The following is a 57671-nucleotide window of genomic DNA, read 5'->3' as shown; positions in this document are numbered from 1 at the left end:
AGTGGGAATTCCCCGCAGCGCCAAGAGCGGAAGCCAGAATCCGTTGGCAACATTCATGATCAGTGCAACGTCCGGGCGAGTCCACATGGCGTGAAGGCAAGACGATAGTCCGAAACTCAGAGTACTTAGAGACTTGTTCTCAATGCCGGGCGTTTCTATCACCCTGACACGAGAGTCTCGACTCGGGTCATCTGACTTGATCCCTGGGCGGCCATAGACCGCGACATCCCAACCTCGGTCCGCAAGATACGGCGCGAGTTTGCGAACCGCGGTTTCAAAACCGCCATAGTAGCTCGGATACCCACGCGTTCCGATAATTGCGACAGATCCCACCATACTTATGCCCCCATTGATGGCTTACCGATAGGCTGCGCCTAGTACAGCCAGAGATTATCATCCACTGCGGGACGCTTCCGTTTCGGGTCGTACTGCTACGACCATAGTTTCTCGGTCGCAACCAGGTCCAGTGCAACGAAGAGTTCTTGCCACGTGTGACGTTGACAAGCCTGGCGCCAACCAAATTCGGTCAAATTATTCCTGATGGCCCGCCGCTAAATGTATGGTTGGCAAGGGCTCCTCCGACGACTCGGACAGCACCACGATTTGGGGGATGGGGGATGGGGGATGAACTCAGTGGAAACTAGAGCTGATTGGCGAGTGCGAACTTCACGCACGCTTAGGATCGTAGATGCTTTGGTCATCGTATGGGCTGTCGTCGGCGCGTATATCATCCGATTCGGCTTGGATTCGAGTTCGGCGGGAACTGGAGATTATAGCTATCTCCTTCTTTCGGTGTTTCTGACGGTTGCATGGTGGCTGATGCTGGAGGCTTGGAGCACGCGGCAGAGCCGAATACTGGGCTCCGGTCCAGATGAGTACAAACGAGTGGCTGCCGCGTCGCTTTGGCTCTTCGGACTCATCGCAATGATTTCCTACGTATTTCGACTCGAAACGGCTCGCGGTTACGTGGGGATTGCCCTGCCCGCGGGCCTGATTGGATTGCTCCTAGGCCGTTGGCTCTTACGGCAGCATCTCGGCGTACACAGGCAAAAAGGAAGACGAATGTCTCGGCTTCTGTTGCTCGGCGGACCGAGTGCCGTTGCCCATCTTGCCGAAACCCTAGCGCGCGAAAAGCATGCGGGATATCAGCCGATCGCCGTCTACATACCAGGCTCCCACGATCATTACCCTGAACTAGATGGAATCAGTTTGCCGGTACTTGGCAATGAACCTGATACGAACTCCATTTTGGATGCGATCAACCGCTGCAGTGCCGACGCAATCGCTGTCTCTGCAGGCGTGCAGCTTCATCCTCAAACGATTCGCCACCTGGGGTGGGAGCTGGCCAATCGAAACATAGGTCTCATCATGGCACCGGCACTCACAGATATTGCGGGACCACGCATCCACACTCAGCAAGTTGCAGGGCTGCCGCTCATACACGTGACCACGCCCACCCTTGAAGCCGGTCAACGGGTAGCCAAGCGCCTCTTCGACGTCGCCGTTTCAGCCACACTGCTGCTCTTGGCTTCCCCTCTGATGGCTCTCTTGGCCGTTCTCGTGAAAATCGATAGCCCCGGTCCGGTCCTTTTCCAACAGGAACGAGTGGGGATCGAAGGCACTCGTTTCAAGATGCTTAAGTTCCGCTCAATGGTGGTAGACGCTGAATCAAAGTTGGCCGAACTCATCGAAAGGAATGAGGGTAACGGCGTACTCTTCAAGATCCGGAACGATCCTCGGATCACCCGCATCGGCGGTTTTCTACGCAGATACAGCTTGGACGAACTCCCTCAGTTATTCAATGTTCTTGCGGGTTCAATGAGTTTGGTTGGCCCGAGACCACCTCTGCCGCGCGAGGTCGAGGCATACCAATTGGAAGTGCGCCGGCGTCTCTTGGTAAAGCCGGGATTGACCGGACTTTGGCAAGTCAGCGGACGGTCTAATCTCTCATGGCAGGACTCGGTCCGATTGGATCTCTACTATGTGGAAAACTGGTCATTGGCCGGCGACCTTGTCATCCTTCTTCGTACCGCTCGCGCGGTCTTCGGCAGCAACGGTGCCTACTAGATGGGGAACAATTCCATGCCTTCGAACCGGGCTAATCACTCATGACCGACACCCGACAATACAAATCGGTCCCGGACGAAACCGAGCGCCCGGCCCCGCGGAAAACCGGAAGGGGCAAACGCCCACGTCGTCTATTGACGGCAGGAATTTGCCTCGCGACCCTTCTGGTGATCGCTGCAGCCGCCATTCTATGGCTAGGCGCGAAGGCCTCCACGATCAAGGCAGAACTCGAAGCCTCAACACAATTGGTACCCAGGCTCAAGGCGAGCATCCTCGAGAACCGTCCGGCAGATGCCACGGCTGTTGCCGACGAGCTTCGGCGCCACACCGCGACCGCCCGCGACGCCGCCTCCGATCCGCTCTGGTCCTTAGCCTCGGCCACCCCATGGCTCGGCGCGAATTTCTCTGCCACTGCCGAAATAGCCCGTTCCGCTGACGACGTCGCCACACTGGGCGTCACTCCCCTTGTGAAGGTCTACGATTCCCTGAAATGGGACAAGCTGATTCCGAGCGCTGGCGGCACTGACCTAGAACCGATCCGCAAGGCCGCCCCTGCAGTTTCCTCCGCTGCTCAAGCCGTGCGCGCCTCTGCGCAGCGCCTGAACAGTATCGACGCCACCGGGCTGCTCCCCCAAATCGCAGGGCCCCTGACGCAGGCCAGACAACAACTGAGCTCGGTTGTGGACGAGTTAGACACGGCGGCCGACGCGGCAGGCCTAGCTCCGACCATGTTGGGCTCTGACAAGCCGCGGCAATACCTGCTGCTCGTCCAGAACAACGCCGAGGCCCGGGCCACGGGCGGGATCCCAGGTGCATTAGTGGTGCTCACGGCAGACAAAGGGAAACTTAGCCTTTCGGCCGAGACCAGCGCCACCGAGCTTGGTGTGTTCAATCCTCCAGTATCCGTGGATCCCGAGCAGCAACGCATCTACACCGACCGCTTGGGCACCTTCATGCAGGACGTCAACTTCACCCCAGATTTTCCTACTGCTGCCACCACTGCGTTGAAGATGTGGGAACAGAAAAAGGGAGAAACGCTGGACGGAGCAATTTCGATTGATCCTGTGGCTCTGGGCTACATCCTGGACGCCACAGGGCCCGTCAGCCTCCAGGACCCCCAGATGCTTGCCCTGACTGAGGGGAAACTTCCGAACCAGCTTTCCGGCAAGAACGTGGTAAAAACCCTGCTCTCCGACGTTTACGCCCAAATCAAGGATCCAAAGGCGCAGGACGCCTACTTTGCGATGGTGGCCAAGGAAATCTTTGGCGCCCTCTCTTCCGGCAAAGGCGAGGCGAAGAACCTGCTTGCCGGAGTCGGGAAAGGCGTAGAAGAGCACCGGATTCTGCTCTGGTCAGCGAATACGACAGAACAGTCCGTTATCGCGAAGTACACGCTCAGCGGCTCCATTTCAGGCCCCAGCGTGCCGGCGGCCCAATTCGGCGCCTATTTCAATGACGGCACCGGCGCGAAAATGGACTACTACGTAAAACGCACCGTTCAGCTCATCCAGCAGTGCACGGCTGCCGATGGTTACGAGACTGTTAAGGTTCGAATCACCAGCACCAACACCGCGCCTACCGATGCGGCAACTTCATTGCCGACATATGTTACTGGCGGTGGAGCCTACGGAGTGCCGCCCGGAACGGCCCAAAGCAACGTGATCGCCTATGGGCCCGCCCAATCGCTCGTTGAAACTGCCAGCCAGGATGGGAACCGGGTCCCTTTCGGCGCGCAGCGCCACGACGACCGGCCAGTTGGCACACTCTCCGTCCGGTTGGCCCCCGGCCAGAGCAGCACCGTGGAATTCACTTTCGGGAAAATCGTCCAGCACAGCCAGCCCGAAGTGGTGGTGACTCCTACCGTCCAATCCGTGGACAACGTAATACTCCCGACTCAATCGGAAAGCTGTGGAGCCGCAAGATAGACGGGGTGTTAACCCTTTGTAACGTGTTTGGATTTACTTTGCTGTAAGCACCCTTAGGATGATAGCTTCTCTGTTGGGTGGGTCTCAGATTTCAGTTCACGTGTTCGTGGTGGATGAAATCACGTCATCACAATGAATTACGTATCAGGTCTCAAGTACGTACCAAGGTCTCAGGGGGACAAAAATTGAAGAAATCACTTGCGGTGCTCGCACTTGCCAGCACCATCGCTCTTGCCGCTTCCGCTCCAGCAATGGCCGTCGATTACCCGGCACCGGTCCCGGGCACTGTTTCTAGCGCGACAGTAACTGTAGGCGGAACTGTTGTATTCTCCGGGGGCGGCTTCACGCCGGGCGAAACCATCATCATCACGATCACCTTTACTTCCGCTCCTCAGGGCGCGGCAGCACCCGGCACCAGTGGCGGTCTCGCCTTGGCCGTTCCCGGCGCCCTTCACCTGGCACCTACTACGGTGAGTGCTGTTGCCAACAGCTCCGGCGCTTTCTCTAGCAATGTGTCTCTGACTGCGGCAGGTACTTACCAGCTGACGGCCGTCGGCGCAACGTCCGGTCACACCGTCACGTCAACTGTCGTTGCTGCCGGCGTCAGCGCCGCGAGCGGCAGCGGCTTGGCGAACACCGGCGGTACCGGCCTGGCCGACACCGGCGGTACCGGCCTCGCCAACACCGGCGTTGACTCCAGCCTGATCCTTTGGGGTCTGGTTGGCGCTGGCGCACTCGTAGCTGGCACCGCCTCCGTTGTGGTAGCCCGCCGCCGCGCAAAGAACGAAACCGTAACCGCGGCCTAACGCAAAACTAAAGGAGGGGTTGTTTCCGGTGATCCGGAAACAACCCCTCCTTGTTTGCGCGTACGGTAATTTATGAACATGGGGAGACATTGGCGACGCCGCAAGAGGCTGAGCTTCAGAGTGGAGTTGCCTGCTATTCCACGAATTCCAGCCGTCCCGAGGCGGGCCTGGCCGATCATATTTCTGATCCTGCTTGCCGTGGCTTCTTTCGGCGTAGCTGCTTTCGCCCTGATGCGGCACTCGTGAAATCGGGCTCTTTCCAGAAATCGCATGCCCGCATTGGACTACTCCGCTGTACTCTTTTGGGCTATTTCGTAGTACTGGCATTCATCGCTTTTTGGCCGACCCCAGTGGACAAGCCCGCAGCAGGCGACCTCTCAGTCCTCTTGGATTTACTGCACCGAAACGGCATACCCGTATGGATCAACTACGGATTCGTCGAGGCCTCGGCCAACGTACTCCTCTTTGCACCCGCAGGGCTTCTTCTTGCATTCACGCTTCGGCGCCAGCGATGGTGGAAGCTCCTGGCGCTCGGCGCGGCGGTATCAGGCACGGTAGAGCTCGGCCAGTTGCTGTTCCTGCCAAATCGGTTTTCAAGCCCGCAGGACATCCTCATGAACACCCTTGGAGTCGGCCTCGGACTGCTGCTTGCATCACTCTTGAAACGGTTCCCGCTGAGCACCGCCGGGTCCTGAATAAGCCCCGATGTCTGGCATGTTAAGTTGTAAAAAACAGGTGTCACGCGCGCCTGCCAGCTAGTGAAAGAGCTACACCTTTGGAATCGCCCCGCCCCATTCGGATATTGACCGTTTGCACCGGCAACATCTGCCGCTCCCCCGTAGCCGAACGTTTGCTTCAGGCAGGCCTGGACCAGGTCCTCCCGGGCGGCTTCGAAGTCCGTAGTGCCGGCACCCGCGCCATGGTGGGTGAGCCCATTCAGCCGCTGTCTGCCGACATCATCCAAACGTACGGCGGCACACCCAACGACTTCGCCGCTCGGCAGCTCACCCAAAAAATCCTTAGAGAAGCGGACCTGGTGCTCACCATGGCATCCCACCACCGCGGGGAAGTTCTGCAGATGGATGCCTCCCTGCTCAAGCGGACCTTTACCATCCGCGAGTTCGCGCGGATGGTGACAGCCCTTGAAGAACGAGGCGACGCATCGCCGTCGGGCTCTGACTACAGCCAACTATGGCGAGAACTGCCGGCGCGGGCATCGTCCGTGCGCCACCTCGTCCTCGCGGCAGAATCCTCGGACAACGACATCGCGGACCCTTACAAACAGGGCGCCGAAGCCTACCTTCGGATGGAAGACGAGCTGGCTCCCGCCATCCTCAGAATTCTGCGCTACGCCCGGCTAAGCATGCAGCCGTCCTAGCCGAGGAATTCCTTCATCCAGGTTTTGAGGTCTTCACCGAACTCGGCCCGCTCGGACGCCAGGGTAATGACGGCCTTCAAGTAGCTGAGCTTGTCCCCGGTATCGTAGCGACGTCCGCGGAAGACGACCCCGTAAACACCCGTGCCTTCGCTTTCGCCCTTTGCAAGGGTCTGAAGGGCGTCGGTCAGCTGGATCTCGCCGCCGCGCCCGGGCCCGGTCTCTTCGAGGACATCGAACACGGCCGGGTGCAGGACATAGCGTCCAATGACAGCCAAGTTTGATGGCGCTTCGTCTACGGAAGGCTTCTCCACAAGACTGTTGACCCGGACGTAATCCTCCCCCGCGATGGGTGTAATGTCAGCGCAGCCATACGCGCTGATCTGCGACGGGTCCACTTCGATGAGAGCAATAACCGAGCCGCCGGTCTTCGCTTGGACGTCGATCATGGTTGACAGGAGCTGATCGTTCTCGTCAATCAGGTCATCACCCAAAAGCACGGCAAATGGTTCATCACCGACGTGCTGCTTGGCGCACAGCACGGCATGGCCCAAGCCCTTCGGTTCGCCCTGCCGCACATAGTGGATAGGCCCGAGCCCGGAGGCATGCTGCACTGCGTCCAAACGGGCTTCGTCGCCCTTCAGCTCCAAAGTGCGTTCGAGATCAGGTGCACGGTCGAAATGGTCTTCGAGAGCGCGCTTGTTACGACCTGTGATCATCAGTACGTCGCTGAGGCCCGCCTTCACGGCCTCCTCAACCACATATTGGATGGCCGGTTGATCCACTACCGGCAACATTTCCTTCGGCATCGCCTTGGTGGCCGGCAAAAAGCGCGTGCCCAATCCGGCGGCCGGAATAACTGCTTTACGAACTAATCTCCCCATAGACATAGGCAAATCCTACGAATGGATTTTCAAAAGCGCGAATCCCGAGGGCAAGATTGCGACGTGTCGGACCTAGAAGTCGTGCCGCCGCGTCCTCAAAGCGTGGCCGTCAACAGGTAGGTGCGGAGATTGGTTTGCTGTCCGGCGTCTCTTGCACCGGGGACCTGGGCTAGTCGACCAAAGTTTGCTGCGGGCTGTCCAGGCTGGACCACCGTCGACTCGCTCCAGCCGCCGGCCCGAAAAAGCGTCTCAGGGGAATCCGTACAGAAGGGCAGCGGCCGGCCGGCGCTCCTGCGCGCGGCCACCAGCGGAGCCATGCCTTCCAATGCCAACAGGCCGGTGCCAAAGAGATCCGCCAGGAAAGTGGACCCTCCGGCGGACAAAGCTGCCGTGTCGCAGACCAGGGACTCGGCGTCGGCCTCAGCCAAGTAGAAGAAGAGTCCCTCGGCAACCCAGATCGTTGGTGTGCGTCTGTCAAAGCCTGCATCGAGAAGGGCCTGGGACCAAGGTCCGGACAGGTCGGCGTGGACGCACCTTCGTTCACACCGGGCCGGTGTGGTGCGGAGGATGGCTTCCTTCTCTGTGAACGCCTCGGCGTAGTCAATCTCGAACACGGTGCAGGAGCCCGGGAACGGCAGCCGAAAGGCCCTCGTATCCAGGCCTGCGCCAAGCAGGACGATCTGGGAGTGCTTCTGGGCGGCTCCGAGAATGCGATCGTCAAAATATCGTGTCCGGACCGGCAGGAACGGATTGTAGTCCGCGGCTTCCAAGGTGGCTTTGCCGCTTTCTCCCGCCAGAAGCTCGGCCCACGGATCGTTGAATAACCGGTCGGGGCGGGCAGTCTCAAGCGCTCTCGCGGCGGCAATCCAACGGCCCGTGCCTACAACGGCTGCCTGTGCCGGCGGGTCATGAGGTGGGGTCATCCCTCCAGACTACTGATGCTTAGAGCAGCCCCGTTCCTACGTACCCGTGAGTGGAAATCGTTTAGGGTAATTCTTGCGTCCTCCAATTACCGGCGACGCAAGGGGGGCGCCGCCAAGCTATTGAATGATGTGGGGAGAGTGCCAAAATGGGGTTTTTTACTAAGAAGGATCAAGAGCGCGACGGGGAATTTCCCCAATTGACGCTGAAACAGGGCGTAAAAATGCGCCAGCTCTGTGAGGACGCGTTCGTCAAACTGGGCATTGCCGTCGAAGTACTTCCGGACCGGGTCCTTGTTGTTGACAGCACCCGAGGCTATGGGCTCGAGACCGTTGCCCGAATGACTGCAGAAGCGCCTGAGCGGGAGTGGAAGAACGCCATCGCCGAGTATTTTGCCCGCCTGGTGGCAGAAGGCGAGCGGGTCGATATTGACGAGTTGCCGGTTGAGCAGCTTCTGGAACGGACGCGGGCAAAGATCATTGATCCGGCGACCATCACCCAGGAACACGCAGAGGCGCATTTCAATTACACCCAGTGGGTGGCGCGGCTACCCCTGCTGATGGCATTCGACGGAGAAGAACGCATCACCTATCTGAGGGATGAGCACGTCAATCGCATAGGGCACGAACAGGCCTGGGACGCTGCACGGAAGAACCTGATCATCGAAGGCTGTGGAACCCCGGAGCAAGCCACGTCCGAGGACGGCGGCTCCGTGTTCGCCATCATGTCCGAGTCCAACTTCCAGGCAACCTGGCTCGCCTACCCCGAGGAACTCCTTGACGCGCTGGGATTCAAAGCCCGGCCCTTGGGCATTTTCATGACCGTCCCAGCGGCGACGGCACTGAACCTGCACGTCGTGAACGAAGGCACCAGCTTTGCGGACCTCACGTTCATGGCCAAGTTGACGGCGGCCCAGCATGAAAGAATGCCACATCCGCTCAGCCCGCACATCTACTGGTGGAACGGAAGCTACGTACAGCCAATCACGGACGTCGTGGACGGCGGACTGGCGATGGAGCTGCCCGAGGAACTTGGAATGCTCCTCACCCGATAGGACGCCTAGGTTCTAACTCGACGTTAGTGCGTGGTCAGCTCCACCGTTTCGGCACGCTTTCAGTGCGTGTACTTGATGTCCTGCCGTTGACCAGCTGTAAGTGGGTTGGGCTGATCCAGGCTTCGTAGCCGTCAGCTTTGGAATACGAGGACCGGCTTCTTATGAAGTCCCCCGAGATCCACAGCATTGACGAGTCGGGCATGACGGCATCGACGTATCCTTGAGCGATGGACTTGCTGTCCTTGCGAATCTCGATGATTCCGCCCACCAGGGCGGACCAGTCGTCATAGGGGTAGGAGCTTGAGCGGTCCATGCTCCCTCCTTTCTGGGGCAGGGAGCACGCATGCCGGGCGTCCTCGGAGAGGCCGGCTGCATTCCCCTTTAGATGCACGCTAATACAGGGCGAAGGAACGGTTTGTCTTGCCGGAGGTGTCGCCTCGGGCTGAAGCGCCACCGGTGACCAGTGCGACTTTGTTGTCAAACCGACGCATTCCTGCCCTCCACACTCTTTCCCGACCATCAGGCCGCCAGCGGTCATTGTGCTTTCCCGCAGAACGTATCAATGGCCGGGAACGCTCGTCCAAGAGCTCTATCGGATTCCGAGATCGGCGATGGCCTGGTGGCTTCGCATTCTCGGACCGGGGAGGGCTCGAAGGATCCTCTGCAGTGCCCGAAAGCCACTGAAGGACGGTTTCTGTTGAAACCCGAAACGGGTGATGACCGACCTGCCTCGCAGGAAGTATCGGGCGGATTCGGGACGGCTCCCGGGATCCAAGCCCCATCCGCGGGTGGGAACTCTTGATTATCAATATTCGAGAGAGAGCATTCCGGTGGAGTTCCTGAATCCGCGATTCTGGGGTTTGTCGCATCGGGGATTCGTCTGATGCACGACCTTTTGAGGAGGAGCCACGTGAAAGCCCTGAGACTCCATGCATACGGGGAACACCCCACGCTGGACGAAGTAGACGAGCCGAAGATTACCGGCCCGTGGGATGTGATTGTCGACGTCGGCGCGGCAGGCCTGTGCCGCACCGACCTGCACATCATCGAGGGCCAGTGGTCCGGCATCCAGAACCCCCACCTTCCCTACACCCTGGGCCACGAAAACGCGGGCTGGGTAAGGGCGGTGGGCAGCGCCGTCCAAAACGTCGCACCCGGTGACGCCGTGATCATGCACCCGCTCACCAGCTGCGGCCTCTGCCCGGCATGCCGGGTCGGGCAGGACTCGCATTGTGAAAACGCAACGTTCCCCGGCGTCAGTGCCGACGGCGGCATGGCCGAGCAGTTGCTCACCAATGCCCGCGCCGTGGTCAAGCTCGACGCCGGCCTGGAGCCGCGCCACGTGGCGGCCCTCGCCGACGCCGGCCTCACGGCCTACCACGCCGTTCGCAAGGCCTCTGAACTTTTGCATCCGGGCACGCACGCCGTGGTCATCGGCGCCGGCGGGCTCGGCCACATCGGCGTCCAAAGCCTGGCCGCCATCACCTCGGCGGAAATCACGGTGGTTGACCGGTCCGAGGAAGCCTTGGAGCTGGCGTCAAAGCTCGGTGCCCACCACACGGTGCTGGCAACTGACGACGCCAGCGTGCAGAGGCAGGTCCTTGACATCACCTGCGGAGGGGCCCACGTGCTCTTCGATTTCGTCGGCGAGAGCGGCGCCGAACTGCTGGCCCCCAAACTGCTGCGCAACCGGGGATCCCACTACGTCATCGGGTACGGCGGCGCGGTCAACGTCCCGACCATTGCCATAATTTCCCGCGAAATCAACATCGTCGGAAACCTTGTCGGAACCTACAACGACCTGGTCGAACTGATGACCCTCACCGGCCAGGGACGCATGACCCTGCACACCGCGCAGTACCCGCTGGACGCTGCCTTGGACGCGATCGCCGATCTCGAACACGGACGCATCCGCGGACGCGGCATTCTCGTTCCCTGACCAATAAATCCAACAACCTGTTTAGGAGCTAAACATGTCAACAACCCCGTACGACCAGATCGCGGCTGTACCCGCATTCTCTGTTACCAGCACTGACGTCAAGGACGGCGAGGTTCTGCCCACACCGCAGGTCAGCGGCATATTCGGCGCAGGAGGATCCGACATCTCGCCGCAGCTGTCCTGGTCAGGTTTCCCCGCCGGCACCAAGAGCTTCGCCGTGACGGTGTACGACCCGACCGCACCCACCGGCAGCGGATTCTGGCACTGGGCCGTGGCCAACATTCCCGCGTCCGTGACGGAGCTTCGTAGCGGTGCCGGCGACGGTGAGGCCTCTTCCCTGCCCGAGGAAGCCCTCCAGCTCAACAACGACGCCAGCCTCAAGCGCTACCTGGGTGCCGCCCCGCCCGCGGGAAGCGGCAAGCACAACTACTTCATCGCCGTCCACGCTCTCGACGTCGAAAAGCTCGACCTCCCGGAGAATGCAACCCCCGCGTTCCTGGGCTTCAACCTCTCTGGCCACACCCTGGCCCGCGCGGTCATCACCCCTTGGTGGGAAGCCAAGTAATAAGACAACGGCGGGGTGGCCGGACATATCCGGCCACCCCGCCGTTTTTTGCATACGCCTGCATGTGAAAAGCCACCGACAATCTTGTCGGTGGCTTTTCACATGGCCGGGACTTTCCAGGCCCCCTGACCCGGCGGTCAGCGGGCGGCACCGGTGCGGAAGTATTTGCTGACCATGTTGGCGGTTTCCCTCAAGGAAATCTCGACCTGGCGTTCGCGCCCTTTCATGAAGTCGGTGTCGGCGCTGACTGCCACGGATCCGACCACCATTCCCGCGCCGTTGCGCACTCCGACGGCCGCGCACGTTTTGCCGGGCACGAATTCCTCGTGTTCCCACGCGATGCCATCGAGCATCACCGAGTCCAGATGCGCGGACAGCTCTTGCATATCTGTGATGGTGGCCTCCTGCAGGGGCCTGGTCCCGTGGACGGCCAGATACTGGTCCCGCTGCGGTTCGTTCATTCCGGCGAGCATGATCTTGCCGAAGGCTGTGGCGTGGGCGGCCTCATGGAAACCAAAACTGAGCGGCTGCAACCGGGGATGCTCGGGGGAATCAACAATATAGGCGACCACGACGTCGGCGCCGCGGTACACGGCGAAGTAGGCGGCCATGGCCACTCGTTGGTGCAGATCGACGATGGCCCCCTTAACTGCGGAAGGAACACCGATCTGGCGGTGCAACGACACCGCCAGCTGGTGGGGTTTATAGCCAAGCTCGAAACGGCTCTTGTCCTTCAGATGGACCAGATACCCGGCCTGAACCAAAGCCTTGGCCAATCGATAGACGCTGGGCACGGGGTAGCCCAGGCTGTCCGAGACCTCTTTCGCCGTCGCCCCTCCTCGCTCTGCCACGAATTCAAGCACGGCAAACGTCTTTTCCAGGGGCGATGATTTTTCATCCAGTTCCTCCGGACGCTCGGTCAACGATTGCAGTGTCACAAAGCACCACTTTCCACTAGTTGTCGTCAAACTAATTATGCGTGCCGGGGACCCGGGTACCGGCCCGGTGTCACATGGCCATGACGCCCATCGCCAGGATCATGCAGCCCGAGCACACCGCATGGGGAAATATTCCTCGAGTACGCAAGCGGATGGCAGGCACGGCCACAACGGCCGCGCACACCATCCAGCCCAACAGGACGAGCACACTCATCAACCCACCCCCGGCCATATGCGACATGTGGCCGGACATTCCTGCCATCGGTACGGCGGAGGCCTGCGGTTGGCCGGCCCCGTGGACGGGCATCAAGAACAGTGCCAGGGCCATGAATCCGGTATCGACCACCGCCAAGCCGGCCGCCGTCTTGTGCAACCCGGTCAGCTGGCGCCGGGTTTTCACCCGTTGCCAGAGAAGGGCACCCGCCACCGCAGGCAGAAGTGCCAACGTCACGGCGGCGGCCGCGACGTTTGAAAAATCTGGGAGCAGCAGCACCGCGAGCATGATTGCACCGATCACCACCGCCGTGGTGGCCGGCGTCCGGGAGCAGCCGGGTCGAACGACGGCTGCGGCCATACCCACGATGGTGAGTATGGCCGCAGCGGCTGTCATTAGTGGCATGAATGTCCGTCGCCCTCGGGGGCGTCTTCCGTCCGGCAATGCGAGGCGGACGCCGGAACATCGAGCGTGGGGTTCCGGTCGAAGAATCCGTGGGGCTTCAGCGTGAACTTCGCGTAGTCCACCGGCATGACCGGCCAGTCTTCCGGCCGGGGGAAATGCGTCGGGCCGAAGGTGTGCCACAGGACAACGTCCTCATTTTCCAGGGACCGGTTCGCCTTCTGGAACTCCGGAATGCCTCCTCCGCCGCTGTGCTGGTTCGGGAAGTCGCCGGCCGAGTAGCGTTCCGCCGGATCGTACTGTGTGACCCAGAGCTGCTTTGTGGTGAATCCGGCCCGCTTGGTTACCGATGCCGTCTCATCGGCGAGCAATACCGGGTTCTGCTCGGGGAACAGCACGTAGGACACCGGCTCGCCAAAACGGTTGAGGCTTTCCGGGTTAGTGATGTGCCAGGTGCGGCCGACACTGGCGTCGGCCATGCGGCCGCCCTCGGATTCGCTCTTGATGGTGGTGACGGTATTGGTGAAGGCGTTGCCGTGTTCGTTGCCGGGACCTACCGGCACGCGCTTGACTTCCACTTCCTGGACCGTGTTTTTGGTGCCGTCCACCATCATGTCCAACCGTGCCGAGAACAGGTGCTGGTGGTACGGGGCGCCCAGGCCCGGAGCCACCTCGTTGGCGTAGGGGTAGCCCTTGCCCCGGTAGGAGGACGTGAACAGGATGCCGGTCAGCTTCGACTCGCACTCGATGGTGCCGTCGAGGTACAGGTACCAGAAGAAGCCGTAGTCATAGTTGCCCACGGTGGTGAAGAAGGAGATGACCAGACGGCGTTGTCGGCGGGTCTCGTTGGACCCGGTCACGAAGTCCGAGTGCTTCCAGAGGATCCCGTAGTCTTCCTCGTGCATGCAGATGGCGTTCTTGATGGTCTTGGGGCGGCCCTGTTCGTCCATGATGACGCCGTCGAAGTACTTGATCTCACCAACGCAGTCGCAGCCGAGCTCAAGGCTGTTCGTGTAGCGGGCAAACATGTATTCGCCGGTGTCGAAGTAGTTCTGCCAGAACCTGACCGGGCTGGGATCGGCGTAGGGCACGACCATTTCCGCGATCGAGGCGCGGTAGATGATGGGGCGTTCCCGCTCCTGGTCCTTGAAGGAGAGTTGGCGGAGGATCAGTCCCTCGCGGGCGTCAAAGCCGATGCGGAACTTCCAGTTTTCCCAGGTGACGACTTCGCCGTCTACCTGGTAGGAGGGGCCCTCGGGTTGGGTGATCTCCAACGGCTTCAGACTGGTGCGCTCGGGGCCGCGGAAGTCCGGGTCGTCGTAGTTTCCCGCCTCGGCCGGGACAGGAAGGTCCATGAAGTCAACGAGTTTGATGACGCGGCCTTCGGTCATGTCCACGTACGCGCAGAGACCGTCGACCGGGTGGGCCCAGCAGGCGTCCTTGGGGTGGTCCTGCATGAAGAACAGGGACCGGGCGATGCGGTGGTTGATTTCGTCCTCAAAGCCGTAGTGTCCGGCAGAGAGCGGAATGGAGATGACCTTCGCGGGATCGATGCCGCGGCGTTTGATGGCCTCCTGGAATCCGGGATCGGCCTGGATGATCGGACCGATGAGCTCAAATTCCTCATCCAGGATGGCGACCTGGCCTGCCTCCGGGGCGATGTCGCTGACCGAGACGACGGCCGATCCGCTGATGTCGACGACGACATCCCGGGAAGTGCCGTCGGCCAGGTCGATGAGGATGACTCGGGCCCAGCGCCGGACCGCGTCACCGGGCCGGAAGGCCAGGACCTCGTCTTTGTGGGGCTCTTCGAGTCCGGCGTGGACGAACCGCGTCGAGTCTTTGAGCAGGCCGGCCCCGGCAATGATGGTGCGCAGGGATTCCATCTCCTGGACCGTGAGGTTGCCCAGTGGGTGGTCGACAGCAGTTAGGGTTTCGCTTTCGGATACATGCGTGGACATGTCTTAGCTCTTTTCCAGTAGTAGGGGGTGTTCGGAGTACACGTGTGGCAAATCCTCATCGGTCTCCTCGAGCGTGACGCGGCCGACCTGGGCATAGATTGCGGGCCTCTTGGCGCGCAACCAGAACCCCAGAACCAGTCCCGCGAGGACAAACGCGCCGATGACGTAGGGGATGGCAATAAAGACGGGATCCCCTACCGCGGTACCGGCGGCGAAGGCGGCGTTCTCCATCAGCAAGTAGCACACGTACACCATTCCCGCTCCGCCAAGGCCAGGTGCCACGAAGGTTTTGAACCAGTGGGCGGTCTCTGGGTGTTCCTTGCGTCCGTGGAAGTAGCCGATGACGGCAAAGGCTGCCATCGCTTGGACGATGAGAATGGCGCCGGTGCCCAGAATCGCCATCAGGGTGTATAGGCCCGTGTAGGGGTCGCGGCCGGTAAAGAAGAAGAACAGGACGATCGCGGTGGCGAGGCCGCTCTGGAGGAAACCGGCAATGTGTGGTGAGCCGTGGCGCGGGTGGGTGCGTCCGATGGTTTCCGCCAACCCTGGGAGGTGTCCTTCGCGGCCGATGGCGTAGATGTAGCGGGCGGCACAGTTATGGAAGGCCATGCCGCAGGCGAAGGATCCGGAGAGCAACAGGATCTGGAACATGGTCACAGCCCAGTGGCCGATGTTGTGCTCGACCGGTCCGAAGAACACCCAGGGCGCCGTTGCACTGTCCTGGGCCAGGGCGATGGCGTTAGTGGGACCGGTCCCGACGATGGCGAGCCAGGAAACGAGAACATAGAAGATGCCGATGCCCAGGACGGAGGTCATGATGGCGATGGGGATGATCTTTTTCGGGTTCTTGGACTCCTCGCCGTACATTGCGGTCGATTCAAACCCGACCCAGGACCAGAACGCGAAGAACAGTCCGATGCCTGCCGTTCCGGCAGCCGCAACGGTAGTGCCGGTCATCGGGTTGGTGAAGGACCCGGCCACGCTCTTGAACGCGCTTAGCGGATTCAGTGATTCCCAGGACCAGCCTTCCGGCCCTCCTCCATGAAGCACGACGGTCACGGCGAGCAGGGCCAGCATGAAGACCTCGGCGACGAGGAACACGCCCAGAATCTTGGCCGCCAGGCTGAGGTCGTAATAGGTCAGGATCGCGTTGACCACCAGCATGCCGACGGAAAAGAACACCCAGCTCACATCGACGTGGAACAGGTCCAATACCAGTGACTGGCCGAAATATCCGAAGATGCCGACCAGGGCAGCCTCGAAAACAATGTACGCAAGGGACGTGAGCAGTCCGCCGACCAGACCGGGAATCCGGCCCAGGCCTTGGGAGACGAACCCGTAAAACGCGCCCGTGGACGTGATGTGCTTGGCCATGGACGCGTAGCCGATGGCAAAAAGGCCGAGAACGATGGTGGCTACGAGGTAGCCGGCCGGGGCTCCGGCGCCGTTGCCGAATCCGATAGCGATCGGAACGTTTCCAACCATGGCGGTAATGGGGGCGGCCGTTGCCACCGAGAGGAAGAGAACACCGATCAGGCCGATCGAGTTGGCCTTGAGCCTGTGCACCTGGCGGCCAGGCGTGTTGCCGTGGCCATCGCCACCCGTCGCGGGTGCCGGTGTGCTGTCTGAAGACATAGCATCTCCTGTGCTAATGGGGAGGGACGAAGGTCCCGAACTGTGCTTGACGAATGTGATGCCAGCTACATTCAAAGATAAGAGTCACACCGTTAGCCGAGATGAGGTGTTCTCAAAAATTGAGAAAGCACCCCGGCTTTACTGATGTTCCGCCACCCGGCTTGTGTGGCGCAAGCCGCCATCCGGTCACATTTTGACCGCGGGGTCCCGGCGGATGGGTGGGGCGGTCACTCACTGGCATCCGCGGTTTGCCTGACCCGGGCTTGGCACCGCCGGGTTTGTGGCCCGGCCAGCAGAACCGGCCCCGATGTCCTTTTGAATCTCAGATACCGATAAAGGGGATTCTTAGCTATTTGACGCTGCGATAGGTTCATCGGCATCGGCGTCGTCCGGATGCGGCGCCGCACACGAAGCAAAGGGGTGAAGGTGTTTTCTCTCAAAGATCAGGTAGCCGTGGTGACCGGAGCGGCCTCGGGAATCGGACGAGGCATCGCTGAAGTCCTCCATGGCGCCGGAGCACAGGTCGTCATTGCCGACATCGATGTCGAGCGCGGCAGGGCCACGGCGGACGAACTCGGTGCCGTGTTCAGCCAGGTAGATGTCACCAGTCGAAATGCCTGTGAGGAGATGGTGACTGGAATTGTCGACCGTTTCGGCCGGCTGGATGTGATGTGCTCCAACACCGGGATCTTTCCCCAGGCAGCGCTGGATACCATGACGGACGAGCAATGGGACCGCACGCTCGAGGTCAATCTCAAGGGAACGTTCTTGATCGTCCAGGCCGCCCTGCGTCCGATGCGAAAGCAGAAATACGGGCGGATCGTCATCACATCATCGATCACTGGTTCCGTCACAGGCTTCCCCGGCTGGTCCCACTACGGGGCGAGCAAGGCCGGGCAGCAGGGATTCATGCGCAGCGCAGCGCTCGAGTGCGCGCGAGACGGCGTGACAATCAATGCCGTACTCCCGGGTAACGTGCTGACCGATGGCCTTAAGGCCCAGGGGGACACCTACCTGCGAAACATGGCCGCCGGCGTGCCAATGAACGCCCTGGGACAACCACGCGACATAGGCCACGCCGCCTGTTTCCTGGCATCGCCGGAGGCACGGTACATTACTGGCCAGACACTGATCGTCGACGGCGGCCAGATCCTCCCCGAATCAGTCGAAGCCCTCGCATAAGCGCACTCCAGGCCGTCCCGCTGCCAATGGCGCAGCAACCCTGGTGATCCTTGCCAACCGCTTTTGGGGCCCCGGCGGGTGGTGTCAAAAAGGACCGTAGTAGCTACAAGCCCAGCGGAATTGCGCCAACGAACTGGCCCCAGCTATCGAAGCTCGCTGGGACCAGTTCGTGGGAGGGCCATCAGTCTGTTGCGCGCGGGGACGACCCTGCAGGGATGGTTAGCGAATCCTGGGAGGTGAGGCCCGTTCCGAAGGTGAACAGCGGTACCGCCGTGTCGAACGGAACGTCCTCCCGCGACGCCAAGACGGCCGCCGTCGAGCTTGGAAGGTCAAAGGGCAGGCGGCCGGCAAAACCGGCATGGCTCGTCACGGCGTCGACTACTACCTGATCGCTCGCACCGAAGTCCGCGACCACCGCCGCGGCGAGTGGAAGGAGCGGGGTGAGGATCGGGGGGCGTTCCATGTAGACAACGACGATCGTTGGGGCGGCCGATGAGAGTTCGCGGAGGTGCTCGACGGTTGGCGCTGCGAATTCCAGGGAGCCGCTGTGGAACCAGCCGCCGAGGGAATCTTCGTCGGGTTCGAAGGGCGCGTCGAGCCGCACGAGGTTGAAGTCTGCAGTGCTCGGGCTGTTGACGAGGACAAGGTCGTGTTCGACGCCGGACCAGTCGATTCCTTCGGAGTAGACGCTCGCTCCGGCGCGGACCGGGAGAGTGTGCACGCCGTCGTCAGTTTGTGTGTTCGTAAGCAGGGTGAGGGCACCCCGCTGCGCTGCCACTCCGCGGCGGATCGTTTCGGGTGACCCGCACACCGTTTCGGCGAGCCCGACGTCTACCGTGCGGTTCTCGAAGAGTCCGAGCTGGAACTTCTCGTGGAGGAGCCTGCGCGCCGATTGGTCGATGCGTGCCTCGCTGATGCTGCCGTTTTCAACGAGTTCGACGATCAGCTCGGGACAGCGGTCGCCGCCGAACTGGTCCACACCGACGTCGAGCGCGATCCGCAGCCGTTCGATGGGCGCGAGGTGTTCGAGGCCCCATCCGTTGGGGCCGAATGTTATGCCGGCGATCTTGACTGACTCGATGAGGTTCCAGTCGGAGACCACGATTCCGTCGTAACGGTAGTGGTTGCGGAGCAAATCGCGGACCACTGGTCCGTTGAAAGCGAAGCCGACCTCCTCCCATTCGGTTCCCACCGGCATCCCGTAGTAGGTCATCAGTTGCGTCACGCCCGCGTCGAACGCGGCCTCGAATGGCTGGAGATGAAGCTGCTGCTGTCCGCCGGGGTACACCTGTTCGCGGAAGCGCGGATCGTGGGCGTCGTTGCCGTCCTTCTGGGGTCCGGCGCCGGGAAAATGCTTGACGACGGCGGCCACACTGGCCGCGCTGAGCGTCTCTGTGCCGCGCAGTCCCTTGATGAAGGCTGCCGTCAGGACTGAGGCGAGGCGGGGGTCCTCTCCGAAGGTTCCGTGACCGCGTGACCAGCGGGGGTCACTGTAGATGTCGGCCATCGGGCCCAGGTATACGCGGATGCCCATCGCGAGGAATTCGCGACGAACGGCGTCACCGAACTCCCGGGCCGATTCGGGCGTGCCGATGGCCGCGATTCCGGTGGTTTCGGGCCAGCGGGACACGGAGCCGAGTGATTGACCGGTGAAGGGTGTGCTGTGGAATCCGTGGCGGGGGTCGGATGAGAGCGTGACGGGGATGCGGAGGCGCGTCTCGTTGGCGAGTTGTTGAAGGGTGTTGTGCCAGTCCGCGATTTCTGCCGCGGTGCGGCCGTTGAAGACGTTGAAGTGGGAGATCATGCCGCCGGCAATGTCCGATTCGGCTTGTACTAGCGCCTCGGAGGGAATGAGGTTGTCGTCTGGGCCACTGGTTGACGGGTGGAAGAGGAGTCCTGCCTTCTCATGAAGGGTCATGCGTGAGAGCAGGTCTTCGGTGCGCCGATCCGGGCCGAGGGACGGGTTGAGGTAGTCGTGGGTCATTTCATGGTTCCTAAGGTGTTGTGAATTCGGTCAGCGCGTGGCGCGGATCTTGAAGAGGGGGGGATGCTGCAGAGGCTGATTGCTCCGCCCACGATGTAAAGGAGCACATAGTTGGGCGATCCGCCGCCGATGCCGAGAATGAGCGGCGCAGCGAACGGGACGATGGAGAACGGGAGAGTGAAAGCGATATTGACGATGCCGAGGTCCCGCGCGACCGTTCGCTGGTCGCTCAGTGTGGCTACTGCGAAGGCGATGTACACGCCGTAGACAATGCCGGCACCCACGCCTGCGGCGAGGCTCATGCCGATGAAGAACTGCTCAACGCTTCCCGCGGTGACAATCAACGCGATTCCAGCGGCGACCAGCAGTGCGGCGGCGATCATTGACGGCTTGCGGCGGCCGATCTTATCGGTTAGCCAGCCCGCCAGAGGAGCGCATACCAGTGCCAGGACACCCGTCAGGAGGAGGGACACGAACAGGACGTTGGTCAGATCGTCGTCGGACACATGAAGTTGGTCTTGAAGGAAGTAGACCGAGTACGTCATGACGACGCCGAAGCCGATCGATACCAGAAACAGTGCGCCAAGGAACCAAGTGAAATCAGGTGATTTTCTGGGGTTCACGTAATAGCTGCCGAAGAACTCTTTGAAACCGAATCGTTCGCGTTCACCGGGGGCCGGCTTGTCGTCCTTGAATATCAGGACCAAGGCCGCCCCGAAAATGAGGGCGGTGACCACGGGGAGCCCGATCTGGGCGAGGATGCTCGTCGGGAACGCCTGGATGAAGAAGACGCCGACGACGGTGGAGGCGGAGGCGGCCGTGCCGGAGAGCGCGCCGATGATGCCCTGTTGGTTCTCGGGCACCCGATCGGCGACGATGGCCAGCATGGCAGCGATGCACGCGTTGATAAATGCCTGCATCACCACCCATCCAACGATCAACAGCCCGATCGAGTCGCTGAAGCCGATGACTGCTGCGCCGGCAGCCGTGCCGATGAGGCCGACCATGATCCATGGGCGCCGGCGTCCGAGGCGGCTTCTGGTCCGGTCGCTGAGTTGTCCAAAGAACGGATTCGCCAGCAAGGCGGCAAGCGTGCCGATTCCGGCGACGATCGAGTAGGTTGTGGTCTTTCCCGCGGGATCGATCTCCGCCACGCGAAGCGCAACGGTGACGGTTGCGGGAAGGTTGATCGCCATCCACACCCCGAACAGGGCGAGAGCGTAGATGGTTACAAACAGCGGCCGCACTCGCGGCAGCGCATGTGGCGGAGCAAGCGCATCCGCTCCGAGTGCTGTCAGGAGCGGCGAATCTGATTCGGGTAGGGAAGCGGACATAGGATTCCTCGTCTTCGATTATAAGTGCTGCATTTGTGGAATCGTTACCGGTAACGTTTCCGGTAACGATTAAGGTAAAATATCCCCTGGAGCGCCGACAGTCAATGCCTATCCATAGAATTGGCCCGGCGGCCAGATTCGTTGAGGGGAAATGGGGAAAGCATGATGGTGCGACGAGTGACGCTGGCCGACGTGTCCCGGGCCGCGGGCGTGGGTATGGCCACGGTTTCCCGTGCACTGGCAGCGCAGGATCACCCAGACGTCAATCCCGCCACTCGGGAGCGCATCCGGCAGATCGCGAAGGAGCTTGGGTATCGGCCGTCCGCGACCGCCAGGGCCCTGCGCTCGGGAGGATACCGCGCCCTCAGCGCCGTGGTTCCGGACCAGACCTGGGGCTGGTGGGAGCCCGTTATCCGTGGCGCTTTCCGTGTAGCCACGCAGGAGGGCTATCAGCTGCTCGTGCATCCGATCGCAGGGATTCAAGGCGGAGCAGCAGCGGTCATCGAAGGACTTGCCAATGTGCCCACAGAGGGCGTGATGGTCTTCGGGTCGGCGGACGACGTGGCTGTGCGTGACGCCGCCGAGCGATACAACCTTCCGACAGTCATGATCGACGACTTCGCTGCGAATGTCGTGCTTCCGACTATCTCAGCGGACAACCGGAGCGGAGCGCGGACCGCCGTCGAGCATCTCATCAGCCAGGGGCGGCGACGAATCGCGATACTCCTCGCCTGGGAAGGCTCCGACTATACGGACAAGCGGCTGGCCGGCTACTTCGACGCGCTTGATGCTGCCGGCATCGCGCGCGATGAACGCTTGATCATCCGGTGCGACGATGCCGAAGATGAATCCATCCCCACCTGGCCTCGGCTGGATCAGGTACTGGAGGACGACGTTGAGTTCGACGGGCTGTTCTGCATTGCCGACCTCCTGGCGGCCCCCGCCCTTCGTTCGCTGCGGGCCGGAGGGCGATCCGTACCCCGCGATGTCTCCGTTGTCGGATTCGACGACGAACGTGCCGCCCAGCTCCTCGACCCACCTCTCACAAGCATTCGCCAGCCCTACGACTCGATGGGTGAGCGTGCCGTTCACCTGCTGCTGCGCTCCATCGGTGGTGAGCAGATTCCGCCCTCTCGGGTCGAGCTGCCGACCAAGCTCATCGTCCGGGCATCCAGTTCGCATGCCATCGGGGAACGGCTCGCCCCGAAGAAGACGAAGGCCTCCCCAACCAGCCGCTAGGGACGGTCGCAAACGCCACCCCCAATACCCGCCCTGACCAGGGCATTAACGGCGGCGCTGTCACTGGCCGCTATTGCCATGCTCGCCTTTCGCAGCGCCAAAGCCCACTCGTGTCGTCGTGGGCCTCAAATGCCGCGCACCAGTACGCGCACAGGCTTGACATGTGAGATGAGGCACATCACACTGGAATTGCCGGAACGTTCCGGCAAGATCGAATCCCCTCAAGAAGGCACACATGGAAATGCTCATCGGTTACTCCGGAATCGCGTTGTTTCTGGTCCTCATCATCGTGGTCCTGGAGCGCACCCGGCATAAGGACAAAACGTTCAGCGAATACGCCACGGCCGGACGGTCGTTCGGGCCCTTCTTCGGCACGATGGCTTTCACCAATACCTGGATGCCAGGGACCGTGTTCATATCCTTCGCGGGTCTGGCAGCGGGCGCGGGCATCATCGGCTTCTATCTGGTCGCGTACTCTTTGGCGGCGGTCGCGCTCATGGCTGCGCTGGCCAAGCCGGTGCATGACTGGGGGCGGAAATTCGACTTGCGCACCCAGGCCGACCTGCTGGGAATGCGCTACAACTCAAAGGCCGTCCGGCTGGTTGCTTCCGGCATCGGCATTGTTGCCTCGATCCCGTGGGTCGTCCTCGGCATGCAGTCACTCGCGCTGGTCTTTTCGTACCTGTCGTTCGGACATGTTGCGCCCTTCGTGGCCGTCCTCATCAGCATCGGCGTGATCGCCTTCCGGCAGATCTGGACCGTTAAATACGGCATGCGCGGCGTCGTGATCAGCGACATGGTCCAGGGCATCTTCGCCTACCTGATCGGGACAGTGGTTGCGGTCGGACTGATCGTCTGGCTTCTCACCAACGGACATGGATTCGGCCAGGTGGCGCCGGCCTTTTACACACTTCCCGGCATCGGCAGCGAGCTTGGGCCTCTGTACACCCTCTCGATCATCGTGACCGGGGCGGCCGGCAGCTGGTGCTGGCCGGACATCTTCGTCCGCCTCTTCACCGCCAACAGCGTGCGCACCATCAAGCGCACGGCGATCCAGTCGGCTCCGCTGGTCCTCATCTTCGGCACCGCCGTATGCATGGTCGCCCTTCTGGCCTCCAGCATGCCCGCGGTGGCTGCGGCCCCGGACAACGTCTGGTTCACGGCAGCGAGTGTGGGCGGCGTGACGCTCGTGACCCTGGCTGCTATCTGCGTGGTGGGGGCCACCCTCGGGAACATCGGCGCCAACCTCCAGGCGCTGGGCACCCAGACCGCGAACGACATAGTCGGAGTCATCCAGGGCCACCGCATGGAGAATCCGAAGATCGGCAAAATCGCAGTGACCGTCATCACGGCCGTCTGCGCCGTCGGGGCGTACTTCACCGCCAGCACCACATCCGGACTTGTTGTTCTGGCCCTGATCTCCTACCAGGGCATCGTCCAGCTCGCTCCCACGTTGTTATTCGGGATCTTCTGGAAACGCGGCAACGCCGTGGCAGCAGTGGCGTCCATGCTCAGCGGATTCGGCACGGCCGCAGTTCTGCAATGGATCTACCCGGTGTCGATTCCGTGGCTGGGCGGACTGACCTCGGGCGTGGCCGCGCTCGTCGTCAACATCACGGTGTACGTCATCTGCTCCTACACCGTTCACCGTTCCCCCGCCGAAGCTGCACGCATCGAGCAACTGTGGCGCGTTCACAAGGGAACCGCCAAGGCGACCGCTGAGCACGAGGTGACCGCCAGCCTCCCGAGCTAAGAGCCGTAAAGACAACTCCCCCACCACCAAGCAGAAACGACCTCGCAAATGCACAATGTACCGACCCAGCCGAAGACAGTGGTTGTGGCAGCCACGCAGTTTCCCTGCAGCTGGGACCTGGACGCGAACCTCGCAACAGCCGAAAGACTGGTCCGCGCGGCAGCGGCTGACGGCGCCCAGATCATCACCCTCCCCGAATTGTTCGAAACGCCGTACTTCTGCCAGTCCCTCGACGACGACTATTTCTCCCTCGCACGGACCATCGAGGAAAACCCGGCCATAAAGCTGTGCCGGGACCTCGCCAGCGAGCTCGGCGTCGTTCTGCCGGTCAGCACGTTCGAGCGGCGCGGGCAGGAGTACTTCAACAGCCTCAGCGTCATCGATGCCGATGGAACGGTTCTGGGGACGTACCGGAAAACCCACATCCCCGAAGGCCGTGGCTATTACGAAAAGTTCTACTTCAGCCCCGGTGACACCGGACTTAAGGTATGGGAAACCCGGTTCGCCACCATCGGCGTCGGAATCTGCTGGGACCAATGGTTCGTGGAATCGGCAAGGATCATGGCCCTGCAAGGCGCCGAGATTCTCATCTTCCCCACGGCGATCGGTTCCAGCCCCTCCAGCAGCGCCCCGGAAACGGTTCCGCCGGGCAAGACAAGCGATCTGGAAGACACAGTGATGCGCCACAGCCACTGGGAGACGGTTCAACGCGGACACGCGGCAGCAAATATGATGCCGGTCATCGCCGCCAACCGTGTCGGCACCGAGGAACAAGGCACCACCCGGATCACGTTCTTCGGACAGTCCTTCATCGCCAACCAGCGCGGAGAAGTCGTCGAAAAACTCCCCTCCGATGACGAAGGAGTCATCCTTCATAGCTTCGATCTGGATGCCCTGCGAGCGCAGCGGGCAAGCTGGGGACTGTTCCGGGACCGGAGGCCGGACATGTACGGAGCAATCTCCGTCTGACCGGCCCGGTGCCGCCGCCCACCAGCTGATCGGGCTCCACCGGTCCGATCAGCTGGTGCCGGACGACGGCACTTTCAGGCAGAGCCCGGCTGATTCTTGACGCTCCTGTCGGCAACGATCTTCACTTCGTGCAAGCGATGGATCGTCCCGGAGGGAGGGTTCTGGATGACTTCATGGAGCAGTTCCACGGCGGCATCGCCGAATTCGCGCGGACGCAGATCTAAGACTGTCAGGTAGGCGCTGTGCAGGTTCTCCTCGGAGCTCGCCAGGGCCCCCAACAGAATCGATTTCCCCACCCGATGGCCCATGCGTTCCAGCTGCAGCTCCCCCCTGTTGGCAACATCGTGCCAACCGAAAAGGATTGCATCAGTTTCGACATCGGACAACACCGAGGCAAGTGCAGCCTCCAGCTCCTCATTCGTGGGGATAACCGGAATCGTGACCATGTTTACCGGCACACCGTTGGCTGCGCACCAGGACAGATATCCGTCACGGACTTGTTCGGACCAGGAATCTGCTGCCCCCGGGGTGGGAGCTATGAATGCGGGCCTGGATGCACCACGGCTTTTCAACTCATCCAGAACGGCAGCGCACATCCGCTTGTGCTCGATCTCGATGATTCCGGCTACCCGGTCCTCCGGGAACCCTGCGATGTGGCCGGCAGTGACTATAGGTACATTCAGATCGATCAAGGACTTGACCACCGGGTCGTCCGCGACCGCATCGATGATGATCACTCCGTCGACCTGAGACCAAGAAGCAGTGCTGCCGGCCCGCTGCGCGATCAGCGTGAGGTCGTAGTTGTACCGCGAGGCCCCGTCCGCCACACCGAAGGCAAACGGCATGTAAAAGGACATGTTCCGGACGTGAGGGGGAATATACAGGGCCAGCGCCTCCGTCGAATTCGTCCGGAGTTGCCGCGCAGCACGATTCGAAACGTACCGCATCTCCTGGGCGGCCTGCTGTACCCGCCTGCGCGTACTTTCGGACACCCGCCCGGAACCCTTCAGGGCATCGGCCACCGTGGTTTTCGACAGGCCAAGCCCGGCAGCCAAATCTATGATGGTGACCGATCCTTGTGCCATGCTCAAATTCTAGCGCCCACCTTTTTGCGTTCCCCTACGACACTCAGCGCGCGGATTCGCCGATGCGTGACGATAAGCAAAGGAACACCCGACCGATCCCTAAACTACGAACGGGCCTCGCGCACCGGTGCTCGCTCAGGATGGACAGACGGTTGAAGGCGTTGATACCGATACACGCCATGCACAGGACGCTGATCTGCTCCTCGTCGCGCCAGCTGCTTACCGACGCTCCCAGGAGAAGCACGCTCACGCACAGTGAGTCGGCCGCCCAACACTCAATTTGCTCAGGTTTTGCACTCATTTCGCTCAGGTTTGGTACTCAATTCTGCGGAATCCACACCCGAAGGTGGAAACGACTGGTTAGGATCAGCACAGGACCGGCGCCGATCCTGACCATCCAAACTCAAAGAGGAACAGTACGACTCATCGCACAGTCGCAGATATTCCGGGAATCTTTGGAAGCTACGGCATGCAAAGTATCGATAGCCCACGTGCGGTCGTGTTCGCGCGCCCTGGTCAATCGCCGAATGAAAGTAGGGGTCACTTCATGGCAGCAAACAGAATCTTCATGTTACCGATGCTAGCGGCTCCTGCGTTCTTTGCATTTGCAGCTGTCGGAGGAAGCTTCGCAATAGTCGGCTGGATAGGTGGACTGGTGATGCTGGTGGCGGCTACGTTCCTACGAACGCGTGAGTGGAAATCGGAAAGACAGGACGACTCTCAGATAGGTGCCCAGTGAGATCTGAGACCGACCACAATCTGGTGAAGTGGCAAGCAGGACTTGATGGTTCCGCGAGAGTCAAAGGCATCGTCCCTGCAGGCTTCGAGTCATACTTGCGCATCCTTCATAAGGCTCAAAGCACATCCGCACCGGGCCCCGGCACTGAACCCGAACCACAAGTCACTTGGACCGAGGTGGCTTCCTCGCGAGGCCTGAAGTTGGAGCCTAAGACAATATGGGCCGACTTGTCAGGCGTCTATGGAGAACCATCCGTAGTGTCCGGAGTAGGTACCGTGTTCCCGCCCGAAGAGGGGCGACTCGATTCCAGAGGATTCAGCGCTCTCGCGGACGTGCTAGTGGCTTCGACGGCCGGCGGGTTCCTCGCTGCCTTCTGGACAGGGTGGGAACCGCTCCTGGAAGATCGGTCTTCCGGGAAAGCCATCCGAAAGGGACAAACGGTCTCCATTCAAGGCAACCAATATCTTCTCTACAATTTCACCTCAAGCGACCTTGCCGGGGCGGCATTCATGGCGCGTCCTCAATTCGGTTGGACAGCCGGAAATGGGATCACGCCGAGTTATCTCTGGCCTCGAGACGAAACCTGGTTCCTCGCTACCAACATCGACTTGGACTCCAGCATCCTCGCTGGTCCCTCGCGCCTCGTGGCAAAAGTGGAGGCGCTACCGGTTTTGGAGAGTATCCCGGTCCATATTTCCACCGACCTTACCTCGTCATTTCGGCAAGCGGATTGACGCCAAGCATTCACATCCGAAAGGTGGCCCGATGGCCAACAAGATTCCGAATCCTTGGATAAGCGCTTCGTTCTTTGCCTATGCACTTCTCTTTGCCTTGTGGGAGCCTTTTGTTTGGTGGCGGGCTGTCGCATCAGTTCTGTTCCTGGGCCTCGGAAGCTGGGGCCTTTACCTGTGGTGGCAAAGTAGGCGGAAGAATTCAAGCACCGAGCCCCCACGAGGCTGAGCGGAATCGCCTGCCCCGACAAGTAAGCGGCGAGCGGTTTCACGTGGCACCGATATGGTTACCCTTGCCGCGCCTTGCGCACCGGATGCTCGCTCAGGATGGACAGGCGGTTGAAGGCGTTGATGCCGATGCATGCCATGCACAGCACGCTGATCTGCTCCTCGGTGTAGACCTTCCGCGCCCGGGAAAACAGCTCGGGGGTCGGACGGGCGCTGCTCATCCGCGTGATCTGTTCGGCAAGCTCAAGCGCCACCTGTTCGGCCTCGTCGAAGAGCCCCACCTCACCGTGCACCGACACCAAGGCGAGCCTCTGCTCGGTCTCGCCATAGCCAATAGCGCGGCGGTGATGCAGGTCCAGGCAGAAGGCGCAGCCGTTGATCTGCGAGGCCCGGTAATTCAACAACTCCAGGGTGCGACGCGGGATCCCGGTCCTGTCCGCCTCGGCAGTGACCTGACCCGCGTAGTCGGACAGGGCCTGATAAAGCCCAGGCTGTTGCTTGTCCAAATAGCCTGCGAGCTTTGGGGTATTTTCACTCATTCGCCGAGCCTATCGGAGAGAAGGCCTCAAGAAACCCGGCAAAGACCACGCAAAGAAAAGAAGCGGCTGTGGGAACAGAGCGGAGGCGTGAGACGGTTGTTTCATGAGGATCGATGAGCGAATCGAACAGCATTATCCGGCGCTTGGCCCGCAGGAACAGCTCGCGGCAGATACCATTCTGAACCACTTGGGCGATCTCGCCGTCTACAACGCGGCCGAACTGGCGCGCCTGAGCGGGGTCTCCAAGGCAACCGTGAGCCGCTTGTTTCGCCGACTCGGCTTTGCCGATTTCAATGAGGTCAAGGAGCACACCAGGGCACTGCGATCCAGCGGTGTGCCGCTCGCCACCAGGGATTCCGACGGCGGTCTGCCGACGCACGCGGCAATGGAACAACGCAACCTTCAGCGCCTGTTCGAGTCCATTGACGAAGCGCGGCTGAGTGAGGTGGCCAATCTGGTTGCAGGGGCCCGGAACGTACTGCTCATCGGCTTCCGAAACAGCTTTCCCCTCGCGCTCCATCTGCGGCAACAGCTCCTCCAATGCCGCGACGGCATCGGGCTAGCTCCGCAGCCGGGCCAAAGCGTGGGCGAAGAACTCGCAGGGCTGGGTCCCGCTGACGCGGTGGTACTGCTGGGCTTCCGCCGCCGCCCAGAAGCCTTCTCAAACGTCCTCAAGGCTGCCGCCAAAACGGGCGCCTCCACAATCCTGATTGGCGACGCCAGCGGGCGCCGGATGGCCGGAGACGCCAAGGTGTGGATCGAGTGTCCTGTGGAAGGCAATGGAGCCTTCGACAGTTACGCTGCGGCCATGAGCCTCCTGAGTGTCCTTGCCAATGCGGTACTTGCGGCCATGGGAAGACCCGGGACCAAACGCATCAGTGAAATCACAGGCCTTTTCGACTCGCTCGGAGAGATCGAAGGGCTTCGGTAGATCCGACTCTTCGACGGCGATGAACCGTCCTCAGACCACGAGTCCGCCAACCTCTTGAAACAGATGTTTCAAAGTTCCGATAGTTTAATACATTCGTTTCAGGCTGGAAACAATGCTCCCCTACGTTGGAGGAGTCCCTTGAATTTCGGCCGCGGACTTCTGGTTCCGCATGAGGATTGGCTTCGCCATGAAACTCGACATCAACGCTGCGCAGGCAGCCGTCATCAAGAAACCGCTGTACAAGTCCCTGTTCTTTCAGATCTTTATCGCCGTCGTCGCCGGCATCCTGATCGGGTATCTCTGGCCGTCGATCGGGTCCGGGTTGCGCCCGCTCGGCGACGGATTCATCCAGCTCATCAAGATGATCATTGCGCCACTGATCTTCCTGGTGATCGTCACCGGTATCGCGGCCGTTGGCGATGTCAAAGCCGTGGGCCGAGTGGGAGTCAAGGCGCTCTTGTACTTCACGGGGGCCACACTGTTTGCCCTTGCGTTCGGTCTTGTTGTCGCCAACATCGTCCAACCGGGTGCCGGGCTGAACATTGACCCGAGCACCCTCAGCCAGGACGCCCTGAAGGCAAAGACCGGCACCGCTCCGCCCAGCGACGCCGGACAATTCATTCTGGGCATCATCCCGACGAGCGTGATCGGCGCCTTCGCCAGCAACAACCTCCTCCAGGTCCTGTGCTTCTCTGTCTTCTTCGGCGCCGCAATCGTGGTGATCGGCAAGGACCGCTGTGCCCCTGTCATGAAGGTCCTGGACACCGTTCTGGAGGTCTTCTTCAAGATCATGGGCTGGGTCATGCGCCTGGCCCCGATCGGCGCCTTCGGTGCCATGGCGTTCATCATTGGCCAGTATGGACTGAGCACGTTGGGCACCTATGCCCTGCTCATCGTGGCCTGCTACGGTGCAGCGATCGTGTTCATTGGCCTGCTGTTCGTGATCGCCTGGGGCTTGGTCCGGGTACCGCTGTGGCAATTCATCAAGTACACGCGCGAGGAGTTCCTTCTGGCTCTGGGCACCGCGTCCACTGAGTCGGTTCTGCCACGGATCATGACCAAGCTGACGGAGGCCGGCTGTTCCCGCTCCACCGCCGGCCTGGTGGTCCCCACCGGCTACTCCTTCAATCTGGACGGCGCGGCCATCTACCTATCGATCTCGCTATTGTTCCTGGCACAGGCGTTCGGCCACCACCTCGACCTCGGGCAGCAGCTGGCGGCTCTGGGCATCTTGATGCTCACGTCCAAGGGCATGGCAGGCGTCCCGGGATCGGCTTTCCTGGCACTCTCCGCGACGGCCGGCGCCCTGGGGATCTTCCCTGTGGCCGGCGTCGCACTCCTGCTGGGAGCCGACCGCCTCATGGACTCCATGCGCGTCGTCGTGAACCTGCTCGGAAACTGCGTTGCGACCTTCGTCGTCGCCAAATGGGAAGGGCAGTTCGACCGCGAAGCCATGCTCCGCGCTTTCAGCGGAGAGAAAACCGCAGCTGAAGGCGGCCAGATCAATGCCGGGAACCTTGCTGTGCAGGCTGCAGGGACCCGCAGTTAGATGGCCAGTTCATTTCACCCCGAAGGCGCCACTCCACAAGCCCAGCTCCCAAAGGACCGGGCCATGGTCAAGGACGCATATACCGTCATACCTAAGGGCGTCCTTAAAGACACCGTCACCAGCAATCTCCCCGGCTGGGAGAAAACACGGTCCTGGATCATCGCACGCCCCATCGAAGGTTTCGCGACAAGGTTTTCCCAGCTGATCGTCGAGGTTGGACCCGGCGGCGGTTCGCGGAAGCCCGAGCCGGAAGCCGCCGTCGAAGGGGTCCTGTTCCTGACAAGGGGATGGCTTACCCTGGCGCTCGACGGCGAACTGCATATCTTGGAGGAAGGCAGCTACGCGTACATCGCCGCCGGGGCGGACTGGTCCGTAAAGAACGATTCGGAAGGCATCACAAATTTCCACTGGATCCGTAAGGCCTATGAGCCGGCGGATGGGTACGCGGCCACGTCCTTTGTGACCCGCGATCAAGATGTCGAGCCCAGCCAGATGCAAGGTACCAACGGCACCTGGGCCACGACTCGATTCGTGGATCCCGACGACCTTGCGCATGACATGCACGTGAACATCGTGACCTTCGAGCCTGGGGCTTCCATCCCGTTCGCTGGAACACCGGCCATGGAACATGGGTTGTTCGTCCTCGAAGGCAACGGCGTCTATCTGCTCAACGACGACTGGGTGAAGGTCGAGGCCGGCGACTTCATGTGGCTGCGCGCCTTCTGCCCGCAGGTCTGCTATGCAGGCGGCCCGGGAAAGTTCCGTTACCTCCTCTACACCGACGCAAATCGCCAGATCCGTCTCACCTAGGCTTCGGGGGTGCGCTGTCGGATTGTGTCTGCTCTGCGGCAACGAGCTTACGGGACGTCTTTCGCATCCGGGAGGAAAGTTCTGCGCCGGCTGCGAAGCCTGTTCGGATGACGTCTTTGAGGTCTTCGCGGTCCTCCACGGGGAGAAATGCTGCCGTTGCGGCATTCATCTGGAAGGCTTTGATGTCTTCGAATCCATAGTTGAATGCGTTCATGAGGAGCGCCAGTTCCTTGGTGAGTGTGGTGTTGCTCATGAGCCGGTTGTCGGTGTTCACGGTGACGCGGAAGCCGAGGCGGTAGAGCAGGTCGAAGGGGTGGTCCGTCAGCTGGGTACCCCAGCGCGCGATCGCCCCGGTCTGGACGTTCGACGATGGGCTCATTTCAAGCGTGATCTGGCGGTCCCTCACCCATTGGGCCAGGTCTCCCAGGGCAAAACCCGTTCCAGCTTCTTCCGGTAGGGGCGCTATGTCTTCGGCCAGCCGGACGCCGTGGCCTAGGCGCAATGCCCTGCCATGGAGTAGTGCGGAGCGAATGCTGTCCAGTCCGTCGCCTTCCCCTGCGTGTACGGTGACGGGCAGGAGGCTTGCGGCAAGGTAGTCGAATGCCTCGGCGTGCTTGGAAGCGGGGAATCCTGCCTCGGCGCCGGCTATGTCGAATCCGACCACGCCGTGATTCTTGTGCCGTATCGCCAATTGGGCGATCTCGTTTGCCCTGGAGTCGTGGCGCATGGCGGTGATGAGTTGGCCAATCCTTATCCGTTTTCCGGAGGCTTCGACGTCGTCTGTTCCTGCTTGGATCCCTTCCTGGACGGCGTCGACAGCTTCGTCGAGAGATAGTCCGCGTCGCTGGTGGTTCTCAGGTGCCCAGCGGATTTCGCCGTAGACGACTCCGTCTTCGGCGAGGTCCTGAACGAACTCTCTGGCAACACGCACGAGGCTGTCGCGGGTTTGCGTGACGGCTCCGGTGAAGTGAAATGGTTTGAGGTAGGCGGATAGTGAGCCGGCGTTTGACTGCTCGGCGATCCACGCACCGAGCTTTGCCCCGTCTTTAAAGGGCAGTGAGAGGTTTGCCTCGTCCGCGAGTTCAATGATGGTCTCCGGTCGCAGTCCGCCGTCGAGGTGGTCATGCAGCGAGACCTTGGGCAGAGATCTGAGGGTGGTCCTGACGGTAGCCAAGTGAGGCGTCGCGCTGAAAGTGTCCAAGTTCTGTGTTCTCCGGGTCGTTCTGGTGGTAGGGATGGATCTTTATGGGCGACGTACAGCGGTTCGCTCAGCCGGGCAAGGTTGTGCGGTCAGGCCTTGGATGACTTTCGAACGATCAGTTCGAAATCGAAGATTTCATTCACGATCGGGTCGTCGGCTGACCTGTCCACGAGAATCTCGACCGCCCTCCGGGCGATGGCTTGAGTGGGCTGGCGGATGGATGACAGAGGGGGCACGGAATAGGCGGATGCCTCGGTGCCGTCGACGCCGATCACCGCGAGTTCTCCCGGGACGCCGAGTCCGAGGGAATACGCAGCGAAGAGCACCCCGTGAGCCTGTTCGTCAGTGGTGGCGTAAATGGCGCGCGGGGCATCTGCGGAGCGGAGCCACTCGGCGGTCACTTCGGAAGCTCCTGCCCTGGAAATGGCGGAGGCTCGTTCGGTCACACGGACCGCTGTTCCGGAAACTGCGCGTGCGAATCCTGCGGCATGCTGCCTGGTTCCTACGGAGTCGACCGGCCCATTGAGCAGTCCTATGCTGTCGTAGCCCTGCTCAAGCAGATGGCGTGTCGCAACATATGCAGCTTGTTCGTAGTCGATGGTCAGTGATGATGCATGTTGCGCCTCTGAGAGCGGGTGGAGTGCGACCACCGGCAATCGGGCCGCATGGGCGGGCTTGAGATCGGGTTCATCCAGAAGAGAGATGAGAATGAGGGAATCAACCTGGCGCTCGATGAAGGTTTCGATGAGGCGGTGTTCCTGGTCCTCAACCGTCGCGGAGTCGCCGATAAGCAGGAGGTGGTCCCTACCGGCCGCCGCGACCTCCACCGCCCGGGCAAGTTCCGCGAAGAACGGGTTGGCAATGTCCGGAACAATCAGTCCGATCGATCGGGTCTTGCCTGCACTCAGCGCCCGAGCCAGCGCGTTGGGTTTGTAGTCGAGCTCCCGGGCAGCCCTCAAAACCCGCTCCCGCGCATCGGCTGACACAGCCCGGGGGCCGTTGTTGAATACGTAGCTGACGACCGCGTTGGACGTTCCCGCCAGTCTTGCGACGTCTCTTGCTGTCGGCATTGTTCCCTCTCTTCCAGACATCGAACTCTAACCGCATAGACGTTTTGATCATACCGACTGATCCAGCAGATCGGATCGCGAAGAAATCTCTTGTCAAACCATTCACCCCGGGGTAGTCTAACCGGTTAGATGCTCCATGGCATCGCATCCCCACATCAGAAAGGCTTCCCGTGAAGCGCAAACTTCTCGCGGCGACGTCGCTGCTTGCGGCCGGAACACTCTTCCTTGCGGGCTGCTCGGCGAGCTCCCCGAATTCCGGCACCGCAATCGGAAGCGAAGGCTCCGGAACCGGAACCGTGAACCTGCTTGGCCCCGAAGATCCCGCGACCCTTGCGCCGGTCATTGCGGCATTCAAGGCAAAGAACCCGGACATTACCGTCAAGTACTCCCAGGTGCCCTTTGACCAACTCAACCCGACGCTGGAGCAACGCCTCGGCGCAAAAGACGACACGATCGACGTTTACACCGTGGACCAGCCGCGTTTGTCGCAGCTTGCTGCCCAGGGTTTCCTCGAGGATCTCAGCAGCCTGAAAGGCCAGACCAAAGCAGCCGTACCTGACGCGCAATACAGCGTGAATCTGTACCAGGACAAACTGTGGGCCTTGCCCGTATGGAATTCAACGCAGCTGCTGTTCTTCAACAAGAAGGCCCTCAACGCTGCCGGCGTGAAGTACCCATCGATCGACCCGGCGCAGCGCTTGACCTGGGAGCAGGTCGTCAAGGACGGCAAAGCCGCGCAGGCGGCAGGAACCCAATACGGGCTCCTTCTGGAACAGGTCGAGTCCTACTACCAACTGCAGCCACTGGCCGAATCTGCCGGAGGAGGTTCCGGCATTACCGGCGACAAGATGCTCACCACCGACATCAACAACCCGGGCTGGGAAAAGGCCATGCAATGGTACGCAGACACCTTCTCCTCAGGACTGTCCCCTCGCGGCGTAGGCGGATTCCAGACCAGTCCTATCTTCACCTCGGGCAAGGTGGCCTACTTTGTCGGAGGGCCGTGGGACATCGGCAACTTCGCCAAATCAAACATTGACTGGGGCGTAGCCCCGATGCCGTACTTTGCCGGCGGAAGCCAAGCCACCCCGACCGGTTCCTGGTCCTGGGGCATCAACCCGGCATCGAAGAACAAAGCCGCGGCCAAGAAGTTCCTGGAATTTGCCTCCCTTGACCCGGCAGGCAACCTCTCCACCACTGACGCGACGACCATCATCCCTGCCAACGCGGCTGCAACCGCCCAGTACCTCCCCAAACTCGAAGCCCTCGGCGGAGACAAGACCAAGGGACTGGCCGGCCTGATCGCCCACGAAAACACCGAGACGGCAAAACCGCGTCCGGTGAGCGTCGGCTACATCCAGTTCGAAGAACTCATGGGCAAGGCCTTCGCGGACATCCGCAACGGGTCCCCCGTGAGTGAGCGGCTCAAGCAGGCTGCCCAGCAGATCAACGATGCTTGGAAGCAGCTCTAACCATGTCACCCTCGCAAACAACTGATCGTCGAGCTGCAGCGGAAGGGCGGGCCGCCTTCGCGCGGCCCGCCCGCCGCAGGCGGCAGGCGCCACTAGTAGCAGTAGCGGCAGCCTTTCTGGCCCCGGCCTTCATCAGCCTCCTCGTGTTGCGGATCGCGCCCGCGGCGGTGGCCCTGTGGGAGAGTCTGTACCGACAGAGCTTCCTCCGAGGCGGGACGGTCTTCGTCGGCGTTGAAAACTACGCGGATCTCTTCGGCAACGCGGACTTCAACAACGCCCTGCTGGTCACCCTCCTCTTTTCCCTCGTCGTGAATCCGCTCCAGATCGGTGCCGCGTTCCTGCTCGCGGTGCTCTACACCAGGAAGGCCGCAGGCGCGAAGATCTGGCGATCCTTGGTGGTCCTGCCGATCGCCGTCCCTCCCGCGGTCTCGGCAGTCGTGTGGAGCGTCATTTACCGGCCCGACGGATTGGGCAATTCGTTCCTCTCGCTGCTGGGCCTGCCCGCGCAGCCGTTCCTGACCTCGCCCCAGCAATCACTGGCCTCCATCATGGTGCTGTTGAGCTGGATCGGCGTCGGCTACTGGATGCTCTTCCTGATTGCCGGCATCAACGACGTTCCGACCGAACTCTACGAAGCAGCGTCCATCGACGGCGCCTCGGCGTGGCGGAAACTGTGGTCCGTGACCCTTCCCCTGGTACGCCGCCCGCTCGCCTTTGTCCTCGTTGCCGACACCGTCTCCAACTTCCTGATCTTTGCCCCCGTCCAGATCCTCACCAAAGGCGGGCCGTCAGGATCCAGCAACCTTCTCATGTACGACATTTACACCCGCGCCTACACGCTCGGAGACCTCAGCAAAGCCCAAGCAGAAGTGATCATTCTCGTGCTACTCACACTCGTCATCGTCGCCGTGCAGTTCCGGCTACTTCGCAGCTCTGATACCGCATGAGCGCCGAAACTGCCCAAGCCGGAATCACCAGACGGCGCACGGTCGCCTACCTCGGACTGAGCGTGCTGGGGGCCTGCATCGGCCTCCTCTTCCTGCTCCCCCTGTGGTGGGCATTCGTGAACTCCCTTCGCCCTGGCGGCGATACATTCCGCTACCTGAATCCCTTGCAATGGGAGACGTTCTTCACCGCGACACCCACACTGGACAACTACGCCACCCTCCTGCACAGCGATCTCGGTCTGGCAACGCTGAATTCGATCATCGTCAGCGGCATCACCGTGGTCGTGGGACTGGCCATATGCTCCATGGCAGCGTTCGCCCTCGCGGCCATTCCCTTCCGCGGAAGCGGCGCGGTCTTCATCGTCGTCGTCGTAAGTTTTCTGATCCCGTTCGACGCGATCGCCATCCCCCTGGCAAATTTGTTCCGCGACTGGAACCTCCAAAACACCTACGCAGGGTTGATCCTTCCCGGTCTCGGAAACGGAATGGCCATCTTCCTGCTGCGGACCTTCTTCCTGGCCATCCCCAAAGATCTCGTCGAAGCCGGTCGGCTGGACGGCCTGGGATGGTGGGGTATCTTCCGCCGCATCTACCTGCCGTTGTCGGTACCGTCACTCATCGGGGCCGGCCTGACGCTCTTCCTCTTCCAGTGGCAGTCCTATGTCTGGCCGCTCCTGAACGGCACCGACGCCCAACACATCCTGGGCCCAATCGCACTGTCGAACATGCAAGGGCAATTCAACGTCGACTACGGAGTGATGTTCGCCGGCTCCATGGTCCTGACGCTGATCCCTTTGGCCATCATCATTGCCTTCCAGCGCTACTTCATCCAGTCGGTATCCACCACCGGCCTCAAATAGCCTCGCTGTGCCCCGCACCCTGTGCCGCACCGGCCAGGCACCGGCACAGCCATGCCCAACACACGATCCTCTAAGGAAGACACCATGGGTGCACTGCACCGCATCATTCTCGACACAGACATCGGATCCGATGTCGACGACGCCCTCGCCCTTTCCCTCATACTCGGCTCCCCGGAGGCCGAACTCCTCGGAGTGACCACCGTTTACGGAGACACCCTTCTTCGGGCCAGACTCGCCAAACGGTTGGGAAAGCTCGCAGGGCGCAACGTGCCTGTGTATTGCGGGATCGGAACACCCCTATCAGGCCGCGAAGTCTGGTGGCCTGGCCACGAAGGGTCCTTGCACGAGGAACTGGAGACCGAAAGCATCCAGGACGAAGACGCCGTCAACTACCTCTTGCGGCAGGTCTCTGAACACCCCGGAGAAATCGACATCGTCGCCATCGGCCCGCTGACCAACATCGCAGCAGCACTCCAAGAAGATCCAGCTTTCGAGCGGAATGTGCGGCACCTGTGGATCATGGGCGGAGCCTTCGGCATGGGTGAAGCCGAGCACAATTTCCGCAGCGACGACCTATCAGCTTCGATCGTTTTTCGATCCAACCTCAACATCACCGTCACCGGGCTGGAAATCACCCGCAAAGTTGAAATGCGCCGCGACCAACTGGTACTCATCGCCGCGGCAGGCCCACTGGGAAAGGCGCTGGACGCAGACATCCGCCAATGGTGGGCATTCTGGAACGAAGAATGGAATGTGCCCCACGACCCGATCACAGTCCTGACCCTTCTCCGGCCTGAGCTTTTCAGCTTCTCCTCCCCAGGACGGGTCTCCATTGCCGGACGAGACGACTCCGCTGGACTCAGCACGTTCACACCGGACCCGGCCGGGCGCGCCCGAATCGTCTCGGATATCAACCATGAATCCGTCGCTGAACAGATCACCACGCGGATCGTCAACGCCGGTTCAACACTGCTGAACCGGCCCGCAGAATGACCCGGCACAGAAAGGACCAAACGCACTCCATGACGACCCCCATTATCCTCGACGTCGACACCGTGACAGCAGACCAGCACACGAAGGACCGAGTCGTCGTGGTCGGATCCATGAACATGGATCTGACCGTCCGCACGGCGAGGCTCCCCGCCCCCGGAGAGACAGTCATCGCACACGGAATGGACCGACATCCCGGCGGCAAGGGCGGAAACCAGGCCGCTGCGGCGGCACTGCTCGGCGCCTCCGCCCACCTGATCGCCGCCGTCGGAGACGACCCCGAGGGCACATTCCTCAAAGACTCCGCCGCGTCAGCAGGGGTGGGGACCAAATGGATCTCGACAGTGCCCGAAACCGCCACCGGAACGGCGCTGATAGCAGTCGACGACAAGGCCGAGAACTTCATCATGGTTTCCCCGGGTGCCAACAGCCAGCTCACCCCGGAGCATGTCGATGAGTCGCTCCGCGCGCTCCGCCACGCGGCCGTGCTGAGCCTCAGCCTCGAAGTACCCGTCGGCACCGTCCTCGCCGCGGCACAGCTGGCCAGGATGATGGGCGCAAAGACACTCCTCAACCTTTCGCCGTACTCGCCGGGCGCTGCCAAGAGCATCGTACCGATGACTGATGTCCTGGTCCTCAACGAGACTGAAGTCCTCGCCGCTGTCGGCATGATGCGCCTTCCAGAGGACCGTACATGGGAAGTTATAGGTGCTCTGCTTGGTGAACTGGGAGCCAAGAACGCCGTCGTGACTTTGGGCTCCGCAGGCGCCGTCGTCCTTGAGGGACTCCAGATCTGGCCAACCGTTCCACAGTTCATCCCTGCCGCGAAGGTGACCGCTGCCGACACAACAGGATGCGGAGACGCCTTCGCCGGCGCGCTGGCAGCGGAGCTCGCCCGTGGGGCCGACCTCACCCCAGCCGCGAAGGTGGCCAGTCAGGTCGCCGCCTACGCAGCAACCGGGCTAGGCGCCCAAAGCTCGTACCCGAGCCGTCGGCAGCTCGCCGACTGGGTTACCGGAACGGCGGCTTCCAACATTCGCTAACTGAAATGACCCTCCCCAGGGCGGCGCCTCTCGGGGCTACACGCGGGCGACTGCGCCGTCAAACGGCAGTGTGACCGACGACCGTTCGTGCCCTAAGGGCTGATTGCAGTGTGGAGTTTGGCGGTAAATGGCGGCGTTCTGTGATCGCTCGGTGGCGCGCTCCTGGACTCAGTGTCGTCTTACATCCCATGGGATTCGCGACACGGGACCTGACTCGTGCTGAAGTGCGGGGCTGGTGCGGCGGCTCCTGGCACGGAAGCGATCGAAGTCGCGTGCACCAACAGTCCCGGAATCCGGGCCGTACTCATGGGCCCGATAGGAGTACCCAGCCCAAATCTTGGGAGCCACCAGCGCGACACGGTTCTGGGCGAGTCGCTAGGCAGGTTCCCGAACCGAGGCGGCCCCGTCCCTGTCAAAGATGGGTGCGATATTGGCCTTCTAGGAAGTCCGCCAGCCTTGGCTCATAAGACATTCGCAGCCAGCTCACGCTGCATATGACTGTTTCTCAGAGTCCTGCCCGCAGCATCGGCGTTCGGTCATTTAATCGCGAGAGCGACCTGGACGCTTGTGTCCGACACGCTGACAAGCATCAGAAGGGTTCTCACGCACGTCTCATAAAAGTTCAGCTTTCCAAGACAATTCGTCCGACCCGGGAACCTTGGACTCTGAATCGCATCGATAGGTGGCCGGCTTTTGGCGGCGCTAAATGCCCCACCTCAGTCGTCTTGATCTGAAGTGCCCCCGCTATTTGACGCAGGGAATGGCACCACCTTGGAGGGCCCCGGTGGAATCCGCGTAGACGTTGCCTGCAGGTGCTGACGGGGTGGCTGGTGCTTGGTTTGCAGCCCCTGGGGCTGGTGCTGCAGGAGGTGCGGCTGCCGCAGGCGAGGCAGCCGCCGTCGTCGGGGTCGCCGTCGGCGTCGTTGCAGGAGCCGGCGGGACCGGGGTGAGAAGGTCCTTGACGGTTGCCTGGATCTGGTTGATGTCCACGGTGTTGATGGAGGCGCCATCCGGGGACGTTCCGAAGCCTGTGATCGGCAGGGTGGAGAAGGAGATGTTGCCACCGGTCAGGGACGTGGCCTGCTGGGCAAGTTCAATGAGGTTCAGCTCCGAATCCACCACGATGTTCTTGCTCACGGCATCCAGGACACCTTGCATTTTCCCGATATCGGTGAAGGTCCCGGCGTCTTTGAGCTGGTGGGAGACCGAGGCGATGAAGGCCTGCTGCCGGCGTTCACGGTCCAGGTCCGAGAAGAGGTACGTCGGGTCCGACGTGTCACGGCGCTGACGCACGAAGGCCATGGCTTGTTTGGCGTTGATCTGCTGCATGCCCGCTTTGAAGTCGGCCCCGGAGAAGGTGTCCTGGGTGGCCTTGTTCACGCACACGGTAATGGGTGCGATGGCCTGGGCTGTCTGGTAGAACGCGGCCATGGTGACTTCGAGGAAGTGGTCGATGTGCACGCTGCCCAGGAACTTGGTGACGGTAGCTATTTCGGCTTTGCGCCCGGCGTCGCGGGCCGCCTGGTAAGTCGTGTCGTCGTCGGGCTTTCCCGCGTTGATCAAGGAGGTCTTCTCCGCCGCGAAACCGTAGCCGTATGCCTCTTTGATTTTGGCTTTGAACGGGCCGCTGCCCGGTATGCCGTCGACCTGGACGTAGTCGTCCCGGGGAATGGAGATGCCGGCCGCTTTGGAACCGTCCGCGGGGATGTGGATGAGCATCAGGACATTGGAGTTGTAGCCGCCGATATTCTCATCCCCCGCGTGCAAGGCGTCATACATCTCCGGAGGAAGAGGCTTGCCCTTCTCGTCAACCCTTGTATCCAGACCCATGACCAGGATGTTCGTGTCCTGGCTCAGCTTCGGAACCGCTTGGGGCAGCGTTTTCAGATCTTTGAGAACGTCCGAGCGATGGACGTTGTTGTTGACCGAAACCGCCGTCGCGCCCACATAGGTGACAGCGGTGGCTGCGGCCAGGGCCACGGCGGCCACGACCGCCGTGGCCGAGATCAGGATGATGGATTTGCGCCGGGACTTGCGTCGCATATGGCGAGGACCTACGGAGCTTGCCTCCCCGCCGGATGACCGGCGGGGAGATTCGCTGGGCGATCCGCCGGGCGATCCGCCGCGGAGGCGGTGACGCCTATCATTCATGAAATTCTCCTGTCCCCGCCGGGGTTGGCGTGGTGGCTGGGTCCGCGGCGCGACCAGCGGGTAAGCAGATTGTAATCGGCGATCCCGGTAATGGCCTCGATGACCCGGGAAACCATCAGGCGCCAAGCGCGAGCTGGACCACCCGGACGATGACCAGGATCATCGCGATCAGCAGATACGTGCGCAGAACAGTCAGGCCGATCCGATGTCCGGTGGACAGTTTGGGGGCGGTGAGCAGGGCAATCGGGGGCATGCGCCAGGTCGATCGCTGTGACCGGTCGACCGTATCGGGGCTGGGCGCTGCGGGGTGGATCCTCCGGTAGATCAGGAACACAGCCCCGGCGACGGCGGAGAGCGCGGCGCCTCCGACAAGGATGCCCAGGATAGCGTCCGAGCCCATGTCCGGGAACAACACCCCGGCGGTCAGGACCAGGGAAAGGATCACCAGGACCGCGATCACTGCCGACGTGAAGATGTTCATGAACCGCCCGTTAACCCAAGGTCCCAGCACCTGCTTGTCATTGCACAACAGCAGCAGGAACACCGTGGCCGAGGGAAGCAGGACCCCGGCCAGCACCTGGACCCCGACCGTGAGCAGACCCAAAGGGCTGCCAGGGATTAGGACCACAATGGCCGAGAGGAGCAGGACTCCGGCGAACACCGCGTAGAAGCCTTTGGCGTCGGAGACTTTCCGGTGAAGCGAGTGCTTGAGCCCCAAAACGTCGCCGAGGGCATAGGAGGTGGAAAGCCCGACGGCGGCGGCCCCGATAATCGAGGCATCGATCAGTGCCAGCGCAAACAGGACACCGGCAACCTTTCCGACGTGCTGTTCGAGGCCGACGGCGACACCGCCGGCGTCGGTGAAGTTGCCGAACTCCGGGGTGCCGGCAAACGTTGCCGCCGTGAAGGAAATGATCGCGGCTGCGCCCACGATGACGATGACGATTCCCAGCCAGAGATCGGCCTTCTCGTACTTCAGGAACCGCGGGGTGATGCGCTTGTCGATGATGTAGGACTGCTGGAAGAACAGCTGCCATGGCGCCACGGTGGTTCCGACGATCCCGATGATCAGCAAAGTCACCGTGGACAGATCCGCGCCTTTGGGCATGCCGGGAACGACGAAGTCGTGGGCGACTTGTCCGACGTCGGGATGGACCATGAAGATGATCGGCACCAGCAGCAGGGACCCGGCCACCAGGGTCAGGCAGACACGCTCGAAGCGCTTGAAGGAACCGGTGCTCGCGGCGCCCACGATCACCGCGGTGGCCAGGAGGATTCCCGGGATCTTGGGGATGCCCAGGTAGTCCAGGCCCAGGCTGATGCCGATGAATTCGGTGACGATGGTCAGGGCGTTGAGGATGAACAGGTCGATGACGCTGAACGCGCCCCAGAATTTGCCGAACCGCTCCAGGATCAGGCGGGCATGCCCCACTCCGGAGACGACGCCCAGGCGCAGCACCATTTCCTGGTTCACATACAGCACTGGCACCAGTAGCAGCAGAGTCCACAGCAGCGACGTTCCGTAGTTCTGTCCGGCCTCGGTGTAGGTGCCGAACGCGCCGGCATCGTTGTCGCCAACCATGACGATCAGCCCGGGTCCGATGATCGCCAGCAGGGTCTTCAAGCGTGCTTTGATGCCCGAGCGCGGCCTTTCGTCGTCGATGCGGATGGTGCCGAAGGCACCCTTGATGTCACCGACATGGGCTGTGTCGAGGGCTGCGGAGGGTGCTGGCAGCGTCTTGGTTTCGGTCATGATGCACCGGCCTTCTGCCCGGAAACGGGCACAAAAAAGTCATGGATAAGCCTCACCGAGCCATAGGGCGTGGGCGGGCGTTGTTCAGCAAAGGTTGTTGCGTAAGGGGGGCACGTTGTGTGCCGCTTGGATCAGGCTCCGCTTGGATCAGGTTCCGGCGTACCGGAAGGAATCAGCGCAAAGTTTCAGGAGGCTGAAACGGAGTCCTTCAGGAGGCTGAAGCCGAATCCGGAAAACGGGACGGGAGACTGGGTTTATGACCATCGTTCATGATGGAACCGTCACCTCCTGCTGCCGTTGGACGCGCCGCGGGGAGGGCGGGCATAGAGACCCGCACATGCGCCTCCTCGTAAGACCTTTGGCACTTCGCGGCGTGAACCCGGACTGTGTCCAGGAGCCAATCGGGGCCACCCCTTAATGCCGGGGCGGCCTGTCCTGACCCGGGGCGTCTCTCGACGTTGGGGGTCGCTGGCATGTTTCCGCGAAGGAGCCTCAGCTAACGAACGGCACCTTGCTCAATATATATACCTCATTTTATCCGTATGAAACAATATAAGCATGGATGCAGATAACGCTGTGTGCGGCCGGGAGCCGGACAGCCAGTACGTCGAGCTAGCTGTCGAGGTCTTCGCGATGCTCGCCGACGCCACCCGGGTCCGCATCATTCTTGCGCTGCGCGACGGCGAATTGCCCGTCAACCAGCTCGCGGAACTTGTCCAAAAATCCCAGGCAGCCGTGTCCCAGCATCTGGCCAAATTGCGCCTCGGGCGCGTTGTCACCACAAGGCAAGCCGGGACCCGCGTGTACTACCGCCTCGCGAACGAGCACGTCCGCCAACTCGTCACCGACGCCATCTTCCAGGCCGAACACTCCCTTGACGGAACACCCCGCCACCATCACGCCGACATCATGGGCGAGGTGTGAGCCGGCAGCCCGCGATGGCGAGCCTTACCGGCGTCGTGGTTCAGATCCCGGGCCACGGCAGCTTCACGGTGACCGCGGAAGCAGCGATGATGATCGATGTTTTCGGCGGAACCCTGCACTGCTATCAAGGTTCTGGTGGCTGCCGCAAACAAGGGCTGTACTTTTCCCGGACGGAGCCCAAAAAGTACCTTCGTTGCCTCGTCAACGAACTGCCCGGCCGGGGGTCCACCATCGGCCGGAACGACGCACAGGAAATAGCCATGAGTGTCAGCCGCGACCTCGCACCGAAGCTGGATGGGGCGGTATTGGATTTCGGCAGCTACAACAAAATGCAGCGGTTTGTCTGGTTATCGCTACCGGGCGTCCCTGGACCCGCGTGTACGTGCCGCAGATCCGTCGGCGCCCCGGCCGGAAAGCGCTCGCCCTGCCTGGACGACGCCGGCGTCGGGCTCTGCGACATCTGAATTCCTAGGAAGCTTTACCGAGTTCATCCTTCCAACGCATTCGCTGCCTCTTTGAAACACATGCGGCTGCAGCCTTGCTTCTCCCTCTAGCGGCGCTTGAGCATCACCGCGACTGCGGTCCCGATGCTCACGACGACGGCGAGGACCCCAGGTCCGGTCACGGCCTGACCACGCCAGCCCTCCCATGGTGCGGCGGTCGGCAAAAGCAGCACCGCGGTGATCGCGGCCGGCACGAGCACCGCAATGTTGACCGCCAGCCGCATCCGGCGTCCCGCCGGCTCCGGTTTCCCTCGCTTCTGCAGGACGGTGCGGCGCCGCCAGTCCTCGCCTATTAGCCGGGGTACCCGCCTCACGTATGCGACGACGTGCACTGCGATGGTGGCGAGCCAGATCAGGAAACTGACAACGTGCACCCGGATCAGGATCTCTGGGGCAGGCCCGGTGATGGCCAAGGCGATGCCGCTGCCGATCAGCGCGACCGTCGAGGCAACGAGAATCGGCGCTATCACGCGCAGCAGCGGCCGGGGCGGGCCCTTGCGGCGATAGGCCGGATGCCGCGTGTAGTAGCGCATGAATCGCCAGCCGGTGCTGGCGGTCTTGGCCACGACCGGGCCTGCCAGGAGCACGCCAACGAAGAAGTGCGCGACCATCAGGCTGCCCAGCGTCGGAACGGTGGCGACTTCGGCCACCGACAGCACCAGCACCACAGCACCTATCAGTGCGGTCAGGCGCTCGTTGCCGACGACGCCGGACGGCTCACCTCCCGCTCCGGGCGCTCCCGCCCCTGCGTGCTGTTCGGCTTCCTTTTCGGACATCGCGTGCTCCTTTGTCACGCGGTGACGTCCTGGCGTGGGAACACGACGGCGCCTGCCACCACGAAGCCAACTATCCACAGGAGGGCTGCTCCCAAGGCGGCCGGATAGCCTTGGGGAGGCGTCGGGCCCACCAGGGGCACGGTCGTCCCCACAATGGTGTTGAACACCCGGCCGGGGAACCACTGGGTGACCTGCGGCAGAACCACGGCGATGATGCCTTCGACCACCAGGATGTAGGCCAGGGCGATCCCGACGCCGGCCGCGACCGAACGGGTCAGCACGGCGATGAGCATGCCCAGGGCGCTCACCCCGATGAGGCACAGCACCTCGTTGCCCAGGAACGCCAGGAAGACGCTCAGCCCTTCCGCGGAGGTCCAGGCGGTCGTCTGAATCCCTTGTCCTTGCGCAAGGATGAGGATGAATGTTCCGCTGATGAGCAGGGTAAGCAGCATCGAGAGCAGCACAAAGAGCACCAGCGCCAGCATTTTGCCTGCCAACCAACGCAGGCGGCGCGGTTCACAGACCAACAGGTTGCGCAGCGTCCCCTGGGACCACTCCGCGGCGAGATTGGCGGTCACCATCACCAGCGCGACGGCAATGATCAGAGAGCGGGCCTGACCAATGATGGAGACCAACCCTTGCGGTGTGTGGAACGCGGCAATCAGGCCGGTCATCTCACGGCCGGTGGCTCCCGACGCGATCTGGTGGAACGTCAGATAGGCGATAAGGGTGCTCACCGCCAACATCACCCCCGCGACCGCCAGAACACTCCAGCGGCGGAACTTGAGCACTTCGCTGCGAAACGCACGGATCACGGAAATCATGAGCGGTCTCCTTTCACCAAAGCCAGAAACAGCTGTTCGAGGCTGGCCTCTTTCACTCGGATTATCAGGTCCGGCGCGCCGGCTTCCTTCGCCAGCCGGTTTAGGGTCTCAGCGAAACCGGCAGGACAGGCGATCCGCAAGGCCTGGTCCTCCCTCGTGACCGAGTAGCCGGCCTCATCCGCAATGCGGGCCGCCAGATCCAATTGGACCGCATCCTGGGCTTCGACCACCACCTCTACGCTTTGGGCCAGCAGCTCGCGGGCCGGTCCGCAGAACAGGGCTTTCCCCTGATTGAGCATGATCAGCCAGTCGGTGAGCTGTTCCAACTCGCCGAGCATGTGGCTGCTGAGCAGGATGGTTTTCCCCTGGGCGGCCAGGCGGCGCAGCAACTCACGAATCCCGATGATGCCCAGGGGGTCAAGGCCATTGGCTGGTTCGTCGAGAATGAGCAGGTCCGGATCAGGCAGCAGGGCCATCGCCAACCCAAGACGCTGCTTCATGCCCAATGAATACGTTCCGACCCGGTCACGCGCCCGATCGGAGAGTTCCACCATCTCAAGCAGCTCGCCCACGCGGGAACCGGGATAGCCGCCAAGACGGGCGAGCACCTCCAGATTGGTCCGCCCGGAAAGACCCGGATAGAACGCCGGCGCTTCGACTAGTGCCCCAACACGCGGCAGGTAGCGTTCGGGCTCGGCGAGGGGGTAACCCAGAACCATGGCGCTGCCCGCATCGGATCGCACCAGCCCCAGGAGCAGGCGGATGGTGGTGGTCTTGCCTGCCCCATTGGGACCAATAAAACCCGCGATGGTTCCGGCAGGCACGCGGATGGTCAGGTCATCGACGGCGGTATGCCTGCCGAAGTGCTTGCTCAGGCCATGTGTCTCAATGGCGAAAACCCTTGAAGGTTCAGTGGAGAGGGGCATGGCTACCTCTTGGGATCTTTCTGCGGGAAGCATAGTGCAAGACGTCCGTCCAAAACACCCCCATTCCCGCATAGTGAGGGGCCGCAGTGTCCACACGAGAAAGAATGTATCTTGAGGTACCGAAGGGAGTGAGATGAGTACGAATCCACCGCGAACTACCCTGCTCGACCGGACATTTCGTGTCAGCCTCATCCTGAAGGGCCTGGACGGCGTTCTGGAACTGATCGGCGGCATCCTTCTTTTGGTGGTGACGCCCCGGCAAATCGGAGATCTGGTCCGGTTCCTCACCCAGCACGAACTCGCCGAAGACCCTCACGACTTCCTGGCGAATAGCCTGCTGCACCTGAGCTCCAACCTCTCGGTATCGGCGTCGTTGTTCGGTGCCATCTACCTGCTGCTCCACGGCCTGGTGAAAATCGTCCTGGTCTGGGCCGTCCTGAAGGACAAGCTTTGGGCCTACCCGTGGATGATCGCGTTCCTACTGGTCTTCATCATTTACCAGGGCTATCGGATCGCGGTGGCCTTCTCCTGGGGCCTTGTCCTCCTGACGGCCTTCGACATTTTCATCGTTTGGATCACCTCGCGTGAGTACCGCATCCACAGGGCGCGAAATCAACAGGCCTCCCCCACGGCTCAGCCGGCCGACTAGTTATGACCTGGACCGGCCAGTCGCTAGGGTTTCTTCTCTTCTTCTCTTTGCCGAAAGTTGGCTGAGTGTGTTCTTGCGGCGCACCCCCTTCCTGTGCAGTATCGGCGGGATTGGTTCTTCGTCGAATCGAAAAAGAGCCTGTTGCAGGTTCCTGCATCACAGGTCCTGATGCTGGCAAATCGGCCCTCATGGACTATCACCATGAGGGCCGAAATGGTGGAAGCTACTAGGACGGACGCGGCATCCGTTGCGGGCGGAGCTTCAAATCCCGGCTCCCATATTCCGATTGCATTTCGACTGAGTCGGAAGGAAAGTTTCATTTCCTCCGATAATGAATTGAGGGTCCGCGCTAGTTCATCGAGACCACAGTGGATACTGACAAGTATTCTTTCGCAGAGCAGAATCCGACTCCTGTTGTCTATCCGACTCAGCGGTTCAGCGGTGGCACCAGCCAGGACGTTCGAGCAAGCATCGGTAAGTTCTTCATTTTGCCAGTCGTCCCTGCACGCTTGAGCCGCATTCAGAATCTCTATGGCGTGCTCTATGTCAAGGTATTTACCGGTTCCACCACCGAGTGCCACCGCTACAGGTCAGCGTGCTCGACTTGCCAGATCACTAACCGCTCGGACTGCCTGGGCGATCTCATCTTCCGTGTTGTAGTAGTGGGGCGAGAGGCGGATTAGGGGGTGAACTCCCCGGTCTTCGGTGTCGAACTGCGTCTGCTCCGGGGCGGTAGTGGAGACGTTGATGCCTTGTTTTCCCAACATCGCGGCCGCAACGTCGGTTGGAATGTTGTCGATCTTTGCGGTGACGATGGCACCCTTTCTCGCACCCAGATCGTACGTAGTCACTCCCTGGATTGCGTCAAGCTGGCCTCGCAGAGATGCGCCGAGCTCGGTGCATCTTGGTCCGATGGCTTCCATTCCGATGTCCAGGGTCTGACGAACTGCCGTGCTGAGTCCGAGGATGTTGGAGTAGCTGTATTCCCACGTCTCGAAGCGGGTCGCGCCGGGCTGCCATTCAAAGCCGCGGTCTCCATTCCATGTCGCTGAGGCAATTTCGGCAACGAATGGCTCAAGATGCTCCAGGGCGCTGGTCCTGACCCACAGGAACCCGATGCCCCGGGGCCCACGGAGATATTTTCGGCCCGTTGCCGTGAGCATGTCGCAGCCCAGCGCTTCGACGTCGACAGGAATTTGGCCCACCGATTGGGTTGCGTCGAGAAGGAACGGCACTCCGGCTTTTCGGGCGATCTGCCCGATCGCTGCCGCCGGATTGATGAGACCGCCGCTGGTCGGTATGTGGCTCACTCCGATGAGTTTTGTCCGGTTGTCGATGAGGTTTTCCATGGCATGGAGGTCGAGCTGGCCGTGTTCGTCGTTGGGGACGATGACTATTTCCGCGCCGGTCCGTTGCGCTATCTGTAGATAGGCCAGAACATTGCTCCCGTATTCCGCCCGGCCAGTGAGAATTCTGTCGCCTCTTTTGAAAGACATCGAGTAGAAGGCGGCATTCCAAGCGTGTGTTGAATTGTCGAATAGCGCGATCTCGTCGGCTCTTCCGTTGATCAGCTCCGCGATGTTCGCGTAAGTCTGCGCGATCCTCTCTCGTTCGCTGGCTGCGGCCTCGTAACCGCCGATGCTCGCCTCCAGTTCCAGGTGGCCGGTCATGGTGGTTAGTGTTTCACGCGAAAGGAGTCCTGCGCCGGCGTTGTTCAGGTGGATACGGTTTTCGCATCCGGGTGTTGCTGCTCGGATCGCCTGGATATCAAACATGGGGATTATTCCTTAAATGGTTCGTACATTGGTGCTGGGGCGGCTCGCCTGCAGTGTGCGGTCACCGGACTTCAACAACAATTTCCACTTCGACCGGCGAACCCAGCGGCAGCTCGGCCACGCCGACCGCGGAGCGCGCATGCACGCCCTGGTCTCCGAAAATCAATCCCAAGACATCGCTGGCGCCATCAATTACCCCGGACTGTCCTGTGAAGCCCAGCTCGGAGGCTACGAAGCCGACGACCTTGACGACACGGACGATCGAATCGAGATCAAGCAGGTCCGCCACAGCGGCCACGGCGTTGAGCGCGCAGATGCGGGCGAGCTCGTAGCCAAGGTCCGTGCTGATCCCGTCCCCCAACTTCCCGATCGATTCGAGCTTGCCGTCCACAAGAGGGAGTTGGCCGGAAGTGAATACAAGGTTCCCGGTGCGTACCGCCGGGGCGTAGCTGGCTAGCGGGGCGCTTACCAGGGGCAGTTGAATGTTGAGGTCGCTAAGGCGTCCCCGGACGGTACCTTCGAGTGCGTTCGTGTTCAATGTGTTTCCTCCATTGGTTGATAGTGGGCACAGGCCTTCCCGCGGATTGCCGGTGGTCCTGCGCCGGTGGGTTCCGTCAGCCGCAGAAATCCCTCACGGTTTCGGTCAAGATACGGGTGACATCACGCAGGGACTCCACGGATGCCCACTCGGTGGGGGCATGGGCACCCCCGCCCTCCACACCGAACAGCAGGCATGGGATGCCCCTCTCGGCGAGGAGGGCACAGTCCGTCCAGAACGGTTCCCCGCGGAGGCTCGCAGATCTGCCTAGAACGCGTTCCGCCGCGTTCAGGGTTGCCTGGACGATGGGCTGGTCGAGTTGCGTTTCGAAGGTTCTTCCCGACTGAGCCCGCCGTAAGTTGTAGCGGAAGTCTGGATCCTCCTCCGAGACTTCAGCAAGGATTGCGCTGAGTTCCGCCTCGGCGGTCTCGGGTGTCTCACCCGGTACCGTCCTGCGTTCGACGGAGACAGTGCAGCGGGCCGGGTAGCTGGACAGCTCTTCCCCACCGCTGATCAATGAGGCGTGGATGCTTCCGTTGCCCAACATGGGGTGGCCATGTCCGGTAGCGAGTTGCTTTGCCAGCCGGTCCAGCCCGACGAGGAACCGGCCGGTCCTGGCGATCGCGTCCGTGCCCAGATCAGGCCGTGATCCATGCGCAGCTATGCCTTCCACGGTGACCTCGAACCAGACAAAGCCCTTGTGGGCGATCGTGACTTCCAAGTAACTGGGCTCTGAGACGATCGCGGCGTCAGCGCTAAATTGCCCCAGGACTTCCTTCGTGCCAGCGCTTGCGTACTCTTCGTCCGCCACCAGCGCAAGAATGATGTCCCCGCGGTGACCATCTTCTGCCACCGTCGCTGCTGCAACCATCATCGCGGCCAATCCGGATTTCATATCGAACGCTCCGCGCCCGTAAATGTTCCCGTCTTTGACGACCGGGAGGAGCGGGTCTCCCTCGTAGCCTTTCAGCGTGACCGTGTCGAGGTGGCCGTTCATCATCAGGCTGCGTCCGCCCCCGGTTCCTCTCGCGATAGCGACGATCGAGGGTCGCCCTGGCCTGGCTTCCAGCCGGTGGATGTCGAATCCTCTCCGATCAAGCCATCGGCTGACATAGTCGGCGATTTCCGTTTCGCCGGGAGATCCCGGCACCAGATCCGGGTTGGAGGAGTCGATGGCGATCAGATCGGACAGCAAGGTCACTACGGATTCCATGGTGCAATCGTCGTTTGCCTGCGTCATTTAGCGTTTCCCTCGTCTATCTGACTGAGGCCAGGAAGGCCTTGGTACGTTCATGGGCGGGTGCGGTGATTACCTGGCGCGCCGGCCCGAGCTCGACGATTTGCCCGCCGTTAAAGAAAGCGACCCGGTCTGCCACGTCCTTGGCGAAACCCATTTCATGGGTCACGACAACCATGGTCATGCCGCTTTTGGCCAGTTCACGCATCACATTAAGTACGTCGCCGACGAGCTCCGGGTCCAGCGCCGAGGTGGGTTCGTCAAAGAGCATGAGCTTTGGACGCATACATAATGCCCTGGCTATGGCCACACGTTGCTGTTGTCCACCGGAAAGGTGACGGGGATACGCGTTCGTTTTGTCAGCCAGCCCGACCTGTTCGAGCAGGCCTGCGGCCCTTTTGACCGCTGCGGCTTTGGATTCCTTCAGGACCCTCGTAGGAGCCTCGATGAGGTTTTCCATCACTGTCATATGCGGAAAGAGATTGAAGTGCTGGAAGACCATGCCGATCTCGGCGCGGCGACGGCAGATATCCGGGTCGGCAAGTTCATGGAGTCGGCCGTTTCGTTGCTCGTAACCGACGACCTCACCGTCCACCCAGAGCCTGCCGCCATCGACCGTTTCAAGATGGTTGATGCATCTCAGGAACGTGCTCTTGCCCGATCCGGAAGGACCGATCAAGCACAACACTTCACCGGCTTGGACCTCGAGATCGACGCCTTTCAGGACCTCGATCCGCCCGTACGACTTATGTATGTTCTCCGTCCTGAGCATCGGTCGGCTGGGGTGGGATGGCGTTGCAGTCATTTTTTCTTCCTGTCCGTCACCGGTGCCAGCGGCTTCGCGTGTGTGCGGAAAAAGTGGCGGATTTGTTGCAGAGGTGTCATTGGCATGTTCTTTGTGCCGCGTGCGAAGTGGCGTTCGATGTAGAACTGGCCTGTGGACAGGATCGTTGTCGCGAGGAGGTACCAGATGCTGGCTACGATCAGCAGCGGAATGGTCTGGAAATTTCTCGAGTAAATGATCTGGGACGAGTAGAGAAGATCTGGAACTGCGATCACACTCACCAACGAGCTGGTCTTAAGAAGTCCTATGAATTCATTTCCGGTGGGCGGGATAATGACGCGCATGGCCTGAGGAAGGATCACTCGGTACATGGTCTGGAATTTCGTCATCCCCAAGGCAGCCCCGGCTTCGTTTTGTCCACCGTCGACGGCGATAATGCCTGCCCTGACGATTTCAGCCATGTAGGCGGCTTCGTTTAGACCGAGCCCAAGGATCGCCGCGGCGAAGGGAGTAATAAGGGCATTTGCATCCAGGGAAACTCCCGGGATTCCGAATGAGATCACCGGGTACAACGCAGCCAGATTGAACCAGAAGAGGATCTGGACCAGCACGGGCGTCCCCCGGAAGAAGGACGTGTAGGCGAAGGCCGCGCCGCGAAGGATGGGATTTGCCGATTGCCTCATGATGGCCAGGACGATTCCAAGGATGATACCGATGGCCATGCAACTGACCGTCAGCAGCAGGGTATTGAGCAAGCCATTCAGAATGGAGACTTGGCCAAGATACTGTCCGACGGTGGTCCACCCGAACCGGGAGTTGGTGATGACCGACTGGAGGAAAACGGCGGCAACGGCAACTATCACCGCTGCAGCGGCCCATCTGCCAAGATGTCGCCGGGGTACGACCGGAAGGTCCTCAGCGTCGACGCGCTGGACCGTGATTTGGGGCGTCGTCATGTCAGGACCCCGGCGTCATCAGAGTTTCGACGGGCAGTTTCCAGGTTTTGGCGATCGCCGCGTAAGTACCATCCTTGATGAGGCCGTTGACGGCTTCCGTTAGTGCGGGAATCAGGGGCGAGCCCTTGGGCAAGGCAATACCCAGCTTGGACGGCTTGTACAAAGGACCCGAGACCAGCTCAAATGCGCCGTTGGACTGCTCTCCCTGATATGCGACCCCGACGCTATCGGCCATGAGCGCGTCTACCCTGCCGCTGCTCAGAGCCAGGTTTGCATCATTCTGTGTGGCGAAGAGCTGGACGTCGATCGCGGGTTTCCCGGCACTGGCGCATTTGGCCGTCAGCTCCGGCAGGTCGGTCAGGGCCTGCACGGTTCCCGTTTGGGCTGCGACGTGATGACCGCAGAGCGAAGCAAAATCCATGCTCAGGTTTTCAGGGTTTCCCTTCTTGACTCCGAGCCCGGACCCCGACTTCATGAACGGCACGAAGTCGACAGTCTTTTCTCGCTCGGGGGTGATGGTGAAGTTGGAGTTGCCGATGTCGTATTTGCCGGCCTGCAAGCCCGGCAGAATTGCGGCGAAGTTCGTGTTGACCTTCTGGCTTTTCAACCCCATCGCAGCGGCCACGGCGTCGGAAAAATTCGCGTCGAATCCTGTGATGGTGGTGTTGTCAGTGTCGAAGAACTCGAACGGAGCGTAGGAGGCATCCATCGCGAACACCAGTGTGCCCTTCGATTTCACGGCAGCAGGAACGAGTGCAGCAGCTTTCTCGTTGACCTTGACGGCCGGGGTCGAGGCAGGGGTCTGTGCAGCGCCGGCTGTAGAGACCGGCGATGAACAACCAGTGACTCCCAGCATGAGGAGTATGGGCAGGAGTGCGAGGGGTTTGGGAGTTCGCATGTCGAAGTTCTTTCGTTGGTTGGGTGGGGAAATTTCAGTGGATCGAATCTGGTGCTTCGGTGTTGACCAGAACAACAGTGGATTGTGCGTCGAGACCGAGACGATGTTTCCGTTCTGCACTGCCAGGACCGGCCAGAATCAATCGAAGTCCGGCAAGGCAGGCGGCACCTCCGGCGCCCAAGCAGGGTTGGTCGTCGGTGTTGTGAGCCATCGCGGCCAGGGCTGCAGCGTCCGAAACCGCCATGGCAGCGTCAAGTCCATTCCTCAGGAATGGCCACGCAAGGGGTGAGGGTGTCTGGGCGTTCAGTTCTGACAAGCGTGTGTTGGCTGGAGGGAGCGACTGCAGTCGCTGTTCGCGCAGGCTTGCCAGGACGGCCGCGGCTCTCTCGGCTTCCACGCTCAGGATTGAGGGCTGCAGGTTCGCCATCTGGCCGCGATAGTGTTGGACCGCCGTCTGGGCCAACGATCCGACTCCTACGGGAACAGCGAGAAGGCTCACGGGCGGTGTCCCTGTGGAGCTCAGCTGCAGGTCCAACTCGAGAAAGATCGTCTGATATCCCTCTGCGATCCAACGTGCAACATCCTCGTACCCTGCCCAGGAGGTGTCCTGCACCAGCAGCGTCCGCCGTTTCGCATGGACGTAGTTGACCGCTTCGGTCATGGCATCCTCGTAGGATCCCGGCACGGTAGCGACTTGGGCTCCTTCGGCGACGATGCACTCCATAGTCGACTCCGCCGCGTAGGAGGGCGCGAATACTTTGGCCGCCAATCCCAGTGCGGAAGCCATCCAGGCAACTGCCAGGCCATGATGGCCCTGAGTGGCGGTCACGAGAGTGAAGTTGCCCAGTTCAGCTGCCGCGTCAAGAAGCTCGTCAAAGGTCTGAATCGTTGACGCGCCCAATGTCACTGAAAGGAGGCGGCAAACGGCCCACGATGCGCCGAGGACCTCGTAAGAGCCCAGCCCCAATCGAACCGCCTCGTTCTTGACGAAGACCCGTCCCACCCCAAATTCCTCCGCCAGATGGTTGGCAGGAATTAGCGATGTTGCAGAGAATCCCGGGATTGTTAGGTGGAAATCGGGTGCGCCACTTTGGATGGGGGCGCACCGCCAAGTCCGCGCTTCAGGAGCGATATACGCGGTTTCGGGGCCCGTGGATCTCAACAGTGCCGCGGTTGTCATTTCCATGTAATTAGGGTCACACGAGACAATCATTTCGTATATCAAAAGCTTCTTTGAGATATCGTTAAGAAAACCGGGATGGAGACCCACCTTTGTACGACTTGCGACGCTTGCAGATACTTCGAGAGCTTCACCGTCGCGGCACGCTTTCCGCGGTGGCCGCCGCATTGTCCTACAGCACCTCGGCCATTTCGCAACAGCTTTCACAGCTGGAATCGGAGGTCGGAGTCCCGCTTCTGGAACCCGATGGCCGGCGGGTCAGGCTGACAGCCCAGGCACGCATCCTCGTCGCCCATGCCGAGACAATCCTCAACCAGCTAGAAAAGGCGAGATCGGACATTGCAGCTTCCATGGATGTTGTTTCCGGAGCGCTACGCGTCGCCGGGTTTCAAACAGCTGCACTTAACCTGCTGCCCGAGGCCATCGCCTGGATCACGAGAACCTACCCAGGGATCGAGGTTCTCCTGACTCAGGCAGAACCGGATGAAGCCATCCCGGGCGTTCTCGCGCGGGAATTCGACTTGGCCATCGTCGAGTCGTTCCCGGGTCAACCATTGGTCCAGTCCGGGGCCACCGAACGCCACCTTCTCTTCGAAGACGCGATGCGGCTCGGGATTTCGGTCTCAGATCCTCGAGCGAGACGCGGCCTGCTCCTGGAGCAGTTTGCGAGGGATCCCTGGATTATGGAACCGACTGGAACTCCCGCGCGAGAATGGGCGGTCGACGTCTGCCGAAAAGCCGGCTTTGAACCGCGCGTGCAATACGAGTCTCCCGATATGTTTGTTCATCAGCGGTTCGCCTCTCAAGGCCTTGCATTGGCTTTCCTGCCGGATCTCATGTGGGCGAACACGACTCCTGGAGTGGCGTTGCATCTGCTTCGGCCCGGAATGGCAAGAACCGTTTACACCGTTGTCCGATCGGGTGCTGGCGGTCATCCCGTAATCCGGGCTTTCCATGACGCGCTGATGATAGCCCTCAAAGGTGCCACGTCCACCGTCCTGCGGAGTCTCGAGTCGGTGGCTGGACCGGCTGACCATTCCAATCTCGACCCAGATCGGTGATTGAGCGGGCACTCCGGCATGTCGCGGAATCCAGTAAGGCGCTTCATCAGGTAGATGACGGCACCGGCCACGGCGACCCCGGCCGCAGCCGCGGCGTCGCCGGCGGTATCGAGACGGACGGCGCGCATGTTCAGATCGCCGCCGGCCTTGTTGCCGTCGTCACCGTCCCCGCCGAGAATAACGGCACCCACGAACATCACCATGGCAATCCCGCTGACAATGAGCGCCGGCAGCCCAGGTGATGGCCATCGGATATCCCGGCGGACGATCGGGGCTCGGCGGCAGCTTGGACACCCGGAGTGCCAGGCGGCGGCCCATCGAGGCGCGCAGGATCGACCCCTGCTCCCTGCTGAGGGGGTTCGATTCACAACGCGTACATCAGCTTTCCTGAAAATTTCTACCAATTTTCCTGCTTTTCGGCGGGAAGGGGCTCTCCGACCCTATTTTGTCGTACCCCTCTGGAATGCTCGTTTTATGGACGGCATTCAAGGAACCCCGGCGGTGGAGGACCTGATCTTTGCCGTGAACTCGTTTGGTCAAGCCTCCAGTTCCCGGCTGGCCGACGGCGGGGAACCGGCCGACGGCAGACTGCCGCACTGTGCCTTGCTGATCGAGCAGTTGCGTGGGCTTGAGGATTTGAAGTCCGCTATCGCGGGTCTCCAGGCCCGGATTGCGGTCGCGTTCGACGGCGCCCAGCGCAGCACCGAGGCAGATCTGGGCATCCCCGCCGACGAGCGCGGACGCGGTGTCGGAGCCCAGATTGCCCTGGCGCGGCGGGAATCCCCCGCCCGCGGATCCCGGCACCTCGGATTCGCGAAAGCCCTCGTGACCGAAATGCCGCACACCCTCGCCGCCCTGGACACCGGACAGCTCAACGAATGGCGCGCCACCCTGCTCGTCAAGGAAACAGCCTGCCTGAGCCCCGAAGACCGCTGCGCCGTCGACGAGGAACTCGCCGCCGACACGGGAGTCTTCGACGGCGCCGGAGACAAGGCCATCATCTCCGCCGCGCGGGCCGCGGCCTACCGGCGGGATCCCCGCTCGGTCACGCAGCGTGCCAGCCACGCCGCCACCGAGCGGCACGTCAGCCTGCGCCCGGCCCCTGACACCATGACCTATCTGACCGCGCTCCTTCCCGTCGCCCAAGGCGTGGCCGTGCACGCGGCCCTGTCCCGGCACGCCGACACCCTCCGCAACGCCGGAGAGACTCGGACCCGGGGCCAGATCATGGCCGACGCCCTGGTCGAACGCACCACAGGCACCCCGGGAGGCATCAGCGGGGTGGAGGTCCAGCTCGTCATGACCGACCGCACCCTGTTCCAGGGCGACAGTGAACCCGCCCGCCTCCCCGGCTACGGCATCGTCCCCGCCGGCTGGGCCCGGACACTGCTCGC

At 61.5% G+C, this 57671-nt stretch carries 53 protein-coding genes, 1 pseudogene and 1 riboswitch (1 of these 55 running past the window's edge); of the genes and pseudogenes, 27 read left to right on the top strand and 27 right to left on the bottom strand.

Translation table 11 applies throughout. The features are described 5' to 3' along the window. Positions 1-336, bottom strand: the 5' portion of a protein-coding gene (locus NFJ07_RS11040; protein WP_269994332.1) for a glycosyltransferase. 792 nt of this gene lie to the left of the window's left edge; the window shows 336 of its 1128 coding nt (coding positions 1-336); it begins with the start codon at positions 334-336; the stop codon falls past the left edge of the window. A gap of 288 nt (positions 337-624) precedes the next feature. Here NFJ07_RS11040 and NFJ07_RS11035 point away from each other — a divergent pair, with 288 nt between their 5' ends. From NFJ07_RS11035 to NFJ07_RS11015, 5 genes are all read left to right on the top strand, one after another. Next, positions 625-2067 (top strand): sugar transferase, encoded by a 1443-nt coding sequence (locus NFJ07_RS11035; protein WP_269994330.1) that lies wholly within the window; start codon positions 625-627, stop codon positions 2065-2067. Positions 2068-2201: 134 nt separating this feature from the next. Then, positions 2202-3992, top strand: a complete 1791-nt coding sequence (locus tag NFJ07_RS11030; RefSeq protein ID WP_269994329.1) for a DUF4012 domain-containing protein — start codon at positions 2202-2204, stop codon at positions 3990-3992. 185 nt (positions 3993-4177) lie between these two features. Further along, a complete protein-coding gene (locus NFJ07_RS11025) occupies positions 4178-4798 on the top strand; it encodes an LPXTG cell wall anchor domain-containing protein (protein ID WP_269994328.1) in 621 nt (206 codons plus the stop codon). A gap of 242 nt (positions 4799-5040) precedes the next feature. Continuing rightward, positions 5041-5493, top strand: coding sequence for a VanZ family protein (locus NFJ07_RS11020; protein WP_442865340.1), 453 nt, complete (start codon positions 5041-5043; stop codon positions 5491-5493). A gap of 80 nt (positions 5494-5573) precedes the next feature. Beyond that, complete coding sequence (locus tag NFJ07_RS11015) at positions 5574-6176, top strand: arsenate reductase/protein-tyrosine-phosphatase family protein (protein WP_269994327.1); 603 nt, start codon at positions 5574-5576, stop codon at positions 6174-6176. Here the strand turns inward: NFJ07_RS11015 and galU are convergent. Both galU and NFJ07_RS11005 read right to left on the bottom strand, forming a co-directional pair. Further along, positions 6173-7063, bottom strand: coding sequence for a UTP--glucose-1-phosphate uridylyltransferase GalU (gene galU / locus NFJ07_RS11010; RefSeq protein WP_269994326.1), 891 nt, complete (start codon positions 7061-7063; stop codon positions 6173-6175). The two genes, NFJ07_RS11015 and galU, sit on opposite strands and share 4 nt — an antisense overlap. 89 nt (positions 7064-7152) lie before the next feature. Then, a complete protein-coding gene (locus NFJ07_RS11005) occupies positions 7153-7980 on the bottom strand; it encodes a class I SAM-dependent methyltransferase (protein ID WP_269994325.1) in 828 nt (275 codons plus the stop codon). 146 nt (positions 7981-8126) lie between these two features. Between NFJ07_RS11005 and NFJ07_RS11000 the strand changes: the two genes are divergently transcribed. Then, positions 8127-9032, top strand: coding sequence for a hypothetical protein (locus NFJ07_RS11000; protein ID WP_269994324.1), 906 nt, complete (start codon positions 8127-8129; stop codon positions 9030-9032). Between the two features lie 34 nt (positions 9033-9066). Here NFJ07_RS11000 and NFJ07_RS10995 read toward each other — a convergent pair whose 3' ends face one another. Then, a complete protein-coding gene (locus NFJ07_RS10995; RefSeq protein WP_269994323.1) occupies positions 9067-9345 on the bottom strand; it encodes a hypothetical protein in 279 nt (92 codons plus the stop codon). 597 nt (positions 9346-9942) lie between these two features. Here NFJ07_RS10995 and NFJ07_RS10990 point away from each other — a divergent pair. Together NFJ07_RS10990 and NFJ07_RS10985 are read left to right on the top strand one after the other, a co-directional pair. Continuing rightward, positions 9943-10971, top strand: coding sequence for an NAD(P)-dependent alcohol dehydrogenase (locus tag NFJ07_RS10990; protein ID WP_269994322.1), 1029 nt, complete (start codon positions 9943-9945; stop codon positions 10969-10971). 34 nt (positions 10972-11005) lie between these two features. Next, entirely contained in the window at positions 11006-11536 is a 531-nt protein-coding gene (locus NFJ07_RS10985) for a YbhB/YbcL family Raf kinase inhibitor-like protein (RefSeq protein WP_269994320.1), read from the top strand. A gap of 137 nt (positions 11537-11673) precedes the next feature. Here the strand turns inward: NFJ07_RS10985 and NFJ07_RS10980 are convergent, their stop codons facing one another. The 4 genes from NFJ07_RS10980 to NFJ07_RS10965 form a co-directional block, all read right to left on the bottom strand. Next, positions 11674-12474, bottom strand: coding sequence for an IclR family transcriptional regulator (locus NFJ07_RS10980; protein ID WP_269994318.1), 801 nt, complete (start codon positions 12472-12474; stop codon positions 11674-11676). A 70-nt stretch (positions 12475-12544) separates the two neighbouring features. Then, on the bottom strand, positions 12545-13084 hold the full coding sequence (locus NFJ07_RS10975) for a hypothetical protein (protein WP_269994316.1): 540 nt from the start codon (positions 13082-13084) through the stop codon (positions 12545-12547). Further along, a complete protein-coding gene (locus NFJ07_RS10970) occupies positions 13084-15051 on the bottom strand; it encodes a primary-amine oxidase (protein ID WP_269994314.1) in 1968 nt (655 codons plus the stop codon). The genes NFJ07_RS10975 and NFJ07_RS10970 overlap by 1 nt, the downstream gene beginning before the upstream one ends. 3 nt (positions 15052-15054) lie before the next feature. Next, positions 15055-16686 (bottom strand): APC family permease, encoded by a 1632-nt coding sequence (locus NFJ07_RS10965; RefSeq protein ID WP_269994313.1) that lies wholly within the window; start codon positions 16684-16686, stop codon positions 15055-15057. A 426-nt stretch (positions 16687-17112) separates the two neighbouring features. On the opposite strand from NFJ07_RS10965, the gene fabG reads away from it, so the two are divergent. Further along, positions 17113-17868: a 3-oxoacyl-ACP reductase FabG gene (gene fabG, locus NFJ07_RS10960; protein ID WP_269994312.1), complete on the top strand. Its 756-nt coding sequence runs from the start codon at positions 17113-17115 to the stop codon at positions 17866-17868. Positions 17869-18049: 181 nt separating this feature from the next. On the opposite strand, the gene NFJ07_RS10955 is transcribed toward fabG, so the two are convergent. Continuing rightward, the gene (locus tag NFJ07_RS10955; RefSeq protein WP_269994311.1) at positions 18050-19852 is read right to left on the bottom strand and encodes a glycoside hydrolase family 3 protein; all 1803 of its coding nucleotides are present in this window, start codon (positions 19850-19852) and stop codon (positions 18050-18052) included. Then, positions 19849-21186 carry an MFS transporter gene (locus NFJ07_RS10950; protein ID WP_269994310.1) on the bottom strand — a complete coding sequence of 446 codons (1338 nt, stop codon included), beginning with the start codon at positions 21184-21186 and terminating at the stop codon, positions 19849-19851. Before NFJ07_RS10950 ends, NFJ07_RS10955 begins: the two co-directional genes overlap by 4 nt. 162 nt (positions 21187-21348) lie before the next feature. Between NFJ07_RS10950 and NFJ07_RS10945 the strand changes: the two genes are divergently transcribed. From NFJ07_RS10945 to NFJ07_RS10935, 3 genes are all read left to right on the top strand, one after another. Next, positions 21349-22425 (top strand): LacI family DNA-binding transcriptional regulator, encoded by a 1077-nt coding sequence (locus tag NFJ07_RS10945; RefSeq protein WP_269994308.1) that lies wholly within the window; start codon positions 21349-21351, stop codon positions 22423-22425. 235 nt (positions 22426-22660) lie between these two features. Then, complete coding sequence (locus NFJ07_RS10940; RefSeq protein WP_269994306.1) at positions 22661-24178, top strand: sodium:solute symporter family protein; 1518 nt, start codon at positions 22661-22663, stop codon at positions 24176-24178. Positions 24179-24262: 84 nt separating this feature from the next. After that, a complete protein-coding gene (locus tag NFJ07_RS10935) occupies positions 24263-25147 on the top strand; it encodes a carbon-nitrogen hydrolase (RefSeq protein ID WP_269994304.1) in 885 nt (294 codons plus the stop codon). Between the two features lie 74 nt (positions 25148-25221). On the opposite strand, the gene NFJ07_RS10930 is transcribed toward NFJ07_RS10935, so the two are convergent. Next, complete coding sequence (locus tag NFJ07_RS10930; RefSeq protein WP_269994302.1) at positions 25222-26232, bottom strand: LacI family DNA-binding transcriptional regulator; 1011 nt, start codon at positions 26230-26232, stop codon at positions 25222-25224. A gap of 996 nt (positions 26233-27228) precedes the next feature. Here NFJ07_RS10930 and NFJ07_RS10925 point away from each other — a divergent pair. Next, a complete protein-coding gene (locus NFJ07_RS10925) occupies positions 27229-27705 on the top strand; it encodes a hypothetical protein (RefSeq protein WP_269994299.1) in 477 nt (158 codons plus the stop codon). A gap of 284 nt (positions 27706-27989) precedes the next feature. Here NFJ07_RS10925 and NFJ07_RS10920 read toward each other — a convergent pair whose 3' ends face one another. After that, positions 27990-28469 (bottom strand): carboxymuconolactone decarboxylase family protein, encoded by a 480-nt coding sequence (locus NFJ07_RS10920; protein WP_269994297.1) that lies wholly within the window; start codon positions 28467-28469, stop codon positions 27990-27992. A gap of 103 nt (positions 28470-28572) precedes the next feature. Between NFJ07_RS10920 and NFJ07_RS10915 the strand changes: the two genes are divergently transcribed. From NFJ07_RS10915 to NFJ07_RS10905, 3 genes are all read left to right on the top strand, one after another. Further along, positions 28573-29400, top strand: a complete 828-nt coding sequence (locus tag NFJ07_RS10915) for a MurR/RpiR family transcriptional regulator (RefSeq protein WP_269994296.1) — start codon at positions 28573-28575, stop codon at positions 29398-29400. Between the two features lie 187 nt (positions 29401-29587). After that, a complete protein-coding gene (locus tag NFJ07_RS10910) occupies positions 29588-30949 on the top strand; it encodes a cation:dicarboxylate symporter family transporter (RefSeq protein WP_269994294.1) in 1362 nt (453 codons plus the stop codon). Continuing rightward, positions 30950-31759 (top strand): bifunctional allantoicase/(S)-ureidoglycine aminohydrolase, encoded by an 810-nt coding sequence (locus NFJ07_RS10905; protein ID WP_269994291.1) that lies wholly within the window; start codon positions 30950-30952, stop codon positions 31757-31759. It abuts the gene before it with no gap. Here the strand turns inward: NFJ07_RS10905 and NFJ07_RS10900 are convergent. Both NFJ07_RS10900 and NFJ07_RS10895 read right to left on the bottom strand, forming a co-directional pair. Next, complete coding sequence (locus NFJ07_RS10900; RefSeq protein ID WP_269994289.1) at positions 31752-32960, bottom strand: adenosine deaminase; 1209 nt, start codon at positions 32958-32960, stop codon at positions 31752-31754. The genes NFJ07_RS10905 and NFJ07_RS10900 overlap by 8 nt on opposite strands. Positions 32961-33049: 89 nt before the next feature. After that, complete coding sequence (locus NFJ07_RS10895) at positions 33050-34030, bottom strand: LacI family DNA-binding transcriptional regulator (protein WP_269994287.1); 981 nt, start codon at positions 34028-34030, stop codon at positions 33050-33052. A gap of 170 nt (positions 34031-34200) precedes the next feature. Between NFJ07_RS10895 and NFJ07_RS10890 the strand changes: the two genes are divergently transcribed. The 5 genes from NFJ07_RS10890 (at position 34201) to NFJ07_RS10870 (ending at position 39342) form a co-directional block, all read left to right on the top strand. Next, complete coding sequence (locus NFJ07_RS10890; RefSeq protein WP_269994286.1) at positions 34201-35502, top strand: sugar ABC transporter substrate-binding protein; 1302 nt, start codon at positions 34201-34203, stop codon at positions 35500-35502. A 2-nt stretch (positions 35503-35504) separates the two neighbouring features. Beyond that, positions 35505-36449 (top strand): carbohydrate ABC transporter permease, encoded by a 945-nt coding sequence (locus tag NFJ07_RS10885; protein WP_269994285.1) that lies wholly within the window; start codon positions 35505-35507, stop codon positions 36447-36449. Beyond that, positions 36446-37309, top strand: a complete 864-nt coding sequence (locus tag NFJ07_RS10880) for a carbohydrate ABC transporter permease (RefSeq protein ID WP_269994283.1) — start codon at positions 36446-36448, stop codon at positions 37307-37309. Before NFJ07_RS10885 ends, NFJ07_RS10880 begins: the two co-directional genes overlap by 4 nt. Before the next feature lie 84 nt (positions 37310-37393). After that, entirely contained in the window at positions 37394-38302 is a 909-nt protein-coding gene (locus NFJ07_RS10875) for a nucleoside hydrolase (RefSeq protein WP_269994282.1), read from the top strand. Positions 38303-38331: 29 nt separating this feature from the next. After that, the gene (locus NFJ07_RS10870) at positions 38332-39342 is read left to right on the top strand and encodes a ribokinase (protein WP_269994281.1); all 1011 of its coding nucleotides are present in this window, start codon (positions 38332-38334) and stop codon (positions 39340-39342) included. A 744-nt stretch (positions 39343-40086) separates the two neighbouring features. Here the strand turns inward: NFJ07_RS10870 and NFJ07_RS10865 are convergent. Both NFJ07_RS10865 and NFJ07_RS10860 read right to left on the bottom strand, forming a co-directional pair. Next, positions 40087-41493, bottom strand: a complete 1407-nt coding sequence (locus NFJ07_RS10865) for an LCP family protein (protein ID WP_269994279.1) — start codon at positions 41491-41493, stop codon at positions 40087-40089. 115 nt (positions 41494-41608) lie between these two features. Then, positions 41609-43246 (bottom strand): Nramp family divalent metal transporter, encoded by a 1638-nt coding sequence (locus NFJ07_RS10860; RefSeq protein ID WP_269994277.1) that lies wholly within the window; start codon positions 43244-43246, stop codon positions 41609-41611. 335 nt (positions 43247-43581) lie between these two features. After that, a riboswitch (M-box (ykoK) riboswitch) is annotated at positions 43582-43757 on the bottom strand. 47 nt (positions 43758-43804) lie between these two features. On the opposite strand from NFJ07_RS10860, the gene NFJ07_RS10855 reads away from it, so the two are divergent. After that, on the top strand, positions 43805-44170 hold the full coding sequence (locus NFJ07_RS10855) for an ArsR/SmtB family transcription factor (RefSeq protein ID WP_269994276.1): 366 nt from the start codon (positions 43805-43807) through the stop codon (positions 44168-44170). Next, the gene (locus tag NFJ07_RS10850) at positions 44167-44634 is read left to right on the top strand and encodes a peptidase (protein ID WP_269994275.1); all 468 of its coding nucleotides are present in this window, start codon (positions 44167-44169) and stop codon (positions 44632-44634) included. The genes NFJ07_RS10855 and NFJ07_RS10850 overlap by 4 nt, the downstream gene beginning before the upstream one ends. An 86-nt stretch (positions 44635-44720) precedes the next feature. Here the strand turns inward: NFJ07_RS10850 and NFJ07_RS10845 are convergent, their stop codons facing one another. The 3 genes from NFJ07_RS10845 to NFJ07_RS10835 are packed head-to-tail and all read right to left on the bottom strand — an operon-like array spanning position 44721 to position 47199. Beyond that, positions 44721-45449 carry a hypothetical protein gene (locus NFJ07_RS10845; protein WP_269994273.1) on the bottom strand — a complete coding sequence of 243 codons (729 nt, stop codon included), beginning with the start codon at positions 45447-45449 and terminating at the stop codon, positions 44721-44723. Positions 45450-45463: 14 nt separating this feature from the next. Continuing rightward, positions 45464-46273 (bottom strand): ABC transporter permease, encoded by an 810-nt coding sequence (locus NFJ07_RS10840; RefSeq protein WP_269994270.1) that lies wholly within the window; start codon positions 46271-46273, stop codon positions 45464-45466. Then, positions 46270-47199 carry an ABC transporter ATP-binding protein gene (locus NFJ07_RS10835; RefSeq protein ID WP_269994269.1) on the bottom strand — a complete coding sequence of 310 codons (930 nt, stop codon included), beginning with the start codon at positions 47197-47199 and terminating at the stop codon, positions 46270-46272. Before NFJ07_RS10835 ends, NFJ07_RS10840 begins: the two co-directional genes overlap by 4 nt. 133 nt (positions 47200-47332) lie before the next feature. Between NFJ07_RS10835 and NFJ07_RS10830 the strand changes: the two genes are divergently transcribed. Beyond that, positions 47333-47848 (top strand): DUF2127 domain-containing protein, encoded by a 516-nt coding sequence (locus NFJ07_RS10830; RefSeq protein WP_269994267.1) that lies wholly within the window; start codon positions 47333-47335, stop codon positions 47846-47848. 23 nt (positions 47849-47871) lie between these two features. Here the strand turns inward: NFJ07_RS10830 and NFJ07_RS26035 are convergent, their stop codons facing one another. From NFJ07_RS26035 to NFJ07_RS10795, 8 genes are all read right to left on the bottom strand, one after another. Further along, a complete protein-coding gene (locus NFJ07_RS26035) occupies positions 47872-48051 on the bottom strand; it encodes a CGNR zinc finger domain-containing protein (protein WP_442865344.1) in 180 nt (59 codons plus the stop codon). A 387-nt stretch (positions 48052-48438) separates the two neighbouring features. After that, on the bottom strand, positions 48439-49623 hold the full coding sequence (locus NFJ07_RS10825) for an aminotransferase class V-fold PLP-dependent enzyme (RefSeq protein ID WP_269994266.1): 1185 nt from the start codon (positions 49621-49623) through the stop codon (positions 48439-48441). Positions 49624-49684: 61 nt separating this feature from the next. Next, entirely contained in the window at positions 49685-50161 is a 477-nt protein-coding gene (locus tag NFJ07_RS10820; RefSeq protein ID WP_269994265.1) for a RidA family protein, read from the bottom strand. A gap of 76 nt (positions 50162-50237) precedes the next feature. After that, positions 50238-51401 carry an ArgE/DapE family deacylase gene (locus NFJ07_RS10815; RefSeq protein ID WP_269994263.1) on the bottom strand — a complete coding sequence of 388 codons (1164 nt, stop codon included), beginning with the start codon at positions 51399-51401 and terminating at the stop codon, positions 50238-50240. A 16-nt stretch (positions 51402-51417) separates the two neighbouring features. Then, entirely contained in the window at positions 51418-52203 is a 786-nt protein-coding gene (locus tag NFJ07_RS10810; protein WP_269994262.1) for an amino acid ABC transporter ATP-binding protein, read from the bottom strand. Beyond that, on the bottom strand, positions 52200-53138 hold the full coding sequence (locus NFJ07_RS10805; protein ID WP_269994261.1) for an amino acid ABC transporter permease: 939 nt from the start codon (positions 53136-53138) through the stop codon (positions 52200-52202). Before NFJ07_RS10805 ends, NFJ07_RS10810 begins: the two co-directional genes overlap by 4 nt. A 1-nt stretch (position 53139) precedes the next feature. After that, the gene (locus tag NFJ07_RS10800; protein ID WP_269994259.1) at positions 53140-54036 is read right to left on the bottom strand and encodes an ABC transporter substrate-binding protein; all 897 of its coding nucleotides are present in this window, start codon (positions 54034-54036) and stop codon (positions 53140-53142) included. A gap of 34 nt (positions 54037-54070) precedes the next feature. Next, entirely contained in the window at positions 54071-55216 is a 1146-nt protein-coding gene (locus NFJ07_RS10795; RefSeq protein ID WP_269994474.1) for a pyridoxal-phosphate dependent enzyme, read from the bottom strand. A 92-nt stretch (positions 55217-55308) separates the two neighbouring features. On the opposite strand from NFJ07_RS10795, the gene NFJ07_RS10790 reads away from it, so the two are divergent. From NFJ07_RS10790 to NFJ07_RS10780, 3 genes and pseudogenes are all read left to right on the top strand, one after another. After that, positions 55309-56277 carry a LysR substrate-binding domain-containing protein gene (locus NFJ07_RS10790; protein ID WP_269994257.1) on the top strand — a complete coding sequence of 323 codons (969 nt, stop codon included), beginning with the start codon at positions 55309-55311 and terminating at the stop codon, positions 56275-56277. Then, positions 56274-56519, top strand: a complete 246-nt coding sequence (locus NFJ07_RS10785) for a hypothetical protein (protein ID WP_269994255.1) — start codon at positions 56274-56276, stop codon at positions 56517-56519. Before NFJ07_RS10790 ends, NFJ07_RS10785 begins: the two co-directional genes overlap by 4 nt. 232 nt (positions 56520-56751) lie before the next feature. Further along, a pseudogene (locus NFJ07_RS10780) lies at positions 56752-57671 on the top strand (DUF222 domain-containing protein); the annotation flags it as partial.

The sequence above is a fragment of the Arthrobacter sp. B2a2-09 genome, from assembly GCF_027587375.1.
Classification (GTDB): domain Bacteria; phylum Actinomycetota; class Actinomycetes; order Actinomycetales; family Micrococcaceae; genus Arthrobacter.
The sequence above is the reverse complement of the archived record's forward strand: the minus strand, read 5'-3'. Positions and strand labels throughout refer to the sequence as shown.

What these genes read in the sequence shown, in the direction of transcription:
- NFJ07_RS11035 (WP_269994330.1), top strand. Translation starts at nt 625, where the DNA reads ATGAACTCAGTGGAAACTAGAGCTGATTGGCGAGTGCGAACTTCACGC.
- galU (WP_269994326.1), bottom strand. Translation starts at nt 7,063, where the DNA reads ATGTCTATGGGGAGATTAGTTCGTAAAGCAGTTATTCCGGCCGCCGGA.
- NFJ07_RS11005 (WP_269994325.1), bottom strand. Translation starts at nt 7,980, where the DNA reads ATGACCCCACCTCATGACCCGCCGGCACAGGCAGCCGTTGTAGGCACG.
- NFJ07_RS11000 (WP_269994324.1), top strand. Translation starts at nt 8,127, where the DNA reads ATGGGGTTTTTTACTAAGAAGGATCAAGAGCGCGACGGGGAATTTCCC.
- NFJ07_RS10995 (WP_269994323.1), bottom strand. Translation starts at nt 9,345, where the DNA reads ATGGACCGCTCAAGCTCCTACCCCTATGACGACTGGTCCGCCCTGGTG.
- NFJ07_RS10985 (WP_269994320.1), top strand. Translation starts at nt 11,006, where the DNA reads ATGTCAACAACCCCGTACGACCAGATCGCGGCTGTACCCGCATTCTCT.
- NFJ07_RS10975 (WP_269994316.1), bottom strand. Translation starts at nt 13,084, where the DNA reads ATGACAGCCGCTGCGGCCATACTCACCATCGTGGGTATGGCCGCAGCC.
- NFJ07_RS10970 (WP_269994314.1), bottom strand. Translation starts at nt 15,051, where the DNA reads ATGTCCACGCATGTATCCGAAAGCGAAACCCTAACTGCTGTCGACCAC.
- NFJ07_RS10965 (WP_269994313.1), bottom strand. Translation starts at nt 16,686, where the DNA reads ATGTCTTCAGACAGCACACCGGCACCCGCGACGGGTGGCGATGGCCAC.
- NFJ07_RS10955 (WP_269994311.1), bottom strand. Translation starts at nt 19,852, where the DNA reads ATGACCCACGACTACCTCAACCCGTCCCTCGGCCCGGATCGGCGCACC.
- NFJ07_RS10950 (WP_269994310.1), bottom strand. Translation starts at nt 21,186, where the DNA reads ATGTCCGCTTCCCTACCCGAATCAGATTCGCCGCTCCTGACAGCACTC.
- NFJ07_RS10945 (WP_269994308.1), top strand. Translation starts at nt 21,349, where the DNA reads ATGATGGTGCGACGAGTGACGCTGGCCGACGTGTCCCGGGCCGCGGGC.
- NFJ07_RS10940 (WP_269994306.1), top strand. Translation starts at nt 22,661, where the DNA reads ATGGAAATGCTCATCGGTTACTCCGGAATCGCGTTGTTTCTGGTCCTC.
- NFJ07_RS10930 (WP_269994302.1), bottom strand. Translation starts at nt 26,232, where the DNA reads ATGGCACAAGGATCGGTCACCATCATAGATTTGGCTGCCGGGCTTGGC.
- NFJ07_RS10920 (WP_269994297.1), bottom strand. Translation starts at nt 28,469, where the DNA reads ATGAGTGAAAATACCCCAAAGCTCGCAGGCTATTTGGACAAGCAACAG.
- NFJ07_RS10915 (WP_269994296.1), top strand. Translation starts at nt 28,573, where the DNA reads ATGAGGATCGATGAGCGAATCGAACAGCATTATCCGGCGCTTGGCCCG.
- NFJ07_RS10910 (WP_269994294.1), top strand. Translation starts at nt 29,588, where the DNA reads ATGAAACTCGACATCAACGCTGCGCAGGCAGCCGTCATCAAGAAACCG.
- NFJ07_RS10905 (WP_269994291.1), top strand. Translation starts at nt 30,950, where the DNA reads ATGGCCAGTTCATTTCACCCCGAAGGCGCCACTCCACAAGCCCAGCTC.
- NFJ07_RS10895 (WP_269994287.1), bottom strand. Translation starts at nt 34,030, where the DNA reads ATGCCGACAGCAAGAGACGTCGCAAGACTGGCGGGAACGTCCAACGCG.
- NFJ07_RS10885 (WP_269994285.1), top strand. Translation starts at nt 35,505, where the DNA reads ATGTCACCCTCGCAAACAACTGATCGTCGAGCTGCAGCGGAAGGGCGG.
- NFJ07_RS10880 (WP_269994283.1), top strand. Translation starts at nt 36,446, where the DNA reads ATGAGCGCCGAAACTGCCCAAGCCGGAATCACCAGACGGCGCACGGTC.
- NFJ07_RS10875 (WP_269994282.1), top strand. Translation starts at nt 37,394, where the DNA reads ATGGGTGCACTGCACCGCATCATTCTCGACACAGACATCGGATCCGAT.
- NFJ07_RS10870 (WP_269994281.1), top strand. Translation starts at nt 38,332, where the DNA reads ATGACGACCCCCATTATCCTCGACGTCGACACCGTGACAGCAGACCAG.
- NFJ07_RS10865 (WP_269994279.1), bottom strand. Translation starts at nt 41,493, where the DNA reads ATGAATGATAGGCGTCACCGCCTCCGCGGCGGATCGCCCGGCGGATCG.
- NFJ07_RS10860 (WP_269994277.1), bottom strand. Translation starts at nt 43,246, where the DNA reads ATGACCGAAACCAAGACGCTGCCAGCACCCTCCGCAGCCCTCGACACA.
- NFJ07_RS10855 (WP_269994276.1), top strand. Translation starts at nt 43,805, where the DNA reads ATGGATGCAGATAACGCTGTGTGCGGCCGGGAGCCGGACAGCCAGTAC.
- NFJ07_RS10845 (WP_269994273.1), bottom strand. Translation starts at nt 45,449, where the DNA reads ATGTCCGAAAAGGAAGCCGAACAGCACGCAGGGGCGGGAGCGCCCGGA.
- NFJ07_RS10840 (WP_269994270.1), bottom strand. Translation starts at nt 46,273, where the DNA reads ATGATTTCCGTGATCCGTGCGTTTCGCAGCGAAGTGCTCAAGTTCCGC.
- NFJ07_RS10835 (WP_269994269.1), bottom strand. Translation starts at nt 47,199, where the DNA reads ATGCCCCTCTCCACTGAACCTTCAAGGGTTTTCGCCATTGAGACACAT.
- NFJ07_RS10830 (WP_269994267.1), top strand. Translation starts at nt 47,333, where the DNA reads ATGAGTACGAATCCACCGCGAACTACCCTGCTCGACCGGACATTTCGT.
- NFJ07_RS26035 (WP_442865344.1), bottom strand. Translation starts at nt 48,051, where the DNA reads ATGGTGATAGTCCATGAGGGCCGATTTGCCAGCATCAGGACCTGTGAT.
- NFJ07_RS10825 (WP_269994266.1), bottom strand. Translation starts at nt 49,623, where the DNA reads ATGTTTGATATCCAGGCGATCCGAGCAGCAACACCCGGATGCGAAAAC.
- NFJ07_RS10815 (WP_269994263.1), bottom strand. Translation starts at nt 51,401, where the DNA reads ATGACGCAGGCAAACGACGATTGCACCATGGAATCCGTAGTGACCTTG.
- NFJ07_RS10810 (WP_269994262.1), bottom strand. Translation starts at nt 52,203, where the DNA reads ATGACTGCAACGCCATCCCACCCCAGCCGACCGATGCTCAGGACGGAG.
- NFJ07_RS10805 (WP_269994261.1), bottom strand. Translation starts at nt 53,138, where the DNA reads ATGACGACGCCCCAAATCACGGTCCAGCGCGTCGACGCTGAGGACCTT.
- NFJ07_RS10800 (WP_269994259.1), bottom strand. Translation starts at nt 54,036, where the DNA reads ATGCGAACTCCCAAACCCCTCGCACTCCTGCCCATACTCCTCATGCTG.
- NFJ07_RS10795 (WP_269994474.1), bottom strand. Translation starts at nt 55,216, where the DNA reads ATGACAACCGCGGCACTGTTGAGATCCACGGGCCCCGAAACCGCGTAT.